The organism is Rhodococcus sp. Q, from assembly GCF_005503035.1.
Lineage (GTDB): Bacteria > Actinomycetota > Actinomycetes > Mycobacteriales > Mycobacteriaceae > Rhodococcus_G.
This window is the reverse complement of sequence record NZ_SCOY01000011.1, coordinates 57,384-115,054: the sequence shown is the minus strand read 5'-3', so window position 1 is coordinate 115,054 and position 57,671 is coordinate 57,384. Positions and strand designations below refer to the sequence as shown.

At 69.3% G+C, this 57,671-nt stretch carries 54 protein-coding genes (2 of these 54 cut by a window edge); 23 read left to right on the top strand and 31 right to left on the bottom strand.

Annotated features, from left to right (window positions below; all coding sequences use genetic code 11):
* Positions 1-1,348, bottom strand: the 5' portion of a protein-coding gene (locus FFS72_RS13650; protein WP_137874456.1) for an ATP-dependent DNA helicase UvrD2. Its footprint begins 818 nt before the window's first position; the window shows 1,348 of its 2,166 coding nt (coding positions 1-1,348); its start codon is at positions 1,346-1,348; its stop codon lies off the left edge, out of view.
* A gap of 112 nt (positions 1,349-1,460) precedes the next feature.
* On the opposite strand from FFS72_RS13650, the gene FFS72_RS13645 reads away from it, so the two are divergent.
* A complete protein-coding gene (locus FFS72_RS13645) occupies positions 1,461-1,718 on the top strand; it encodes a mycoredoxin (RefSeq protein WP_137874433.1) in 258 nt (85 codons plus the stop codon).
* A 93-nt stretch (positions 1,719-1,811) separates the two neighbouring features.
* On the opposite strand, the gene nudC is transcribed toward FFS72_RS13645, so the two are convergent.
* On the bottom strand, positions 1,812-2,696 hold the full coding sequence (nudC, locus tag FFS72_RS13640; protein ID WP_502704116.1) for an NAD(+) diphosphatase: 885 nt from the start codon (positions 2,694-2,696) through the stop codon (positions 1,812-1,814).
* Positions 2,697-2,772: 76 nt separating this feature from the next.
* Entirely contained in the window at positions 2,773-3,834 is a 1,062-nt protein-coding gene (locus FFS72_RS13635; RefSeq protein ID WP_137874431.1) for a potassium channel family protein, read from the bottom strand.
* Positions 3,835-3,992: 158 nt separating this feature from the next.
* Here FFS72_RS13635 and FFS72_RS13630 point away from each other — a divergent pair, with 158 nt between their 5' ends.
* Positions 3,993-4,367: a DoxX family protein gene (locus FFS72_RS13630; protein ID WP_137874455.1), complete on the top strand. Its 375-nt coding sequence runs from the start codon at positions 3,993-3,995 to the stop codon at positions 4,365-4,367.
* An 8-nt stretch (positions 4,368-4,375) separates the two neighbouring features.
* Here FFS72_RS13630 and FFS72_RS13625 read toward each other — a convergent pair whose 3' ends face one another.
* Positions 4,376-7,789: an ATP-dependent helicase gene (locus tag FFS72_RS13625; RefSeq protein WP_171018665.1), complete on the bottom strand. Its 3,414-nt coding sequence runs from the start codon at positions 7,787-7,789 to the stop codon at positions 4,376-4,378.
* Positions 7,786-11,073: an ATP-dependent helicase gene (locus FFS72_RS13620; protein ID WP_137874429.1), complete on the bottom strand. Its 3,288-nt coding sequence runs from the start codon at positions 11,071-11,073 to the stop codon at positions 7,786-7,788. Before FFS72_RS13620 ends, FFS72_RS13625 begins: the two co-directional genes overlap by 4 nt.
* A gap of 161 nt (positions 11,074-11,234) precedes the next feature.
* On the opposite strand from FFS72_RS13620, the gene FFS72_RS13615 reads away from it, so the two are divergent.
* From FFS72_RS13615 to FFS72_RS13605, 3 genes are all read left to right on the top strand, one after another.
* A complete protein-coding gene (locus tag FFS72_RS13615) occupies positions 11,235-12,011 on the top strand; it encodes an alpha/beta fold hydrolase (RefSeq protein ID WP_249353287.1) in 777 nt (258 codons plus the stop codon).
* The gene (locus FFS72_RS13610; RefSeq protein ID WP_137874428.1) at positions 12,012-12,317 is read left to right on the top strand and encodes an MGMT family protein; all 306 of its coding nucleotides are present in this window, start codon (positions 12,012-12,014) and stop codon (positions 12,315-12,317) included. It begins immediately after the preceding gene.
* A gap of 107 nt (positions 12,318-12,424) precedes the next feature.
* A complete protein-coding gene (locus FFS72_RS13605; protein ID WP_137874427.1) occupies positions 12,425-14,746 on the top strand; it encodes an ATP-binding protein in 2,322 nt (773 codons plus the stop codon).
* Between the two features lie 43 nt (positions 14,747-14,789).
* On the opposite strand, the gene FFS72_RS13600 is transcribed toward FFS72_RS13605, so the two are convergent.
* Both FFS72_RS13600 and FFS72_RS13595 read right to left on the bottom strand, forming a co-directional pair.
* Positions 14,790-16,181, bottom strand: a complete 1,392-nt coding sequence (locus FFS72_RS13600; protein WP_137874426.1) for an outer membrane protein assembly factor BamB family protein — start codon at positions 16,179-16,181, stop codon at positions 14,790-14,792.
* The gene (locus FFS72_RS13595; protein WP_137874425.1) at positions 16,178-17,539 is read right to left on the bottom strand and encodes a hypothetical protein; all 1,362 of its coding nucleotides are present in this window, start codon (positions 17,537-17,539) and stop codon (positions 16,178-16,180) included. Before FFS72_RS13595 ends, FFS72_RS13600 begins: the two co-directional genes overlap by 4 nt.
* A gap of 122 nt (positions 17,540-17,661) precedes the next feature.
* Here FFS72_RS13595 and FFS72_RS13590 point away from each other — a divergent pair, with 122 nt between their 5' ends.
* The gene (locus FFS72_RS13590; RefSeq protein ID WP_137874424.1) at positions 17,662-19,413 is read left to right on the top strand and encodes an NTP transferase domain-containing protein; all 1,752 of its coding nucleotides are present in this window, start codon (positions 17,662-17,664) and stop codon (positions 19,411-19,413) included.
* Here the strand turns inward: FFS72_RS13590 and FFS72_RS13585 are convergent.
* The 6 genes from FFS72_RS13585 to FFS72_RS13560 form a co-directional block, all read right to left on the bottom strand.
* Positions 19,355-20,113: a sirohydrochlorin chelatase gene (locus tag FFS72_RS13585; RefSeq protein ID WP_137874423.1), complete on the bottom strand. Its 759-nt coding sequence runs from the start codon at positions 20,111-20,113 to the stop codon at positions 19,355-19,357. The genes FFS72_RS13590 and FFS72_RS13585 overlap by 59 nt on opposite strands.
* Positions 20,110-21,276, bottom strand: a complete 1,167-nt coding sequence (locus FFS72_RS13580; RefSeq protein WP_137874422.1) for a uroporphyrinogen-III synthase — start codon at positions 21,274-21,276, stop codon at positions 20,110-20,112. Before FFS72_RS13580 ends, FFS72_RS13585 begins: the two co-directional genes overlap by 4 nt.
* Before the next feature lie 2 nt (positions 21,277-21,278).
* Positions 21,279-21,776, bottom strand: coding sequence for a nitrite reductase small subunit NirD (gene nirD, locus FFS72_RS13575; protein WP_249353286.1), 498 nt, complete (start codon positions 21,774-21,776; stop codon positions 21,279-21,281).
* Between the two features lie 95 nt (positions 21,777-21,871).
* Positions 21,872-24,388 carry a nitrite reductase large subunit NirB gene (gene nirB / locus FFS72_RS13570; RefSeq protein ID WP_137874421.1) on the bottom strand — a complete coding sequence of 839 codons (2,517 nt, stop codon included), beginning with the start codon at positions 24,386-24,388 and terminating at the stop codon, positions 21,872-21,874.
* Positions 24,389-24,489: 101 nt separating this feature from the next.
* Entirely contained in the window at positions 24,490-25,917 is a 1,428-nt protein-coding gene (locus tag FFS72_RS13565; protein ID WP_171018670.1) for an MFS transporter, read from the bottom strand.
* Between the two features lie 179 nt (positions 25,918-26,096).
* Entirely contained in the window at positions 26,097-27,380 is a 1,284-nt protein-coding gene (locus FFS72_RS13560) for a CynX/NimT family MFS transporter (RefSeq protein ID WP_502704114.1), read from the bottom strand.
* A 124-nt stretch (positions 27,381-27,504) separates the two neighbouring features.
* Between FFS72_RS13560 and FFS72_RS13555 the strand changes: the two genes are divergently transcribed.
* Genes FFS72_RS13555 through FFS72_RS13545 form a run of 3 tightly spaced genes read left to right on the top strand, consistent with a single transcriptional unit; the run spans position 27,505 to position 29,758 of the window.
* Positions 27,505-28,194: a FadR/GntR family transcriptional regulator gene (locus FFS72_RS13555; RefSeq protein WP_137874419.1), complete on the top strand. Its 690-nt coding sequence runs from the start codon at positions 27,505-27,507 to the stop codon at positions 28,192-28,194.
* Positions 28,195-28,251: 57 nt separating this feature from the next.
* Positions 28,252-28,728, top strand: coding sequence for a GNAT family N-acetyltransferase (locus FFS72_RS13550; RefSeq protein ID WP_137874418.1), 477 nt, complete (start codon positions 28,252-28,254; stop codon positions 28,726-28,728).
* A 7-nt stretch (positions 28,729-28,735) separates the two neighbouring features.
* Entirely contained in the window at positions 28,736-29,758 is a 1,023-nt protein-coding gene (locus tag FFS72_RS13545; RefSeq protein ID WP_137874417.1) for a pirin family protein, read from the top strand.
* Between the two features lie 17 nt (positions 29,759-29,775).
* On the opposite strand, the gene FFS72_RS13540 is transcribed toward FFS72_RS13545, so the two are convergent.
* Positions 29,776-30,624, bottom strand: coding sequence for a TIGR02569 family protein (locus FFS72_RS13540; RefSeq protein ID WP_137874416.1), 849 nt, complete (start codon positions 30,622-30,624; stop codon positions 29,776-29,778).
* 92 nt (positions 30,625-30,716) lie between these two features.
* Positions 30,717-31,919, bottom strand: coding sequence for an adenylyltransferase/sulfurtransferase MoeZ (moeZ, locus tag FFS72_RS13535; RefSeq protein WP_137874415.1), 1,203 nt, complete (start codon positions 31,917-31,919; stop codon positions 30,717-30,719).
* A 108-nt stretch (positions 31,920-32,027) separates the two neighbouring features.
* Between moeZ and FFS72_RS13530 the strand changes: the two genes are divergently transcribed.
* The gene (locus FFS72_RS13530) at positions 32,028-32,468 is read left to right on the top strand and encodes an acyl-CoA thioesterase (RefSeq protein WP_137874414.1); all 441 of its coding nucleotides are present in this window, start codon (positions 32,028-32,030) and stop codon (positions 32,466-32,468) included.
* A 25-nt stretch (positions 32,469-32,493) separates the two neighbouring features.
* Here the strand turns inward: FFS72_RS13530 and FFS72_RS13525 are convergent, their stop codons facing one another.
* Positions 32,494-33,540 carry a DUF3152 domain-containing protein gene (locus FFS72_RS13525; protein WP_502704113.1) on the bottom strand — a complete coding sequence of 349 codons (1,047 nt, stop codon included), beginning with the start codon at positions 33,538-33,540 and terminating at the stop codon, positions 32,494-32,496.
* Positions 33,541-33,828: 288 nt separating this feature from the next.
* Here FFS72_RS13525 and fasR point away from each other — a divergent pair, with 288 nt between their 5' ends.
* On the top strand, positions 33,829-34,476 hold the full coding sequence (gene fasR / locus FFS72_RS13520) for an HTH-type transcriptional activator FasR (RefSeq protein ID WP_050064718.1): 648 nt from the start codon (positions 33,829-33,831) through the stop codon (positions 34,474-34,476).
* A 76-nt stretch (positions 34,477-34,552) separates the two neighbouring features.
* Here fasR and FFS72_RS13515 read toward each other — a convergent pair whose 3' ends face one another.
* Positions 34,553-34,780 (bottom strand): DUF3107 domain-containing protein, encoded by a 228-nt coding sequence (locus FFS72_RS13515; protein ID WP_050064717.1) that lies wholly within the window; start codon positions 34,778-34,780, stop codon positions 34,553-34,555.
* Positions 34,781-34,903: 123 nt separating this feature from the next.
* The gene (locus tag FFS72_RS13510) at positions 34,904-35,584 is read right to left on the bottom strand and encodes a ferritin-like fold-containing protein (protein ID WP_050064716.1); all 681 of its coding nucleotides are present in this window, start codon (positions 35,582-35,584) and stop codon (positions 34,904-34,906) included.
* A gap of 296 nt (positions 35,585-35,880) precedes the next feature.
* Here FFS72_RS13510 and FFS72_RS13505 point away from each other — a divergent pair, with 296 nt between their 5' ends.
* Together FFS72_RS13505 and FFS72_RS13500 are read left to right on the top strand one after the other, a co-directional pair.
* Complete coding sequence (locus tag FFS72_RS13505) at positions 35,881-37,548, top strand: DEAD/DEAH box helicase (RefSeq protein ID WP_137874413.1); 1,668 nt, start codon at positions 35,881-35,883, stop codon at positions 37,546-37,548.
* Between the two features lie 9 nt (positions 37,549-37,557).
* Positions 37,558-38,793 (top strand): Rv3212 family protein, encoded by a 1,236-nt coding sequence (locus tag FFS72_RS13500; RefSeq protein ID WP_137874412.1) that lies wholly within the window; start codon positions 37,558-37,560, stop codon positions 38,791-38,793.
* Between the two features lie 17 nt (positions 38,794-38,810).
* On the opposite strand, the gene FFS72_RS13495 is transcribed toward FFS72_RS13500, so the two are convergent.
* Positions 38,811-39,602, bottom strand: coding sequence for a ParA family protein (locus FFS72_RS13495; protein WP_137874411.1), 792 nt, complete (start codon positions 39,600-39,602; stop codon positions 38,811-38,813).
* Positions 39,603-39,686: 84 nt separating this feature from the next.
* Between FFS72_RS13495 and FFS72_RS13490 the strand changes: the two genes are divergently transcribed.
* Together FFS72_RS13490 and FFS72_RS13485 are read left to right on the top strand one after the other, a co-directional pair.
* Positions 39,687-40,283 carry an acid phosphatase gene (locus FFS72_RS13490; RefSeq protein ID WP_137874410.1) on the top strand — a complete coding sequence of 199 codons (597 nt, stop codon included), beginning with the start codon at positions 39,687-39,689 and terminating at the stop codon, positions 40,281-40,283.
* An 18-nt stretch (positions 40,284-40,301) separates the two neighbouring features.
* Positions 40,302-40,775, top strand: coding sequence for a GNAT family N-acetyltransferase (locus FFS72_RS13485; protein WP_137874409.1), 474 nt, complete (start codon positions 40,302-40,304; stop codon positions 40,773-40,775).
* Between the two features lie 33 nt (positions 40,776-40,808).
* Here FFS72_RS13485 and FFS72_RS13480 read toward each other — a convergent pair whose 3' ends face one another.
* Positions 40,809-41,225 carry a hypothetical protein gene (locus FFS72_RS13480; RefSeq protein WP_137874408.1) on the bottom strand — a complete coding sequence of 139 codons (417 nt, stop codon included), beginning with the start codon at positions 41,223-41,225 and terminating at the stop codon, positions 40,809-40,811.
* Positions 41,226-41,303: 78 nt separating this feature from the next.
* Here FFS72_RS13480 and FFS72_RS13475 point away from each other — a divergent pair, with 78 nt between their 5' ends.
* Positions 41,304-42,260 (top strand): diacylglycerol/lipid kinase family protein, encoded by a 957-nt coding sequence (locus FFS72_RS13475; RefSeq protein WP_137874407.1) that lies wholly within the window; start codon positions 41,304-41,306, stop codon positions 42,258-42,260.
* Between the two features lie 374 nt (positions 42,261-42,634).
* Positions 42,635-42,889 carry a WhiB family transcriptional regulator gene (locus FFS72_RS13470; RefSeq protein ID WP_007537924.1) on the top strand — a complete coding sequence of 85 codons (255 nt, stop codon included), beginning with the start codon at positions 42,635-42,637 and terminating at the stop codon, positions 42,887-42,889.
* A 113-nt stretch (positions 42,890-43,002) separates the two neighbouring features.
* Here the strand turns inward: FFS72_RS13470 and FFS72_RS13465 are convergent, their stop codons facing one another.
* Positions 43,003-44,514: a sensor histidine kinase gene (locus FFS72_RS13465; protein ID WP_137874406.1), complete on the bottom strand. Its 1,512-nt coding sequence runs from the start codon at positions 44,512-44,514 to the stop codon at positions 43,003-43,005.
* Between the two features lie 19 nt (positions 44,515-44,533).
* A complete protein-coding gene (locus tag FFS72_RS13460) occupies positions 44,534-44,749 on the bottom strand; it encodes a biotin/lipoyl-binding carrier protein (RefSeq protein WP_050065209.1) in 216 nt (71 codons plus the stop codon).
* A 94-nt stretch (positions 44,750-44,843) separates the two neighbouring features.
* Between FFS72_RS13460 and FFS72_RS27120 the strand changes: the two genes are divergently transcribed.
* Entirely contained in the window at positions 44,844-44,918 is a 75-nt protein-coding gene (locus tag FFS72_RS27120) for a 50S ribosomal protein bL37 (protein ID WP_095887907.1), read from the top strand.
* Between the two features lie 147 nt (positions 44,919-45,065).
* On the opposite strand, the gene FFS72_RS13450 is transcribed toward FFS72_RS27120, so the two are convergent.
* The 4 genes from FFS72_RS13450 to FFS72_RS13435 all read right to left on the bottom strand — a co-directional run bounded on the left by FFS72_RS13450 (position 45,066) and on the right by FFS72_RS13435 (position 47,743).
* Complete coding sequence (locus FFS72_RS13450; RefSeq protein ID WP_137874450.1) at positions 45,066-46,211, bottom strand: RNA polymerase sigma factor; 1,146 nt, start codon at positions 46,209-46,211, stop codon at positions 45,066-45,068.
* Between the two features lie 8 nt (positions 46,212-46,219).
* A complete protein-coding gene (locus tag FFS72_RS13445) occupies positions 46,220-46,627 on the bottom strand; it encodes a YciI family protein (RefSeq protein ID WP_137874405.1) in 408 nt (135 codons plus the stop codon).
* Positions 46,628-46,784: 157 nt separating this feature from the next.
* Positions 46,785-47,066: a mycothiol system anti-sigma-R factor gene (gene rsrA, locus FFS72_RS13440; protein ID WP_050064706.1), complete on the bottom strand. Its 282-nt coding sequence runs from the start codon at positions 47,064-47,066 to the stop codon at positions 46,785-46,787.
* The gene (locus FFS72_RS13435; protein WP_050065208.1) at positions 47,063-47,743 is read right to left on the bottom strand and encodes a sigma-70 family RNA polymerase sigma factor; all 681 of its coding nucleotides are present in this window, start codon (positions 47,741-47,743) and stop codon (positions 47,063-47,065) included. The genes rsrA and FFS72_RS13435 overlap by 4 nt, the downstream gene beginning before the upstream one ends.
* Positions 47,744-47,933: 190 nt before the next feature.
* Here FFS72_RS13435 and ybaK point away from each other — a divergent pair, with 190 nt between their 5' ends.
* Together ybaK and FFS72_RS13425 are read left to right on the top strand one after the other, a co-directional pair.
* Positions 47,934-48,428, top strand: coding sequence for a Cys-tRNA(Pro) deacylase (gene ybaK / locus FFS72_RS13430; RefSeq protein ID WP_137874403.1), 495 nt, complete (start codon positions 47,934-47,936; stop codon positions 48,426-48,428).
* Positions 48,429-48,502: 74 nt separating this feature from the next.
* Positions 48,503-49,498 (top strand): LLM class flavin-dependent oxidoreductase, encoded by a 996-nt coding sequence (locus tag FFS72_RS13425; protein WP_137874402.1) that lies wholly within the window; start codon positions 48,503-48,505, stop codon positions 49,496-49,498.
* A gap of 134 nt (positions 49,499-49,632) precedes the next feature.
* Here FFS72_RS13425 and FFS72_RS13420 read toward each other — a convergent pair whose 3' ends face one another.
* Positions 49,633-50,424 carry an SOS response-associated peptidase gene (locus FFS72_RS13420; protein ID WP_137874401.1) on the bottom strand — a complete coding sequence of 264 codons (792 nt, stop codon included), beginning with the start codon at positions 50,422-50,424 and terminating at the stop codon, positions 49,633-49,635.
* A gap of 71 nt (positions 50,425-50,495) precedes the next feature.
* Here FFS72_RS13420 and aroA point away from each other — a divergent pair, with 71 nt between their 5' ends.
* The 3 genes from aroA (at position 50,496) to FFS72_RS26465 (ending at position 53,583) form a co-directional block, all read left to right on the top strand.
* On the top strand, positions 50,496-51,815 hold the full coding sequence (gene aroA / locus FFS72_RS13415; RefSeq protein ID WP_137874400.1) for a 3-phosphoshikimate 1-carboxyvinyltransferase: 1,320 nt from the start codon (positions 50,496-50,498) through the stop codon (positions 51,813-51,815).
* Positions 51,812-52,828 carry a ribosome small subunit-dependent GTPase A gene (gene rsgA / locus FFS72_RS13410; RefSeq protein WP_137874449.1) on the top strand — a complete coding sequence of 339 codons (1,017 nt, stop codon included), beginning with the start codon at positions 51,812-51,814 and terminating at the stop codon, positions 52,826-52,828. Before aroA ends, rsgA begins: the two co-directional genes overlap by 4 nt.
* Before the next feature lie 608 nt (positions 52,829-53,436).
* Positions 53,437-53,583: a hypothetical protein gene (locus FFS72_RS26465; protein WP_171018664.1), complete on the top strand. Its 147-nt coding sequence runs from the start codon at positions 53,437-53,439 to the stop codon at positions 53,581-53,583.
* 138 nt (positions 53,584-53,721) lie between these two features.
* On the opposite strand, the gene FFS72_RS13405 is transcribed toward FFS72_RS26465, so the two are convergent.
* The 4 genes from FFS72_RS13405 to FFS72_RS13390 all read right to left on the bottom strand — a co-directional run.
* Complete coding sequence (locus FFS72_RS13405; RefSeq protein WP_137874399.1) at positions 53,722-54,978, bottom strand: fatty acid desaturase family protein; 1,257 nt, start codon at positions 54,976-54,978, stop codon at positions 53,722-53,724.
* Between the two features lie 106 nt (positions 54,979-55,084).
* On the bottom strand, positions 55,085-56,320 hold the full coding sequence (locus FFS72_RS13400; RefSeq protein ID WP_137874398.1) for a fatty acid desaturase family protein: 1,236 nt from the start codon (positions 56,318-56,320) through the stop codon (positions 55,085-55,087).
* 121 nt (positions 56,321-56,441) lie between these two features.
* A complete protein-coding gene (locus FFS72_RS13395) occupies positions 56,442-57,557 on the bottom strand; it encodes a ferredoxin reductase (protein WP_137874397.1) in 1,116 nt (371 codons plus the stop codon).
* An 82-nt stretch (positions 57,558-57,639) separates the two neighbouring features.
* On the bottom strand, positions 57,640-57,671 hold the end of the coding sequence (locus tag FFS72_RS13390; RefSeq protein WP_137874396.1) for a DUF6912 family protein. The gene runs 487 nt beyond the window's last position; 32 of the gene's 519 nt are visible here — the last part of the coding sequence; its start codon lies beyond the right edge, outside the window; it ends in the stop codon at positions 57,640-57,642.

Here is a 57,671-nt window from a genome sequence, read left to right as displayed (position 1 = left end):
CCGCAGGCTCGGTGTCCGTCAGGCCCATCGGCACGAGCACGGCCCGCACCAGCGTCACCAGTGCCGCGCCCCGATCGGCGCCGTCGGGCAGGTCGTCGCGGGCGGCAGCCTGACGGAGCGCGGACACCGCCTGCCGCACCTCCGGTCGGGTGAAGAAGCCCTCGCCACCGCGCACCTGGAATGGGATCCCGAGCTCGGTCAACGCCTGCTCGTGAGCCTCCGACTGCGCGTTGATGCGGTACAGGACCGCGATCTCCGCGGCGGGCGTTCCGGAGTCGATGAGCTGCTTGATCCGCGCGGCGATCGCCGCGGCCTCGGCCGGTTCGTCGTCGAACTCCGCGAACGTCGGCTCGGGGCCTGCCGGACGCTGACCGATCAGCTGCAGCCGGGTACCGGCGATCCGGCCGCGGGCCGCCCCGATGACGCGGTTCGCCAACGACACCACCTCCGGCGTCGAGCGGTAGTCACGTTCGAGCCGGACCACCGTCGCGTCGGGGAACCGCCGGGAGAAGTCCAGCAGATAGCGCGGGGTGGCCCCGGTGAAGGAGTAGATGGTCTGGTTCGCGTCGCCGACGACGGTGAGGTCGTCGCGGTCGCCGAGCCACGCGTCGAGCACGCGTTGCTGCAGCGGCGTGACGTCCTGGTACTCGTCGACGACGAAGCAGCGGTACCGCTCACGGAACTCCTGCGCGACTCCGGGATGGTCCTCCAGCGCGATCGCCGTGTGCAGCAGCAGGTCGTCGAAGTCGAGCATCATCGTCTCGCCGCGCATCTTGAGCGACTCGTAGGCGGCGTACGCCTCCGCAACCTTCGCGGGATCGGCAGGCGCGTCACGCCGAACTCGGGCCACCGCCGCCGGGTAGTCCTCGGGTGCGATCAGCGACGCCTTCGACCACTCGATCTCGCCTGCGAGATCGCGCACACTGTCGGTGCTGGTGGACAGCCCGACCCGGTTCGCGGCCTGCGCGACGACCACGAACTTGCGGTCGATCAGCTCCCACGAGGTGTCCCCGACGACCTGCGGCCAGAAGTACCGCAGCTGTCGCAGCGCGGCGGCGTGGAAGGTGCGGGCCTGCACCTGGTTGGCGCCCTCTCCGATACCGAGCCCGCGTAGGCGCGACCGCATCTCGCCCGCCGCCCGCGCGGTGAACGTGACGGCGAGAACCTGCCCGGCGGCGACGTGCCCGTCCGCGACGAGACGCGCGATGCGATGGGTGATGGTGCGGGTCTTGCCGGTACCCGCGCCTGCCAGCACACACACCGGACCGCGGGGTGCCAGGACGGCTGCCGACTGCTGCGGATCGAGTCCTGATGAGTCCGCTGCGTCTGCTGCCATGCCGTCCATCATGGCAGGGCCGTCCGACACGTCGGCAGCGCCCGTGCGCGATTATCGGCCTCGATGGGGTGAAGATCACCCGCGGTCACGGAACATCGGGCATGGCCGTGGTGTTGTATCCCCCGTGACTGCTACCGAGACTGCCACCGCCCTGACCATCTACTCGACCACCTGGTGCGGGTACTGCCGACGCCTCAAGAAGCAACTCGACGAGAGCGGCATCGGCTACGTCGAGATCGACATCGAGGACGATCCCGCGTCGGCCGAGTTCGTCGGCAGCGTCAACGGCGGCAACCACGTCGTCCCGACCGTGAAGTTCGCCGACGGCAGCACTGCCACCAACCCGTCGCTGGCAGAGGTCAAGAAGGCCCTCGGTCTCTGACCCCGGCGGGGCCGGCCACCTCGCCGCCGCCGGCGTGCCGGCTATTTCGCCGCCGCCGGCGTGCCGGCTATTTCGCCGCCGCCGGCGTGCCGGCTATTTCGCCCACGCCTCGAGCATGCCTCGGGCGATCGACACCGAGCCCGGAACGAGGAGGCGCGCGTCGGAGGGGGACGTCCAGTCCCCCAGACGCAGTGCGGCGCGCACCTCCTCGCGTTCGAACCAGTGCGCCTCGGCGATCTCGCCGTCCTTGAACAGCAGTGGCGCGTCCGGATCGGCGATCGCGGAGAACCCGATCATCACCGACCGCGGGAACGGCCACGGCTGGCTCCCGAGGTAGCGAATGTCCCGGACGACCAGTCCGACTTCCTCTTCCATCTCCCGCGCGACGCAGGACTCCAGCGACTCGCCCGCTTCGACGAATCCGGCGAGGACCGAGAAGCGGCGCTCGGGCCACGTTCCGTTGCGCGCCAGCAGCACCCGGTCGGCGCCGTCGTGGACGAGGCAGATCACGGCCGGGTCGGTGCGGGGGAACTCTTCGTGGCCGGTGCTCGTGCTGTGGCGTGACCATCCCGCCATGGTCGGCGTCGTCGGTGATCCGTCGAGCGCGCTGAATCCGGCGGCATCGTGCCAGCCGAGTACCGCGACAGCGGTGGTCAGCAGGCCCGCACTCGAGTCGTCGAGTCGGTGACCGATCATCCTGAGGTCGGCGAGTTCACCGCTCATCGCGGGAACACGCACTGCCCACAGGTGGGTGCCGTCGTCGTGGCGACCGAGGAACACCGCACCGGACACCGGTTCCGTTCCGAGGGACGACGCCGGTTCGAGTACGAGCTCGACGCCGTCGACGCGCACCTGACCGCGATGGTTGACCCGCAGCACCTGAGCGTCGGCCCACCCGGCCCGCAACGCGTCGGTGTCGGACCGCAATTCCTCCGCACGGTCCAATGCCGAACGGGAGAGCAACGGGACCTCGGACATCACGAATTCAGCCACGCGCACCACAGTAGGGCGTGCGACGGAGAACTCGTCCGGCGCGCCCCGACGACGGTCGGTTTCAGACGCGTCGGATGTACAGGAGGCGGTCGTCCGCCTCGACCGAGTCGACTTCCGGCGACCCGACACGGACGAGTCGGCCGTCCCGCACGACAGCGAGCACTATGTCGGACAGGTGCCGCGGCGACCCACCGATCTCGTCGTGCTCCACTTCCCGTTCCGCTATGGCGAATCCGGCCTCGGGGGTGAGCAGGTCCTCGATCATCTCCACCACCGTGGGGGTGGTGCGGGCGATGCCGAGCAGGCGTCCCGCCGTCTCCGAGGACACGACCACCGAATCGGCACCGGACTGCCGGAGCAGATGCGCATTGTCGGTTTCGCGGATCGCGGCGACGATCTTCGCCTTCGGGCCGACCTCGCGAGCCGTCAGCGTCACAAGGACCGCGGTGTCGTCACGGTTCGTCGCGACGATCACCGATGCGGCGTGCTGGACGCCGGCAAGGCGAAGCACCTCCGACTTGGTCGCGGACCCCAGGACGGTGACGAGACCGAGAGAGGCCGCGGAATCCAGGACGGTCTGATCGGTGTCGACGACGACGATGTCGGCCGGCTTGATGCCGTCGCCGAGCATCGCTTCGATCGCGGTCCGGCCCTTGGTGCCGTACCCGACGACGACGGTGTGTTTGCGCACTGCATTCCTCCAACGCTGAATCTTGAACGCCTGGCGGGATCGCTCGGTGAGCACCGACAGGGTGGTACCGACCAGGATGATGAGGAACAGGACCCGAAGCGGCGTGATCACGAGGACGTTGATCAGGCGCGCACTCGGTGTGATGGGAGTGATGTCGCCGTACCCGGTGGTCGAGAGCGACACCGTCGCGTAGTAGAGGCAGTCCAGGAACGACAGCGGGTTTTCCTGGGCGTCGCGGTAGCCGTCCCGGTCCAGATAGATCACGAACACGGCGAGGAACAGGACCCCCACGGCCATCATGACGCGCCGGAAGATCAGAGTGAACGGGCTGCGCATCGCCTCGGGGATCCGCAGGACACCGACCAGAGCGAAATCGGGTCGCTCGGTCAGGTTCTCCTGATCTTGGAACCGCTGGCGGAATTTACCGGCCATGGATGGGACTCCCGTTCGCAGACATCGGCTCGGAGCCTAGCCAACGACGGGCCCGGTGCGTGCCGGACCACGCGGGCAGGATCGGACCGACAGTAACGGACGTGACTTCCGTGCGCGATTCACTGGCGTTGCCGCGCCCGGTCCAGCAGGGTGGTGCCATGAAGATCTCACCCGCTCCCGCGCTCGCCGCACTGTTTCTCGGTGCGGGCACACTCCATTTCGTCACGCCGAAGCCGTTCGACTCCATCGTGCCGCGCCGCCTCCCCGGCGACGCCCGCGCCTACACGTACGCCTCCGGTGTCGCCGAGATCGCGGTCGGCACGGCACTCGCGGTCCCGCGCACCCGCGGGATCGGCGGCACTCTCGCCGCGGCGCTGCTGGTGGCCGTCTTCCCGGCCAACGTGCAGATGGCTGTCGACTGGGTGCGCAGCGACAAGATCAGCACCCCGCTCAAGGTGGTGGCCCTTGCACGCCTTCCCCTACAGCTTCCGATGATCGCCGCCGCCGTGAAGGTCCGACGCACCGCGGCGTGATCGGGCGACTACCCGACGACGTCCGTCGCTCTCCCCGCCGTCTCGATCAGCAGGGTGAGTTCGGCGGCGTCGGGCAGGTCCTCCGGTGCGATGGTTCGGCCGGTGCGCACGTAGTGGAATGCCGCACGCACCGACGTCGGGTCGACCGGATCGCCGCCGCGGGCCACGGCACGAGCCGTCATCAGCTCCGCCCACGCCACACGGTAGGCCGCCAACTGCATCGCGACGGCGTGCTCGTTCGCGGCTCTCGGCTCGGCACCGGTCTTCCAGTCGATGACGGTCCAGCCGCCGTCCGGGTCGGCGAACACCGCGTCGATCCGTCCGCGAACGACGGTGCCCGCAATGGACGTCTCGAACGGCACTTCCACCTCGACGGGATTTCGGTGCGCCCATCGTGAGCGCAGGAATGCCGTCTGCAGCGATTCGAGATCCTCGTCCGCGGCGCCGTCGGTGTCGGCGGCACCGGGCAGCTCGTCCATGTCGAGGAGACGAGTTGCCCCGAACCGGCGTTCGATCCACGCGTGGAAGGCCGTTCCCCTGCGCGCCAGAGGATTCGGCGGGAACGGCAGCGGACGTCGGAGCCGCGCGGCGAGCTCGTCGGGCGCGGCAGCCAGATCGACGAGTTGGCTGACGGACATCTGGCCGGGCAACGTCACCTCGGCGCGGGCGGCGGCACGAGCGGCTCGTTCGGCGAGGAGCGCCTCGACGTCGGCGGCCCATCCCTCCGGGTCGCCGGAAGGCGAGTCCTCGTCGTGTTCGCCGTCGGGGGGTTCCCCGGACCGGTCCGGTGCATCCGCGGCCGAAGGGTCCCGGCCGAGCGCGGCGAGCACCAGGTCCGCGCCATGTGAGACACCTGCTCGTCTGTCGCCCAGGGGATCGCGCGGCCACTGCGCGGCAACCACCTCCGCGGTCAGCGGGTTGGACGCATCCGGCTCCGGCTCCGCTTCCCACTGCTCGACGACGCCGAGCGCCCTGCCCTCCCGCGCCGCCGACTCGACGACGGAGCGCATCTCCTCGAGGAAATCGGACGGACCCTTCGGGGTCGAACCCGTCTCACCCCAGTGATGCCCGGACACGTACAGCGCGCGCTCGGTTCGAGTGAGTGCGACATAGAACAGTCGCCGGTCCTCGTCGAGCTTGCGGCGAGCGAGCGCGTCCTTGTGCGCAGCCAGCGCGTCTTCGAGATCCTTACGGTCGTAGACGTTCTCGAGGTCGGGAACGGGGACACCGTCCGATCCGTCGGCGGCGTCGGCGCGGTCGCCGCGTAGGTGCGGCGGCAGTTCCGCGATCGCACCCAGCCACGTACCGGTCGCGGTGCCCGACGGGAACACGCCCTCGACGATGTGTGGGACGGCCACCACCTGCCACTCGAGACCCTTCGCCGAGTGCACGGTCAGCACCTGCACCCGGTCCCGCGCAACCTCCACTTCGCCGGGAGCCAAGCCGTTTTCGACGGTCTCGGCCGCGGCAAGGAAGGCCAGCAGTCCGGTCAGCGTCGCCGAGGAGTTACGGGCATAGCCCGCGACGACGTCGGCGAACGCGTCGAGGTGCTCACGGCCCGCTCCCCCGGCACGCAACCACGGCAGCCGTGCCTGCGCCTCGATTCCGATGCCGAGGACCCGTTCCACTTCGGCGACGAGTTCGGTGAGGGGCTGCCCGATTCGTTCACGCAGGGACGTCAGTTCCGCCGCGAGTGAGGTGATCCGCCGGTAGCCGAGCGCCGAGTAACGTTCCTTCGCACCGGGGTCGGCGATCGCATCGGCGAGTCCCGCCTGCTCGGCGTGTTCGCCGGGCAGCGCGGAATCGAGTGCCTGGTCGAGACTGTCGGAGTCGGTGACCGCGCCCCCGGCACTGCGAGCCGCACCGACCGCGAGTGCGCGCGCACGACGCCACAGCGCCGCCAGATCCGCAACCCCGATCTGCCAGCGTGCCCCGGTGAGCACCCGCACGGCGGCGCTGCCCGCGAGCGGGTCCGCGACGAGCCGCAGCATCGCGATCACGTCCGCGACCTCGGGAACGTGGAGGAGCCCACCGAGCCCGACCACCTCGACCGGGAGGCCACGGCGACGCAGTGCCGCGGCGACGGGTGCGGCGTCGGCGTTGCGCCGGATCAGCACCGCGGCGGTCGGCGGACTTTCACCACGCTCCCGTGCGGCGGCGTATTCCGCTGCGAACCTGTCTGCGACCCACTCCCGCTCGCGTTCCACGTCGAGGTGCAGCGCGATGCGGATGTCGCCCGGTTCGACGTCGGGCTTCGGCCGCAACTCGGGAACGGGCACGCCTCGTTCGCGCAGCGGCGCCGATGCGGCGTTGGCGAGTTCCAGCGCCTCCGCGGGATTTCGCCAGCTGGTGAGCAACTCCAACCTCGGCGCCGGTCGGCCGTCCGGGAGCGGGAAGTCGGTCGCGAAACGCGGTAGGTTCGCCGCGGACGCACCCCGCCACCCGTAGATCGACTGCATGGGATCACCGACCGCGGTGAGCGCGAGGCGTCCGTCCTCGCCACCACCGAACAGGGAGGACAGCAGGACCCGCTGGGCGTGACCGGTGTCCTGGTACTCGTCGAGCAGCACCACCCGGAATCGTTGACGTTCCGAGCGGCCGACCTCGGGGTGTTCGGCCGCGACGCGTGCGGCCAGCGACATCTGACTGCCGAAGTCGAGCGCGCCTTCCCGTCGCAGGGTGTCGGAGAGCCGTTGCACCAGCGGGAGCAGCTCCACCCGCTCGTGCTGCGCGGCCAGGATGTCCAGTAGCTCCTTCTTCGGTCCGCCGCGTTGCCGCGGTCCCGCGGGAAGTGCGTGGATCAGCTTGTCGAGCTCGGTGTGTGCCTCCCGGAGATCGCCGGGTTCGACGAGGTGCTCGGCGAGCTGGCCGGACAGTGCGAGCACCGCTTCGGTGAGCGACGTGGGATTGCGGTCGGTGTCGAGGTCTCCGTCCCAGGAGCTGACCACGCGGTGGGCGAGCTGCCACAGCGCCGTCTCGGACAGAAGATCCGAGGACGGTTCGATCGGCAGCAGGAGGCCGTGCTCGGTGAGGAGGCGTCCCGCGTACGAGTGATACGTGCTGACCTCCGGTTCACCGGACAGGATCCGGTTCCGCAGTTCCTCACTCAGCCCCAGGCTGCGGGTCACCCTCGGATCGGCGAGCCGAGCGAGCCGCTGCCGGATCCGGGAGGTCAACTGCTGCGCCGCTTTTCGCGTGAAGGTCAGGCCGAGCACCTGGTCCGGGTGCGCGAGCTCGTTCGCCACCAGCCACACGACCCTGGCTGCCATCGTCTCGGTCTTCCCGGCCCCGGCACCCGCGACGACGAGGGTCGGACCGGGTGGCGCGGCGATGACAGCGGCCTGTTCCGGTGTCGGCGGGAACTGACCGAGTGCCGTGGCCAGCTCGGCCGGGGTGATCCTGGTTCTCGCGGTGTCGGTCACGACTGGGTCACCTGCCGTCCCTCTTCCCTCGCCGGGCAACTCGACCGGACCGGGCAGTGACGACACCCGTCGTTCGGACGCGCGAGGTAGCGGGGACCCTGGGTGGCGGCGGCCGCGGCGTGCACCGTGTCGAGCCACTGCTCCTCGGTCTCTTCCGTCAGCGGTGCCTGCGCTCGCTGCGTGGCACCGTCCGTCCGGTGGGCCTTGGCGACGAACACGAGTCGCGCTCCGCCTGCCGGCCCGGCAGGCTCACCGTCGATCGCGCCGCGCGTCGCCGCGAGCTGGTAGGTGGCGAGCTGGGCGTGCGACTGCGCGGCCTCCTTGCTGACCGGGTTGCGTCCGGTCTTCACGTCCACGACGACGGGCCGACCGTCCGCGTCGTGCTCGAGGCGGTCGATGCGACCCCGCAGAAGTACCGCCGGTTCCCCCTCCGTGCGCGCCTCGAGCACACCGTCGACGGCGACCTCGACTCCCGCCTCGGTCAGTTCGCCGCGACTGCGCCGCAACCACTCCGAGAAGGTGTCGATCATCTGTGCGGTGCGGTTCATCTCGCGCCGCGAGTACCACTGCGAACCGAGATCGACGGCGTCCCATGCACTTGCGAGGGCTCGGCGCACCTGGTCGGGTGGCATCTTCCCGGCCACGGCCTGCACGAGGGTGTGCACGAGGGTGCCCGCGACGGCGTGGGTGTTCTCCCCGTCGCTGCCGCCGTGCCGTTCGAGTGCCCACCGAAGCGGGCAGGTGTCGAGTTGTTCGATCGTGGAGGGAGACAGGGGTACGGGACCGTCGTCGGGGCGCCACAGTGGGTCCGCCGTGCTGGGGTCGTCGACGCCGTACCACTGCTCGGGGTGAGCACCGCGCACACCGGCGTCGGCCAGCCGCGCCAACTGGACGGCGGCGCGCTGCTGCTTGGCCGGATCGGTTGCGGCGAGGTCGGGATCGCAGACGACGCGACGGAGCTCGGCGATCAGGGCGGGCAGCGCCAGCACCCGATTCGGCAGTTCCGGCGCCAGGTCGGCGGCGGGTTCGTCGAGTTCGGTGTCCGCACCGAGCAGTTCGTCGACGAAGCGGGACGGCTCGAGGTCGCTGTCGCCGCCCGCCGAACGCACCGCCGTCACGAGCAGCGTGCGACGTGCCCGACTGCATGCGAGCAGGAACAGGCGCCGCTCCTCCGCGAGCAGCGGCGCCGTTCGGGACAGGGTGGTGTCACCGGGATCGGCGATCCCCGCGGTGAGGTCGACGAGCAGTTCGGTACCGAGCAGGGTTCCGCGGGGACGAAGCCCTGGCCACAGCCCCTCCTGAACCCCCGCAACCACGACGACGTCCCACTCGCGTCCCGCCGCGGCGTGCGCACTGAGCACGGACACCGATTCCTGCGCGGCCGCAGCCGATCGGGCATCGCTCGGGATCTCCTGATCGACAAGGTATTCCACGAATCCGAGCAGGCTCGCCCGGGGAAGCCGGTCGACGTGGTTCGCGGCGGCATCGAACAAGGCGACCACGGCGTCGAGGTCCCGATCCGCCTGGGCCCCGATCGGACCACCGCGCAGGGACGCCGCCGCCCACCTCCGCTCGAGGCCGGTCGCCTGCCAGCACGCCCACAGCACGGCTTCGACGCCTCGCCCCTGGGTGTGTGCGGTGCGGGCGCGCGCGAGCACGGTCAGCAGGCGTCGCAGCGCGCCGAACTCCCCCTCGGTGAGCCCGTCCACCAACTCCTGGTGTGCCTGCTCGCCGTCGACGACGAGCGCCCGGACGAGTTCGGCCGAATCCCGATCGCCGCCTGCGGCGAGTTCGACGCGGCGAAGCCCGCGGCGCAGGCGACGCAGGGTGACCGGGTCGGCGCCGCCGACCGGGCCCGACACCAGGGCCAGGGCGTCCTCACCGGTGAACGATCCCCCCGCCGTCGCGCGAAGCGCGAGCAGCAGCGCACCGACCGCGTGCTGACGGGCCAGTGGCAGCTCCGATCCCGCGGTGGACAGGGGCACACCCGCCGCCAGGAGTGCACGGCGCAGTGGCGGCAGCACCCGCGGAACGGACCGCACGATCACCGCCATCCGCGACCACGGCACACCGTCGTGGAGGTGCGCCCGGCGCAGCGTGTCCGCGATGAGTGCCGATTCCCGTCCTGCCGCCGGCAACACCGCGACCGATGCGCGGCCGTCGTCGGTGGCGGCGGGGGCCGCGCCACGATGCGACGACGAGCCGGACAATCGACCGGTCACCCGCGCCGCGACCGTCGCAATCCGTTGAGCGTTGCGGTGATTCGTCGCCAGCACGATGCGGTGGTCGTCGCCGGGCTCGGCGAGCTCGGTGAGATAGCGCGCGTCCGCCCCGCGGAATCCGAACACCGCCTGGTCCGGATCGCCCGCGACCACCGACAGGTCGGCGCCGCCGCCCAGCAACCCGACCAACTCCGCGGCCTGAGGATCGAGATGTTGCGCGTCGTCGACCAGGAGACACCGGATCCTGGCTCGTTCGCGGGCCAGGAGGTCGGGGTCGGTCGCGAAGGCGTCCAGCGCGGCACCGACGAGCTCGGCGGCGTCGAGCGCGGGCGCGGTCGCCTCCGGTGCCTCGACTCCGACCGAACCACGAAGCAGCATCACCTGCTCGTATCGCGTCACGAACCGGCCGGCCGCAACCCACTCCGGCCGGTCGTGTTCGTGCCCGAGTCGTTCGAGGTCCTCGGGGCCGAGTCCCCGCTCGCCCGCACGCAGCATCAGGTCCCGCAACTGCGCGGCGAACCCGACCATCGGGAGCGCCGGACGCAGCCGCTCCGGCCAGTACCCGGCTCCGTCCTCGATGTCACCGCGGAGCAACTCCCGCAGGACTGCGTCCTGCTCGGCCCCCGTGATCAGCCGCGGCGGCGGATTGGAGTGCGCGGCGGCCTGCAACCGCAGCACCGCGAAGGCGTAGGAATGCACGGTCCGCACCAGCGGCTCCCGGGTGGCTCGCGACGACCCGACGCCGAGCAACGCCGTGGTGATCTCCTCCCGCACCGACAGTGCCGCCTTACGCGAATGGGTCAGCACCAGAACGGATTCCGGATCACCGTCCGGGCCGCCGATGCGCGACGCGGCCAGATCGACGATGAGCGCCGTCTTGCCCGTTCCCGGCCCGCCGAGCACCTGCCACGGACGGCGGGTGGCCACACCGATACCGGCTGACGCGGCCAGCAGGGGCGCCACCTCGGGACCCCAGGTGCGGGTGTGTGGGAGTCGCGGAGCGCGGCGCACCAGGGTGGTGGCCGGCCGCTCCGCCCGCTCGCGCGTCCGCTCCCGATCCATGCCCGGAATTCCATCACGGACCACCGACAGTCCGGCACACCACCACGGCCCGTGGGCAGGCCGTGGACGAGCAGCGTGACCTGGGACACCGGGGAGGCCGCCGGCCGTCTCCGTCAGGGGCGAAAGCGCGCGATGACGGTCCCATCGGCCACAATGACTGCGTGTCCGACCTGAAGATCCATCGTTTCGGTCCCGAGGACGGGACTCCCGTGCTGGCCCTGCACGGCCTCACCGGGCACGGCAGGCGGTGGCGGCACCTCGCCGACGGGCATCTGCCGCGAGTTCGGATGATCGCCCCCGATCTCCGTGGCCACGGCCGTTCCACCTGGAGCCCGCCATGGGGCATCGCCGACCAGGTCGACTCGCTGATCGACCTCCTGGACGCCGAGGTCGACGAGCGCGTGATCGTCGTCGCGCACTCGTACGGCGGCGCGATCGCGCTGCACCTGGCGGCACGGGCACCGGAGAAGGTGCGGGCCCTGGTCCTCCTCGACCCGGCCATGGGTCTGAACCCGGCGCGGATGCTGGAGATCGCGGACCTGACGATGCGCTATCCCGACTACACGGATGCCGCCGAGGCCCGGTCGGAGAAGGTGCACGGTGCATGGGCGGACGTCGCCGACGACGTGCTGGACGAGGAGATGATCGAGCATCTCGTCGAACTGGAGAACGGACGCGTCGGCTGGCGGTACGCCGTACCCGCCGTGATCGCGTCATGGGGCGAGCTGGCCCGGCCGATCGTGCTGCCCCCGGCTGATCTCCCCACGGTTCTCGTGCAGGCGATGCGGGTACAGCCGCCGTATGTGACGTCGTCCTTCCGCGCGGCACTGAGCGAGCACCTCGGCGACAACCTGACGGTCGTGGAGATGGACGTCGATCACATGGTCGCGAACGCGCGGCCCGCCGAGGTCGCCGCACTGATCGAAAAGCTCCTGTAGGTGGCCGCGACCACGGAGGACCAGGTCGAACGCGTCCGGGAACTGGTCGCGGCGATTCCGGCCGGCCGGGTGAGCACGTACGGCGACCTCGCGGCGGCTGCCGGACTGAGCTCCCCCCGCACCGTCGGCTGGATCATGCGCACCGACAGCTCGGACCTGCCCTGGCATCGCGTGGTCCCGGCGTCGGGGAGGCCGGCGCCGCACCTTGCGCGGCGGCAGTTGGAACGTCTTGCCGCCGAGGGTGTTCCGATCCACGACGGCCGAGTCGATCTCACGAAGGTACGAGGAACACCTCCGGAAGGGTGATCCTCCCGCGGGGGCGGCTCGCCACGACCGTCCGTACGCAGCCGGTCGGCCGTCTCTCCGGGCGTACGGTGGAGGGGTCGGGGCAGAGCGACGGAAGTGACGGTTCGATGACGCTTGCCGCGGGAGGCAGGGGCGGAAACCTGCCCATCGCGTTGACCAGTTTCGTCGGCCGCCGCCGTCAGGTGACCGAGGCACGGCGACTGCTGTCCACCGCACGCCTGGTGACCTTGACCGGTATCGGCGGGGTTGGGAAGACCCGGCTCGCACTGAAGGTGGCCGAGGATTCACGCAGGGCTTTCCCTGATGGCGTCCGGGTGGTCGAACTCGCCGAAGTCCACGACCCGGAGTCCCTCAAGGACGCAGTGGCGATCGCCGTCGGGTTGCGCGTCCGCGCCGCGCGCCCACCCCTGGACGTGCTGGTCGAGTATCTCGCCACCCGCCGACTGTTGCTGGTCATGGACAATTGCGAGCACCTGGTCGAGTCCGTGGCCGTGCTGTGTGATGCATTGCTGCGCCGGTGCCCGGACCTTCGGATACTCGCAACGAGCCGGGAGCCCCTCGGCATCGGCGGGGAGGCGATCCTGTTGGTTCCGCCGCTGACGGTGCCGGATTCTCTGCGGGCGACATCACTGGAGGGACTTCCTCAGTACGAGGCGGTCACCTTGTTCGTCGAACGGGCCACGTCGGCCGTTCCCGAATTTCGACTCACCGAGGAGAACCAGGGCGATGTCATCGGGATCTGCCGCCAGCTGGACGGCCTTCCCCTGCCGATCGAACTTGCGGCGGCACGGTTGCGGGCGATGTCCGCGGCGCAGATCCTGCACCGGCTGACCGACCGTTATCGGTTGTTGAACAGGGGCAGCCGTACCGCACCGACACGGCAGCAGTCGCTGCGTGCCTGCATCGACTGGAGCCACGAACTGTGCTCGGAACAGGAACAGAAACTGTGGCGCCGACTGTCGGTGTTCGCGGGCAGCTTCGAGTTGGACGCCGCCGAAGACATCTGCGCGGATGACTTCACCGGGGGCGAACTGCTGGACGGCGTGACCTCCCTGGTCGACAAGTCGATCCTGATCCGGGACGAGCCGGGCACAGTCGTGAGGTACCGGCTACTGGAGACCATCCGCGAGTACGGCCAGGAGAAGCTGCGGGAGTCCGGCGAGCATCCGGCCCTTCTCCAGCGGCACCGAGACTGGTACGAGCGGCTGGCCATGCGGGCAGCGGACGAGTGGATCAGCTCGGATCAGGTGGCGTGGATCGCGCGGCTCGAACGGGAACAGTCGAACCTGCGCGATGCGCTGACGTTCAGCATCACCGGGAACGCACCAGGAGTCACCGGACTGCGGATGGCCACCGCGTTGTATCCCTTCTGGCTCTCCCGCGGGCGACTCAGCGAGGGACGCCGCTGGCTGGAACGTGCGTTGGCGGGCCCGTGCGAGGCCGAGGCCGAGGAACGCACCAAGGCGCTGTACGCGTACAGCGCATTGGCTGCGATGCAGGGCGATGTCCAGGGCGGGATGGCCCGGGTGAAGGAGGGGCGCGGGCTCGACCTGGACACTCGCGATGCCGTGTCGGATGCCTTCCTCACCCACGTCGAGGGCCTGCTGGCAACCGCGGCCGGCGACTTCGGCCGGGCGGTCGACTGCCTGGAGGCGAGTCTCGAGGTCTTCCGCTCGGAGGGCATGCGCCTGCAGATCGTGGAGGATCTGGTGGGTCTCGGGTTGGCCACGGCGTTACTCGGTGACGTGACCCGCGCGGCCGCCTGGCACGCCGAGGTACTGGCCATCACCGAACCCTGTGGTGAAGCCGTCTTCCGGACCTACTCGTTGTGGGCCACGGGCATGGCGGAGTTGCAGCGGGGCGACCCTGCGCACGCTGTGTCGTTGTTCGAGGAAGGTCTGCGATTGACTCGATCGGTGGACGATCCGCTGAGCGCCGCGTGGTTCCTGGACGTGCTCGCGTGGGTCGGGGCCGCGGCGCAGGAGTTCGACCGGGCCGCGACGCTCAGGGGGGCGGCCATGTCGATGTGGCAGATCGTGGACGGCCCCACGGTCCGGTTTCCCAGCCTGCTCGTGCACCGCGACGAGTGTCGGCTTCAGATCGTCGGTGCGATCGGCGAGCGGGGGTACGAAGCTGCGCTTCGTCGAGGCCGGGCGCTGACCTTCGCGGGCGCGGTCTCGTTCGCGCTGCGCGAGAAGAACGGCGAGACGGAACCAGAACCGGTCGTTACCGCGACGAACCTGACCCGACGCGAGCAGCAGGTCGCCGAACTGGTGGCGCAAGGACTCACCAACAAGGCGATCGCCGAGCAGTTGGTCATCTCTCCACGCACCGCGCAGGGGCATGTCGAACACGTACTGGCAAAGCTCGGCTTCACCTCGCGGGCGCAGATCGCGGCATGGTCGGTCGAGCGCAGCCGAGATTCGTAGGAGATGACAACGCCGCTGCGGACGCCTCCGGAGAAGTAGCCGGTCAGGACAACCCGACCATCGCGCGGCCGCCGGTGAGGATCAGTCGACCGTCGGCCAGACCAACGGACGCCCCGGACGACGAGTCACCGGTGCCGACGGCGGCCATCGGCAACGTCCACCGTATCCGCCCGGTTTCCGGATCGATCCCGGTCAGCACGCGGGAACCGACGACGACCAGGCCGTCGCCGTCCCGGATCAAGGACTCCGCATTCTCGTCGAGTTCGGTGCGCCACAGAATTCGTCCCGCGCCCCGGTCGACGCCGATCGCTTCACGGCCACGCACGACGACGACTCGGCCCGTCACAGCAACTCCAGAAGCGCCGTCCAGTTCGTCACTGCGCCACAGCATCTCGCCCGACTCCCGGTCGTGGGCGGCACCACCGACGACGAGCGGCATCCCACCGACCGGTTCGTCGACCAGGACCCGCCCCGGAGAACCCGAGTCCGTCGTGACCAACGACCTCCCGAAACGATCGACCACATCGAATCCGCGCGACTCCCCGTCGTCGCAACCACTGCGAGTGATGATCACGAGCCCCGGCGGCGCGATCCGGGGGTCACCCACACATTCAGGTAGACCGCGCGACCACGTCTGTCGTCCGGTCACGGGGTCGAATCCGACGATGTCGGCTCCGATGTCGATCAGACCGACGCCCTGTCGAACGTTGATCACGGACCCCTCCGCGATTCCCTCCCACGCATCGCCGAGGTCGAAGCGTGTCGTCCATTCCGAACCGGGTGCCGCGGCGGGTCCGGCGTGCACCTCGACGTCGTTGTCCTCGGGATTTCCCTCGACGACCATCACCCGGTCCCCATCGGTGGCGATCCCGAAGATCGACCAGTCCTCCGGGACCGACACCTCCGACAGTGCACCCGTGTCGACGTTCACCACGACCAGGGTCTGCTCGCCGAGACCGCGATAGCACACCAACTCTCGCTCGACCAGGGCCTCCGCGCAGCCGCCCAGCACCCCGACCGGGGTGCGCCACCGAACGGTTCCGTCCGCGGTATCGACACCGATGAACATGGTCTCGTCGAGCGAGTACCCCCGCGGGTCGGGCAGTCCGATCGCGGTCACCACCGTGTCCCCTGCCTCGACGAACCCGGGTGAATCCCAGTCGAACTCGGTGCCGTACCGGGGGTCGCGGAACTGGGCGAACGCGCGGCCGTACACCTCGGCGGCGTCGAGAGACCAGGCACGTATCGGCGCATCGGCGCTCGCCGTGGGTTCCGGCGGGGCGGTGGGCGTCGGGAATTCGGTACCGACCCAGGCGGGGTCGACGGGGTCACGCTCCGAATCGCCGCCGCTGCGGGCCACGACGACGACGGCTCCCGTCACCGTCACCGCTGCGACGAGGGCCGCGACGAGGAGGCGCCGCCCTTCCGGGGTCACCACCGCAACCCCGGTGTCGACGCGAGGGACTGCAACTGGTCGAGCGTCAGCACCGGGTCGAGAGACCGAGGCGTATCGGATGCCAAGTCGCCGTCACTCGACAACCGGACCTGGATACGGAATCCGTCCGGCCGCGTCACGACGGCGGCCGCGGAGGTCTGCCAACCCGTCGCCCCGTCCGGCCGCATGGTGGCGACGGTGTCGGGCGCAGTTCGCTGGACCACCGATCCGTCGGCCAACGTGGTGTATTCGCTGCGGTCGTCGGCAGTCGCAGGGTCGTAGGGGTCGCGCGGCGCCGGAAGAGCCTGACCGTCACTGATGACGACGCTCAGCCGACCGGTTCCGGCCGGCCCGCGGACGTCCACCGTGGTGCACAGACCGGTCGGCGAGGTTCCGGCCGGTTGCAGTGACCCCAGGGGGCGATCCAGGGTCACCCCGTCCGGTGCCAGCGCCTGCCAGGCACCGTCGAGGACCGTGTCGACCTCCGCGACGGTCGCCCGGGTCAGCGGGAACCCGCCTGCGCCGCCGCCCGAGTCGCACGACCGCGGCGGGGGTGGCGTGCCTTCCGGGACGGGTGCGGTGGTCGCGAGGCCGGGCGTGCGCGCCAGGTCCGACAGTTCGCCGACGGTCAGCGGCACGCCCCCGCTGTTCCGATTTCCCTGCTCCGCCGGATACTCGTCACTCGCCCAGGCCTGCACCTGCGTGTGGTCGGGCAGGTACGCGGTGGCCTGTCGAGACAGGGTTCGGACGCCGTCGTACTCGGCCCAGGTGTCGAGGGTGTCGACGACAGTGCCGTCGGGGAAGGTGCTGCGGCGGTCGAGTGCGCCGGCCACACATTCGGGCACGGGCTTCGTCCGTTGCCGGACGGTCACACTCACACGTCCCCGCTCATCGCCGCGCACCAGCAGCCCACTGGCGGTGGTGTCACCTCCGATGTCGTCGACAGTCATGTCGTCGGGAAACTCGGCGTTTCCGCTGTAGTCGTGCATAGGCTGGAAGGTCAGGGAGTTGTCGGGATCGGCGAATTCGAGCTGCACCTGCGCGGGCAGAGACGCACGGAGCGCGTCGCTCATCGCGGTGGCCTTCGGTGCCGTGAACCACGGATACCGCGGATTGTCGTAGGTCGCGTCGCCGGAGAGCCACGCCGCGAAGCCCTCGTCGGATGACGGCGCCGCGACGGTGTCGCACCCCGGGATCGTGGTCGGGAACTCGACCTCGGGGGTGAGGTACGCCGGCCCGGCCGCCTCGTCGGGTGACGGCGTGTGCAGCAGTCCGGCGACCATCACCCCGCTCGCGACAATGGACACGACGACCAGCGTGTCCGCCAGTCCCCATCGGAGCTCTGGCCCCTGCGCCATCTATCCCCCTCAACGTCACGATCCGGTCGGACCGTCGCTACCGTTTCGTCGGATTCACGATGTGCGTTACTCGGTGCGGGCTGGGGAAAGTAGCCCACGCATCGCCGTGCGACGATGAGCGCATGACCGCGGAACCCTGTGACGCCATCGTTCTCGCCGGCGGGTCCGGCAGCAGGATGGGCGGCGTCGACAAGCCCGCCATCGAGGTCGGTGGGCGCAGCATGCTGGCCACCGCGCTCGCCGCCGTCGAGGACGCGGCCGTGACGGTCGTCGTCGGTCCGCACCGCGACGACCTGGCGCCGTCGGTGCGCCAGGTCCAGGAGTCCCCGCGCGGCGCCGGACCGGTCGCCGCCCTCGCTGCGGGACTCGAACTCTGTGGTGACGCGCCGATCGTGGCCGTCCTCGCCGCCGACCTGCCCACACTCACCGCCGAAGCGGTCGACCGGTTGCGTGAAGCAGTCGACACCTCCGGCGCCGACGCCGCGTTCGCGGTCGACGAGTCCGGGCGCGTGCAGTTCCTCCTCGGCGTCTGGCGGACCGCAACACTTGCCACCCGCCTCGCCGAACTGGGCGGTCTCACCAACCAGCCGATGAAGTCGCTGGTCCCCGACAACGTCACGACCGTCACGATGTCGGACATCTCCGACTGCGACACCGCAGCCGATCTGATCGCCGCCCGTGCCCGCGCCGCACGGTCGTCACTGTCGATCGCCGACGCCCGCGACATCATCCGCCGCGGCATCGAATCGCTTCCTGCCCTTGAGCTGTCGCCCCTGGAGGCGATCGGCGGCGCGCTCGCCCAACCGCTGATCGCGGCCGACGCCCTGCCCCGCGTCGACGTGTCCGCGATGGACGGCTACGCCGTGTCCGGTCCCGGCCCGTGGCAACTCGACACCACCGTCAGGTACGCCGGGTCCACGGACGAGGTGGTGCTGGACGACGGTCACGCGGTGCGGATCGCGACGGGCGCCCACCTCCCCACTGGCGCGACCGGCGTGATTCGCGACGAACACACCGACCTGGACGGAAAGATCCTGACCCACAAGGCGGATACCCCGGATCGGGACGACACCCGCCGCCGCGGCGAGGACTGGCATCCAGGCGCCTCACTCGCCGAGGCCGGCACCCGCGTGACGCCTGCCCTCGCCTCCCTCGCCCGCAGCGCCGAGGTCACCGAACTGCTCGTGCGCGGACCGGTCCGCGCGCACGTGGTGGTGACCGGCGACGAGATCCGGCGCGACGGTCCGCTGCGCGACGGTCAGACTCGAGACTCCCTCGGACCTGTTCTCCCGCATTATCTTTCCTGGTGCGGAATGCAGTCCGCCGCGAGCACCCACCTGCGCGACACGGCAGGCGGCTTCGACGAGCTCCTCGCACCCGGGTCGACGGACACGGACGTCATCGTGATCGTCGGCGCCACCGGTGGTGGTGCCGCCGATCACCTGCGTCTGGCACTCGAACGAGCCGGAGCGCGCATCGTGGTGGGCCGGGTGCGCTGCCGACCGGGTGGATCACAGGTCGTTGCCGCGCTCCCCGACGACCGCATCGTGATCGGCCTGCCCGGCAACCCGTACGCCGCGGTGGCGACGATCCTGCTCACTGCACCGGCGGTCACTGCGGCGCTGATCGGAGCGCCACGCCCGGCGGTCGTCACCGGCGTCGTCGCGAACTGCTCGGAGGTGTCCCCGGCCGGAAGTCGTGGGGAGACACCGCGCATTCTGCCGGTTCGACGTCAGACCGATGGCACGCTGCGGGCGGTCAATCAGGTCCGCACGGCCCACCTGGGTGCACTGGTCGGGGCCGAGGCCCTCGCGGTCATCGGACCGGCAGCACCCGACGGCGGCGCGGTCGAACTGCTTCCGCTGCCCCGGTGACGCGGGCGGCCTCGACGCCCGCGCGGTAGCGGCCGACCAAGAGCTGCACGAGCGCCGGATGCACACCGAGCGGCTCGGCCACTCCGTCCGCGCCTGCATCCGCGAGTCGCGAGTGAAACAGACCGTGCGCCAACAGGTACGACGCGACGAACACGCGCCGACCTGTCTCGTCCCGGACGCGGGCGACCACCTCCGGAACGCGAGGCTCGCCCGTCGCGACATATCCGATGTCGACGCGCTCACCCGTCAGGTCGGCAAGCATCGCCGCGGCGCGTCGCACGTCCGTCAACGCCCGTGGATCGGACGAGCCCGCGGCCGCGAGGACGACGGCGTCGCCGCGCGTCCACCCCGCCTCGCGGAGACGTTGCAGTAGAACGCCGGCCAGTACCGGGTCGGGGCCGAGCGCGGGCGTCACGTGGACGTCGGGGTTTCCCGAGTCGGCCACCTCCCGGGGCACGTCCGTGTGGACGTGGTAGCCCGACGCCAGGAACGCCGGAACCACGACGGCCGGTGCGGCGAGCTCTCGCAGTACCTCCGACGGGGACGGGCCGAGGACGTCGACGAACGCGACCCGGGTCGTCCCAACGGATGCGGCGACCTCCTCCGCCAGCGCGGCCACCAGGTCGACCCCACGCGCACTCCTGGTGCCGTGCGCGACGAGAACCAGCGCGGGAGGCTCACCCCACGCGCGCCGCGTCACGGCCGCTTCCCGTCGTCGTCGCAGTCCGCGGGGTCGATCGCCAACCGGTATCCGCGTTTGACGACCGTCTGCACGATCTTGGGTGCACCGAGGCACGAACGCAGTCGCGCGATCGCCGTCTCCACCGCGTGCGTGTCACCGCCGCCTCCCGGAAGCACGGAGAGCAGTTCCTCACGCGAGACGACCTGACCGGGCCGCCGGGCCAGGGTTCGCATCAGTGACATCGCGGCGGGGGCGAGTTGGCGCACCTCCCCGTCGACGACGACGCAGCCGCCGCGCACGCTCAGGTCGTGCCCCGCCGCGCGGACCTTCATCGCACGACGCGGGAGCTCCTCCGCGATGTGCCGGGCCAGGGATCCGAGACGAGCACGCGTCGGCATCGTCGGGTGGACGCCGAGCGCTTCGAGCGGCGCAGACGTGACGGGCCCGACGCACACCGCGAGAACACGTCCGCCGAACGCGGCCAGGAGCGGCTCGACCAGCCCGATCTCCTTGGCACGCATGAGCATCGAGGCGACCGCCGGTGCGCTGGTGAAGCTGACGGCGTCCAGCCCGCCCGACACCGTCAGTTCGATCAGCCGGTCCATCGCGGTCTGGTCCTGCGGCGGCGTCCAGCGGTAGACCGGGACGGGCACGACTTCGGCACCTGCGAGCCGAAGCACCTCACAGAAGTCGGGCAGCGGCTCCCATTCCGTTGTGGCGCCGTGCAACTGGACGGCGATCCGCTTGCCTTCCACCCCCTCGGCGAGCAGGTGGTCGAGAACCTCGGCGGAGGACTCAGACGCGGGCGACCATTCCTCCCTCAGGTCGGCGGCGCGGATGGCGCCCTTCGCCTTCGGTCCGCGGGCGAGAATCCGGGACCGGCCCAACGCCGCTCCCAGTTCGTCCGCCAGACCCCACCCGTCGACGGCCTCCATCCAGCCGCGAAATCCGATCCCCGTGGTCGCGACCGTGATCTCTGCGGGCTGCTCGATCAGTTCCCGGCTCACGCGCTCCAACTCGGCATCGTCGACGAGCGGGATGATGCGGATCGCGGGAGCGCTGACGACCGCCGCGCCCCGCCGCGTCAGCAGGGTGGTGAACTCTTCCGAACGTCGGGCCGCGGTCACCCCGACGGTGAACCCCTTGAGGGGCTCACCGATCCGCGTCTCGTCCGTCGTCATGGTCACTCGCCGGCAGGTACTGCGGCAGGGTCCGCGACGTCGGCCGTGGTGCCGCGCAGGGGGCTGTGGACCTGGACGACGCCCGCCCACACCCGCACGCCGTACACGGGCAGCGACACCGACTCGTCGTCGAGGCAGCGCCCGTCCACGAGCGAGAACGGCTGCTTGAGCAGCGGCGAGGTGACGATCGGCTCGCCCGCCCGGTCACCGACCAGGCCACGCGACATCACGGCGGCACGCCCGAACGGGTCGATGTTGCCGACTGCCCGCAGCGTCCCGTCGTCGAGAAGGAACAAAGCCACCTGCTCACCTCCGCTGAGCAACACTGCGACACCGCGCCCCGGAATGAGGCGGCTGAGCGGGCACGCCGACGTCCACTCGAGTCGGCCGTCCCTGACGCTCTCACGTCCGGAGTTCGGAACGCCCCCGGCACCGATGGTGGAGGCGCTGGTGCGCCCCGAATCGGTGTCGGATGGCATCTTGGAATCGATCACGGTCATCGCCGGTCCTCCCTGTAACAATCTGCCCCTATTTCTACGGAGCTGGTGTTACCCCGCTGTTAAGGCGCGATTCCCTCGCGGTAAGCAGCCGAACATCACGCCGGCATCGGGGGCATTCCCATCAGAACCGGGATCTTGCGGACCCCGGATTCGTCGAATGCGACCGTCGGATCGGCCTCGTCGGGTGCGTTGACGAAGGACACGAACCGGGCGAGCTTCTCCGGATCCTCCAGCACACCGGCCCACTCGTCGTGGTAGCCGTCCACGTGCTTCGCCATGGCCGCCTCCAGTTCGTCACCGATGCCGAGGCTGTCGTTGCACACGACGTCCTTGAGGTGATCGAGGCCGCCGTCCATCGCTTCGAGCCACGGCGCCGTGCGCTGCAGCCGGTCGGCGGTGCGGATGTAGAACATGAGGAATCGGTCGATGTACTTGACGAGGGTCTGGTCGTCCAGGCCCCCTGCGAGCAGGACCGCATGCTTCGGCGACTGACCACCGTTGCCGCAGACGTACAGATTCCAGCCGCTCTCGGTGGCGATGACACCGACGTCCTTGCCTCGCGCCTCGGCGCATTCGCGTGCACAGCCCGACACACCGAACTTGATCTTGTGCGGCGACCGCAGGCCGCGGTAGCGCATCTCGAGATCGACGGCCATCCCGACCGAATCCTGGACGCCGTAGCGGCACCACGTCGAGCCGACGCAGCTCTTCACCGTGCGCAGCGACTTCCCGTATGCCTGACCGGATTCCATGCCCGCGTCGACGAGACGCTTCCAGATCATCGGCAACTGCTCCACGCGCGCGCCGAACATGTCGATGCGCTGACCACCGGTCATCTTCACGTACAGCCCGAAGTCGCGGGCCACCTCGCCGATCACGATCAGCTGCTCGGGCGTGCACTCGCCGCCGGGCATCCGCGGGACCACGGAGTAGGTGCCGTTCTTCTGGATGTTGGCGAGGAAGTGGTCGTTGGTGTCCTGCAGCCCCGCCTGCTGACGGTGCAGGATGTGGTCGGAGTCGGTCGAGGCGAGGATCGACGCCACCACCGGCTTGCAGATGTCGCAGCCGGTGCCCTTGCCGTACTTGGAGATCAGCGACGAGAAGGTGCGGGTTCCGGTGGCCTGGACGATCTGGAACAGCTCGGCGCGGGACTGCTCGAAGTGCTCGCACAGGGCCTTGCTGAGCACCACACCCGACGACGCGAGCAGCTGCTTGATCGTGGGAAGGCAACCACCACAGGTGGTTCCGGCGTTGGTGCACGCCTTGACCTGGGCGATGTCGCACGCACCCTCGGCGATCGCGCCGCAGATCGCACCCTTGGTGACGGCGTTGCAGGAACACACCTCGGCGTCGTCCGGCAACGACCCCGCACCGGGCTTCTCACCGGCGGGCGAGATGAGCACGGCCGGATCGCCGGGCAATTCGCGTCCCACGAGCGGACGCAGCGACGCGTAGGCGGTCGCGTCCCCGACCAGGATGCCGCCGAGCAGCGTCCTCGCGTCGTCGGAGACGACCAGCTTCGCGTAGGTGCCCTTGGCGGCGTCGTTGAGCACCACCTCGAGGGCACCCTCGGACTGTGCGTGCGCGTCACCGAAGCTGGCGACGTCGACACCCATCAGCTTGAGCTTCGTCGACAGGTCGGCCCCGGGGAACTCGGCCGCGCCGCCGAGCAGACGGTCCGCGACGACCTCCGCGGTGCTGTAGCCGGGCGCGACGAGTCCGTAACAGGTGCCCTCGACGGCCGCGCACTCGCCGACCGCGTAGATCGCGTCGTCCGAGGTACGACAACCGATGTCGGTGAGGATCCCGCCGCGCTGACCGACGTCGAGCCCGGCGTCGCGGGCGAGTTGGTCCTGCGGCCGGACACCTGCGGAGAACACGAGCAGCGACGCGTCGATGACCGATCCGTCGGACAGTTCGACCGCGATCCCGGACGGCCCCTCGGTGATCGCCGCGGTTCCGACGCCGGTGTGCACGGAGACGCCCAAACTCTCGACGAGGCGGGCCAGGAGCGCACCACCGCCCTCGTCGACCTGCAGCGGCATCAGTCGCGGCGCGAACTCGACGACGTGCGGGGTCATACCGAGCAGGCGCAGCGCGTTCGCCGCCTCGAGACCGAGGAGGCCGCCACCGACGACGACACCGACGGCGCCTGGTCCGGCGGCCTCCGCGCGGGCACGGATGCCGTCGAGGTCGTCGAGGGTGCGGTAGACGTAGCACTCGTCGCGGTCGTGTCCGGGGACCGGCGGCACGAACGCGTACGAGCCGGTCGCCATCACGACCGCGTCGTAGGAGAGGACGTCGCCCGCCGACGTCGTCACCGTGCGCGCCGCGCGGTCGATGTCGGTGGCCCGAACCCCGAGCCGCAGGTCGACGAGATCGTCACTCTCGTATTCGTTCCCGGCAAGCGCGAGTTCCTTCGCGTCCCATGAGCCGACGTAGGACGAGAGGCCGACCCGGTCGTAGGCGGGCAGGTTCTCCTCGCAGAGCACGGTGATCCGCCACTGCCCGGCCTCGTCCCGCGCGCGGAGCGCTTCGACGAACCGGTGTCCGACCATTCCGTGACCAATGACCACGACAGACTTGGCACTCGCAACAGACTGGGGGCTCATGCCGCACCTTCTTCCTCGATCGATCTTGCACTGCTGTCCTACGGACGAACTGTCTTCTGGGGCTTGGGTACCCGGGCCAGGAAACCTTGTGAGCCGCGTCGTCAGTCGGTGGCGAGCGCCGGGGACTTGGCGTCCTCGGACGCCGTGCGCTCGGTGGGCCGCCGCAGGAACACGAACCAGGTGACGAACACGCAGGCGACGTAGAAGGCGAGGAACACCCAGAACGCCATGGTGGCCGACTTCGCGTCGCTGAGGTAGGACGCGCGGAGGACCAGGTTGATGCCGACACCGCCGAGTCCGCCGATGGCACCTGCGAAGCCGATGAGCGCACCGGACATGTTGCGCGACCAGGTGGCCTTCTCCTCGGCGTTGAGGTGGTCGAGACCCTGCGCCTTCGCCTCGAAGATCGACGGGATGATCTTGTAGACGGAACCGTTGCCGAGGCCCGACAGGAGGAACAGGGCGATGAAGCCGACGACCAGCAGCGTCAGGACTCCGGTGCTCGCGGCACCTGCGGTGGCGTCGTCGATCATGCTGGCCGTGACCAGGAGTCCCGCGGCGAGGGTCATCGCGGCGAAGGTGTAGAGGGTGATCTTGCCGCCGCCGATGCGGTCGGCCAGCTTGCCACCGTACGGGCGGGCGATCGAGCCGAGCAGCGGGCCGATGAACGCGATCTGCGCGGTGTGCAGCGCCGCCTGCGCCGGGGTGTCGCCACCCGCGAGGAAGTTGATCTGCATGACCTGACCGAAGGCGAAGCTGTAGCCGATGAACGAACCGAACGTGCCGATGTAGAGGAAGGCGATGACCCACGAGTGGCTGAACTTGAGGGTGTTGCCCATGGCCCTGAGGTCGGCCTTCTGGTTGCCGAGGTTGTCCATGAACAGGGCTGCGCCGACGGCCGCCGCGCCGCAGAGGACGAGGTAGACGGAGCAGACGATCCAGGCCTCGGTGTTGCCGACGGTTGCGATCACGAGCAGGCCGATGAGCTGGACGACCGGGACGCCGATGTTGCCGCCACCCGCGTTGAGTCCGAGCGCCCAGCCCTTGAGTCGCTGGGGGTAGAAGGCGTTGATGTTCGTCATCGAGGACGCGAAGTTGCCGCCGCCGACGCCGGCGATCGCCGCGACCAGCAGGAAGGTGGTGTACGAGTGCCCGGGGTTGAGCATCAGGTAGAGGGTTCCGATGAGCGGCACCCACAGCACGAAGGCACTGAAGACAGTCCAGTTACGGCCACCGAACTTCGCTGTCGCGACGGTGTAGGGAATGCGGAGGAGGGAGCCGACCAGGGTCGGGACCGCGACGAGGAAGAACTTGCCCGCGGCGTCGATACCGTAGATGTCGGTCGGCATGAACAGGACCATCACGGACCAGATGGACCAGACGGAGAACCCGACGTGTTCGGCGAAGACCGACCAGACGAGGTTGCGCTTGGCGATGTCCTTGCCGCCGGCCTCCCATGCGTCGACGTCCTCCGCGTCCCACTTCGCGATGTAGCGCTTGCGGGTCGAAACGGGGGCGTCGAGACCCACGGCTGTTGCCGTGGTGTCATCGGAGCGTGTGGTCACCGGGCCTCCTCGTAGTAGTGGATTGCCCAGAAAACTACGAGTGGGATGTTGCCTCGGTGCTGCCGTCAATGACCCCGCAATAAACTTGCTCTCACCTTGCCGACCGGTGGGATGTGAGAACCTTTCCGCAGGTGAACGGCATGTTACGGAGTGTGACGCGGACCGGCGTCGGCGCGATCGGCGGTCCACGAGTCCTCGAGGAACCGCGGCTTGCACGCCACCCGGCCCGCCACGAGGATCACGCACACGGCGACGAGAAGCAGTGCGAACGGCCACGTCCACCCGCCCGTTGCGTCGTGCAACACCCCGAACATCAGGGGGCCGATGCAGGCGACCGCGTAGCCGAGCCCCTGGGTGAAGCCGGACAGTGCCGCCGATCCGGCACCGGTGCGGGTCCGCAGGTTGATGAGCGTCAACGCCATCGGGAACGTACTGGGCCCGAGCCCGACCACCACGATCCACACGATCGGTGCCGACATCGGAGCCCACAGCAGTCCCGCGAATCCGACGAGGTAGCTGACTCCGCACGCGAGGACCACCGGGTACGGGTTGGCGATCCGAATGCAGAGCGACGGCGCGCTGAGTGCGGCGAGGAATCCGACGGCACTGAACAGCGCGACCATCGACCCGGCGAACCCGGTGCTCGCCCCCGCCTCGGTGAGGATCTTCGGTATCCAGGTGAACATCGAATAGGTGATCAGAGAGGTCATGCCGAACATTCCGGCCATGCCCCAGGCGACCGGCGAACGCCAGACCTGACCCACCGGCGCCTCATCGGGGTCGGTGGAGGGCGCATCGCCCGACGCGACCGGGAACGTGTCCGCGTCCCGCCTGCGCCTGCCCGCGACGGCGGTCAGCCAGGGCAGCATCGCGGCTATCGGGAGCAGCGCCCAGACACCGAGCGAGACACGCCATCCGTGTGAGTCCGACAGCGGCACCGCGACGAGCGCAGGCACCATGGTGCCGATCTGCACGCAGAGGATGTAGATGGTGCTGACCGCGCCGATCCGATCCGGAAAATAGCGTTTGACCAGCGGCGGGACGACGACGTTTCCGATTCCCATCCCGCCGAGTGCGAGCGCCGAGAACACCAGCAGTGCCGCCGTCCCCGACATGAGTGGGCGCACCGCGAGGCCGGCCGCCGTCATCGCCATGGAGACGAGGACGACGACTTCGAGGCCGGATCGGCGAATGAACCGCGGCGTGAGGATGCCCGCAACCGCGAACATCGCGGTGGGAAGCATCCCGAACAGGCCGACGACGGCCGAGTCGAAGCCGACGTCGCGCCCGATCTCGTCGAGCAGTGGGGTCAGTGACGTGACCGCGGTGCGCAGGGTGAGCGCGGAGAGGACGATGGCGACGAGTACGACGAGGCGTCCGGCGATCAGTGACCGCGGTCGCTCACTTGTCCGGGCTGCCTCGCTCACCGTCACCGTTCACCTCGTGTCTCTGGAAGAAGGTCCGCGATCCCGGACCCGGAAATCATAGGATGAATGGATGAATCGAGGCAATTGATTAAGCTCTCGGTCGTCTCCCACGAGAAAGGTCACCGTGCAACCCGTACGACGCACCAGCCTCATCGCGCAGGTCACCGAGCAGCTGCGCGCCGAGATCACCGCCGGCCACTGGCCGGTGGGCGGGCGGATCCCCACCGAACCCGCGCTCTCGGAACTCACCGGCACCGGCCGCAACACCGTCCGCGAAGCGGTCCAGGCACTGGTGCACGCAGGCATGCTCGAACGACGCCAGGGCTCGGGCACCTACGTGATCGCCACCAGCGACCTCGGCGGCACGCTGTCCAAGTACTTCGCATCCGCGCACGAGCGGGACGTCCTCGAGCTACGTCAGGCCCTCGACGTCACCGCAGCCGCCCTCGCCGCCCGGAGGCGAGACGACACCGACGTCGAGATACTGCACGACCTGCTCGCCCGGCGGAATCGACTGTGGCGCAACCCCGAATCCGCCACTCCCCAGGAGAAGCAGGCCGCGGTCGCGGCCGATCTGGCGCTGCACCGCGCGATCGTCGCCGCGAGCCACAACGAGGTCTACCTGGAGTTCTACGACTCGCTGCTGCCCGCGATCGAGGTGACCGTCGCCCAGCATCCCGTCGACGCCGCCAACTCGTTCGAGCCGCAGCACGAGGAACTGGTGCGCGCGGTTGTCGACGGCGACCCGGAACGCGCCGCGATGGCGGCCCGGCACTTCCTGACCGAACTCATCGCGCTGCGTCGTCCGGACTGACCACGCAGCCGGTGCGACCATCCACCGGCCGAGGATTCCTCGCCCTACGATCGGGTGGTGCCGACGATTCACCACGCGCCACTGGACCGCACCGATCCCGTCACCCTGTACCGGATCATGATGCTGCGCACCGAGGTGTTCGTCCACGAGCAGGGCGTCGTGAGCGAACCCGAACTCGACGGCCGCGACCTGGAACCGACGACGACGCTCTTCTGGGCGGAGCAGGGCGGCGATGTGGTGGCGACACTGCGAGTGCTCGCGGACGGCGACGGCGGAATGGTCCACATCGGCCGGGTTGCCACCGCGGCGCGGGCGCGGGGACAGGGCGTGGCCGGCTCCCTCCTGAGTGCAGCGTTGGCGACCTGCCCGGGGGACGTCGCGATCTCCGCCCAGGCGTATCTCGAATCGTGGTACGGCCGGTTCGGGTTCGTCCGCACCGGACCGAATTTCCTGGAGGCGGGCATCGACCACGTGCCGATGCTGCGAGTCGGTACGGCATCGCCCAGGGAATCATCCAACCGGACAGTTAGTTGAAATTTTCATGACCAAGAGTGATCCCGTCCTTCAGAAGTTCCGGCTCGGCTCGCCATGGCAGGCCGTCGACCCGTTCCTCTTCGTCGCCTACCACCTCGACGCCTATCCGGTGGGCACCGCCGAACTGGGCCCCGACGCCACGCTCGCCGGGCGTCCACTCGGCCAGGACTTCGGCAATCCGGCGGGGTGGAACATGTACCACGGGCAGACGGTGCCCGGGTTTCCCCAGCACCCCCACCGCGGCTTCGAGACCGTGACCTACGTCCGGCAGGGTGTGGTCGACCACGCCGACTCGCTCGGTGCGACCGCCCGCTACGGCGACGGCGACACCCAGTGGCTGACCACCGGACGCGGCGTCTCGCACTCCGAGATGTTCCCGCTCCTCGAGCGTGATCGACCCAACCCACTCGAACTGTTCCAGATCTGGGTGAACCTCCCCGCTGCGTCCAAGACCGCAGACCCGCACTTCTCGATGTTCTGGAACGAGCAGATGCCCCGCGTCGTCCGAACCGACGCGCAGGGCCGCAGCACCGACGTCACGGTGATCGCGGGCACGCTCGGCGACACCGAGCCCCTCGCTCCCCCGCCCGAGTCGTGGGCGTCGAGCCCGGACTCGGATCTCGCCATCTGGCACCTGGAACTGGACGCGGATGCCGAGTTCGAGCTGCCGGTCGCGGCAGGCCCCGACACGCACCGGGTGCTGTACGTCTACGAGGGATCGTCCGTTCGCATCGGAGAAACCGACACGGACGCAGGCAACGGCATCCTCGTCGACGCGACCGTGCCGGTGACGCTGACCGCGGGTGCGGGAGGCATCAAGATCCTGCTGATGCAGGGCCGGCCGATCGGTGAGCCCGTCGCCCAGCACGGACCGTTCGTGATGAACGATGCCGCGGGCCTGCAGGAGGCGTTCGACGACTACCGCCGCACCGGGTTCGGCGGATGGCCGTGGCCCGCGGACGATCCCGTCCACGCCCCGGACACCGGACGCTTCGCCCGCCGCCCGGACGGAACCGTCGACCGGCCCTGACCCTCGGGCCGCGCGGGTCAGAGCATCAGGCGGATCAGGTCCGCGGTGCGAACCAGTCCGGGCAGCGCTGCATCCGTCGACCGCGGATGCAGCGCATGGACGGCGAGGCGGAACATCAAGGCCCGCAACAACATCTGCGGCCACTCCGGAAGGTCGTCCCAGCGACCGACGAGTTCCTCGTCCGCGCCGCCCCAGGAGATCGCGTCGACGACGACAACGCCTGCCGCCCACGCCGCCGGACGCCAGTACGGCGTGATGTCGGTCAGTCCCGGTGCTTCCGAACCCGAGAACAACACCGTGCCGAACAGGTCGCCGTGCACCAACTGGTCCGGGCTGTGCACCGGCTTGCGCAGTGTGGCCAGCTGCCCGATCAGTTCGATGCTGGTGCGACCGTCCGCGGTCGAGGACTCGAACTGCCCCTTCACCCCCCGCAACGGCACCTGCTCCCACGCGGCCCGGTCCGCGGCGACGAACACGTCCACGTCCTGCCACGGCGGTATCGGTGGCTGCACCAGGAAACGAGGGCGCTCCAATGCCGATGTCGCCGCATGGAGCCGCAACGACATCGACACCACCTCGTCGTGCCGCGGCTCCGGCGTTCCGTCGATGAACGTGTCCGCACGCCAACCGGATACGACGTAGCGCCCGTCCGTGGCCCGCACCGGACGGGCCAGACGCACCCCGTCCGGGTTCAATCCCTCACGCACCTTCGCCGACCAGGCCGCGCGGGCGTGATCGGCAACCGGCGACAGCACGACGTCGTCGCATCGCCAACCGCCCTCCCAGTCGGGGCCGAGTGCCACAGGGGTCGTCTCCCGCAGCCCAAAGGTGGACCGCACATGGGTGGGTGGTTCGACGGAGCTCACGCAGCCAACGCTACCGCCGAGGCAGCCACCACTCGGCCCTGACGCGCCATAAACACCGGGGCTCACGCCACGAACTTCGCCACACCGACGGCTCAGTACGTGGGCAGGCTCGGATCGATCTGCGCGGCCCACGCGGCGACGCCGCCCTGCAGATGGGTGGCGTCGGCGAATCCCGCGCGCCGGAGTGCGGCCAGCACCTCCGCCGAACGGATTCCCGTCTTGCAGTAGAGGACGATCGGCCGGTCCTGTGGCAGGTCGGCGAGTGCGTCGCCGGACAGGATGCGGCCCTTGGGAACGAGGGTCGCACCCGGGATGCGCACGATGTCCCACTCGACAGGCTCGCGGACATCGATCAGCGCGACGTCGCCGCCGCCGTCGAGAAGCGCCGCCAGTTCGGTCGCGGTGACGGTCCCGCCTGCGACGGCGTCGCGGTCCTCGTCGGCGACCACGCCGCAGAAGGCGTCGTAGTCGATCAGTTCGGTCACCGGCACCCGGCCCGGGTCGCGTCGCAGCCGGATCGTGCGGTAGTTCATCGCGAGTGCGTCGTAGATCATCAGCCGACCCAACAGAGGTTCGCCGATCCCGGTGATCAGCTTGATCGCCTCGGTCGCCATCACCGAGCCGATCGACGCGCACAGCACGCCGAGCACGCCACCCTCCGCGCACGACGGCACCGTGCCCGGAGCAGGCGCCTCGGGGTACAGGTCGCGGTAGTTGAGGCCGCGGTCGTCCGGGGCGGCCTCCCAGAACACCGACACCTGCCCCTCGAAGCGGTAGATCGACCCCCAGACGTACGGCTTCCCCGCGAGTATCGCCGCGTCGTTGACGAGGTAGCGGGTGGCGAAGTTGTCGGTGCCGTCGAGGATCAGGTCGTACTGCGAGAACAATTCGACGGCGTTGCCGCTGTCGAGCCGGAACTCGTGCAGCCGCACGTCGACCCGGTCGTTGATCTCGAGGATCGAGTCACGCGCACTGTGCGCCTTGTGCCTGCCGACGTCGGACCGGCCGTGAATGACCTGCCGCTGCAGGTTCGACTCCTCGACCTCGTCGAACTCGACGATGCCGATCGTCCCGACCCCGGCGGCCGCGAGGTAGAGCAGCGTGGGCGAACCGAGTCCCCCGGCACCGATGACCAGAACCTTCGCGTTCTTGATCCGCTTCTGCCCGGTGACGCCGACGTTCGGGATGATCAGATGCCTGCTGTACCGGGCGACCTCGTCGCGGTCGAGGTCGGCGGCCGGCTCCACCAGTGGAGGCAGAGGACGGCTGACGGAAGTCGATGCGGGAGACGCCATGCGTCCATTGTCCTCGCCGCCGACGACGAGGCAGCTGCTGGGCCTCGGGCCGATCGGCTACCGTCCACAACCACCACCGCAGGCAACACGTGAAACCCGAGGAGCCCGATGACCGAGTCCGCGACCGATCCCGCCGTCCACCGGACGGAGATCACGGTGCGCTGGTCCGACATGGACGCGTTCAAACACGTGAACCACGCGCGGATGGTCACCCTGCTCGAGGAGGCGCGAATCGACTGGCTCGGATCGGTCGACCCGGAGGTCTCGGCGATGCTGCGCAATTCGGTCGTCGCGCACCTCGAGATCCGGTACCGGACTCCACTCGCGCACGCCGACAGCCCGCTGCAGGTGTCGATGTGGCTGGCACGGGTGCGCAGCGCCGACCTGACCGTCCACTACGAGGTCCGGGCGGCGGGTGCGGGGGCCGACTCGCGTCCCGCGGTGGAGGCGTCGACGCAGCTGGCGCTCGGTGATCCCTACGCGCGCACACTCCGGCGGCTCACCGCGGACCAGCGGCAGATGCTCGCACCGTGGGTGCGGCCCGCCTGAACGACGGCCACGGACGGGGTGTGCGTCATCCCCGAGGGTAGGGCCACGGATTGAACCGGCAGGTCTTGCCGTCCATCGGAACGACACCCTCCGGGTCGAGCTTGGCGATGTCGTTGTTCGAGGTGCCGAACGTCTGCTGCATCATCACGGGCGCGAGACCGCCGTCGGCCTCGCACGGCTGGTGAGCCTGGTAGCCGACCGCGTGCCCCACCTCGTGGTTGATCAGGTACTGGCGGTAGGACCCGATGTCGCCCTGGAAGCCGACGGCGCCGCGAACCCAGCGCGGCTCGTTGAGCACCACCCGATCGATGCCGGGGTTGTAGCAGGAGACCTCGAGCTGGATGTCGTACCCGCACGCCTCACGAATCGTCATCTGTGAGGTCAGCGAGATCCGGAATGTGGGATCTCCGGTGTCGACACGCTGGAAGGCGAACCGCGGGTCGTTGGTCCAACTCTTCGGATTCGCGAGGGTCTGGTCGACCATCCGGGCGAAGGAGTCGTCACCGCCGAAGCCCGCGGTGTCGATGCCGTCCTCGACCTCGACGGTGTAGGTGAAGACCTGCTCGGTCCCCTGCCCCACCTTGGCGGACGTCCCCGGAATCACCCGCCAGTTACCGCCTCCCTCGGCGGTGAAGGGACCGCCGTCCGGGAGGGCCCCCGAGGGGATCGACTCGGCGAAGTTGCCGTCCGCCTGAGGCGGCACACCGATGACGCCCGTTCCGTCGACGCTGGTGCTTCGCGCACCGAAACCGGGGAGGCCGTCGTCGGCCGAATCGGTCGACCCACCGCCGTTCAGGGCGTCGACGAGAACGAGCACCGTCACCACCGCGAGAACCGGAATCGCGTAGGCGCGCCAACCGTACGTGGAGACGAATCGGCCCAATCGGCTCTGCTTGCGGACCTGCCGATCCCCACGGGCGCTACGCGCACGCCCGCTGTCACCGCTGACGGGATCCCACTTCGCACGCAACGGCTGATGCGAGCCGACCCGGTCGCCGGGCCGGTCGTCGATCCGATCGTCCCCGCCCGGATGTCCACCACCGCGCAGCCGCGGTCCACCTCCATCCGTCACGGAACCAGAGTCTCACAGTCGACGGACCGCTCCACTCGGGCGCGCCGGTCGACACCCCCCGGTCGACCGCCGGAACAGGCCACGACCTGCATCGCGGGGCCCCAGGATGCTCTGGAGACCGGGTCGTGACAGTGACCTGGAATACTCGGGGGCGGATGTATCCGCCAATTCACGGATGCCCGAACCCAGGTTCGGTATTGTTCGATGACTTTGTGCACCCGGCGCCGTGAGCACCCTCACCCACGCAGCACGAGGCACGGAATCGTGAATACGCAGATTGGGAGCACGATGACTGAACTCGCGGATCGTTCCGCAACGCCCGCCGGGCGACAGGGTCCGAAGCGCAGCACCCGACTCCCCCGCGACGCGCGCCGACTCCAACTGCTCCAGGCCGCGAGCGAGGTGTTCGTCAGTCGCGGATACCACTCGGCAGGCATGGACGAGATCGCCGAATGCGCGGGCGTCAGCAAGCCGGTGCTGTACCAGCACTTCCCCGGCAAGCTCGACCTCTACCTCGCAGTGCTCCAGAGCTACGTGGACAGCCTCATCTCGGGTGTCCGTCAGGCACTCCGGTCGACGACCGACAACCGTCAGCGTGTGCGCGCCGCCGTCCAGGCGTTCTTCGATTTCGTCGACAACGAGAGCCAGGGGTACCGCCTGGTGTTCGAATCGGACTTCATGGGCGACGCCCAGGTTCAGGCGCAGGTGGACCGCGCCACCGAGGCGTGTGTCGACGCCGTGTTCGACCTGGTCGCCCACGATTCGGGACTCGACCCCTACCGGGCCCGGATCCTCGCGGTCGGCCTCGTCGGGACCAGCCAGTTCACCGCGCGCTACTGGCTGCAGGCGAACCGGCCCATCCCGAAGGAGCAGGCGGTGGACACGACCGTCGCCCTCGCCTGGGGTGGCCTCTCGCACGTGCCGATGCATCCCTGACCGACCCGGACACACGAACGGGACGCGGAGAGATCTCCGCGTCCCGTTCGCCGTTCTCGGACCGTGGGGTCGTCGGTCAGCTGCTGAAGCCGACCTTGCGGATGTCCGCCTGACCGATCTCCACATACGCGACCTTGGCCGCCTGGATCAGGAACTTGCGTCCCTTGTCGTCGACGAGGGCGAGCACGCCCGACGCGTCGCCGCCGATCGCCGCGGAGACGAGTTCGGTCACCTCGTCGGGGGTCTGCTCGCTGTTGACGATCAGCTCACGCGGGCTGTCAGAAATGCCGATCTTGACCTCCACGGCCAACCTCCGAAGTCTCGTGCCATCACTACCGGTGCCCAGGCTAGTGCGTCACCGGGCGCGACACCCGCACGCGGCGTGTGCTGATAGCGAACAGCGCCCAGCCCTCGCGAGAAGCGGCCGTCACACGAGACCGAGAACCTCCATGCGTTCGGCGTGCCGCTGCTGCATCCGGTCGAAGAGCGCGGCGACGCCGTTCAGGTCGCCGCTGGCGGTGAGCACGAGGCCCGTGAGTTCCTCCCGCTGCGCCATGACGAACTGCGCCTGGGTGATCGCCTCGCCGAGCAGTCGCCTGCCCCACAGCATCAGGCGATCCTTCTCCTTCGTGCTCGACCGGACCGCCTCGCTGACCTCGTGGACCACGAACTCCGAATGGCCGGTCTCGGCGAGGACCTCGCGCACCACGGCCCCGACCGACGGGTCGAGCGCGTCGGCGATCTCGAGGTAGAAGTCGGCGGCGATCCCGTCACCGACGTGTGCCTTGACCAGGGACTCGAGCCAGGTCGACGGGTGCGTGGACCGGTGGTAGTCGTCGAGTGCCTTCACGAACGGCGTCATCGCCTCGTAGACGTCGAGTCCGCGTGACGTCAGCGCCGCCTCGAGCGTCTCGAAGTGCCGCATCTCGGCGCCGGCCATCCGCGCGAGCGCGACCCGCCCCGCGAGGGTCGGGGACATGCGCGCATCCTCGGCGAGACGGTAGAAGGCGGAGATCTCGCCGTACGCCAGCACGGCGAACAGTTCACTCACACCGGGGTGATCGGCGGCGACGGCAGGCGACAACGGATCGGCGGAATTGGCTCCCATGGCGGACAGCGTAGTCGGATGTGAGCACGCGCCCACCTGCGAAGTCGGCGCGGCCAGCTACCATGGTCGTGGGGCGCCGCCCGATCACCCGGCCAATCGGAGGGATCACGAGGACGCGGCGACCCACTGACAATGTGCGCGCACCTGATCCACAGGTCTTCCTCCCGCGCCGCGCCGAGACCCGATTCTCCGCGCAGGGCAGCAGGACCAGCGACCAGTGGACGAGGTCAACGGCGAGAGTCGGACCTGGGCATCACCCAGCGGCCGACAACCGGCCTGGCCCAGCTCGTGCGCGCGTGCCGACGAGGAAGGCCAGAGCACTGAGCAAGATCACGATCGACCACGAGGACGACGCCAGCGAGACGACGCTGTCCGCCCAGCTCGACAACACCCACACCCCACCCACCTTCGCCGAACTCGGTGTCCGAGACGAGATCGTCCGGGCCCTCTCCGAGATCGGCATCGAACGCACCTTCGCGATCCAGGAGCTCACCCTCCCGCTGGCACTGGCAGGTGACGACCTCATCGGTCAGGCCCGCACCGGTATGGGCAAGACCTTCGGATTCGGCGTCCCCCTTCTGCACCGCATCTCGAGCGCCGTCGCAACCGCCGACGACGCCGACGAGGACGCGCGACCCGGAACCGCCCCGCTCGACGGCACCCCGCGTGCGTTGGTCATCGTCCCGACCCGCGAACTGTGCATCCAGGTCACGGGCGATCTCGTGAACGCGGGCAAGCACCTGCCGGGCAGCAACGGCCGCAAGCTCGAGGTGCTGTCCATCTACGGCGGCAGGCCGTACGAGACCCAGATCGAGGCGCTTCAGCGTGGCGTCGACGTCATCGTCGGCACTCCCGGCCGCCTGCTCGACCTCGCCAAGCAGGGTCACCTGATCCTCGGCAAGATCGGCGTCCTGGTCCTCGACGAGGCCGACGAGATGCTCGACCTCGGCTTCCTGCCGGACATCGAACGCATCCTCCAGATGGTGCCCGACGCGCGCCAGACGATGCTGTTCTCGGCCACGATGCCCGGCCCGATCATCACCCTGGCCCGCACGTTCCTGACTCGGCCGACGCACATCCGCGCCGAGGAGCCGGAGTCGTCCGCGGTGCACGACCGCACCAGCCAGCACATCTACCGCGCTCACGCGCTGGACAAGGCCGAGATGGTCGCGCGGATCCTGCAGGCCGAGGGCCGCGGCGCCACGATGATCTTCACCCGCACCAAGCGGACGGCGCAGAAGGTCGCCGACGAGCTGAACGAGCGTGGTTTCTCGGTCGGCGCCGTGCACGGCGACCTCGGCCAGATCGCCCGCGAGAAGGCACTCAAGGCGTTCCGCACCGGCAAGGTGGACGTGCTGGTGGCGACCGACGTCGCCGCGCGTGGCATCGACATCGACGACGTCACGCACGTCATCAACTACCAGTGCCCCGAGGACGAGAAGACGTACGTCCACCGGATCGGCCGCACGGGTCGCGCAGGACGCACCGGTACCGCCGTGACCTTGGTGGACTGGGACGACATTCCGCGTTGGCAGATGATCGACAAGGCGCTCGACCTCGGGGTCCCGGACCCCGTCGAGACCTACTCGAGCTCGGAGCACCTCTACGCCGAGTTGAGCATCCCCACCGACGCCAAGGGCACCGTTCGGAAGCCGAGAACGGAACGCGCACAGAACGTTTCGTCCGAGTCTGCCCCGGCATCCGAGGACGGAACCGCCGCCGCACCCGAGGGCGGTACCGCCGCCGAGCGGCCGCGGCGCACCCGCTCCCGCAAGCGCACTCGCGGTGGCCGCACCGGCGACACCGCCAGCACCGCGCCCGCCGACACGTCGTCGGAGACCGTCGCACCGGAGCCCACCTCCCCCAGCGGCGACGCGGCACCGGCACGGCGCCGTCGCCGTCGGCGTCGCAGCACCGGTGCCGACTCGGCCTCCAGCACGGCCGCTGCGCCGGCTTCGGAGTAACCGACCACCGTGCTCGCACCCGAGCGGCGCACCCGCGCCGACGTCCTGGCCGCATGCGGTATCGCGGTGCTGGTGGTGGTGTCGGCCGCAGTGATCTGGCTGACCGGTGACGCTCACGGCACCGAGTCGGCCGTCGCCGACACTCCAGTTCCGCCCGCGGAGCCCGCGCTCGCGGTACCCGACACGCTCGTCGAGGCGTGGCGCGCCAACAGTGACACCACCCCGACCCCCGTGGTCGCGGGTGGTGTCGCCGTCACCGGCAACGGTGACACCGTCACCGGACGAGACGCTGTCACCGGCCAGGAACTCTGGCACTACCGCCGGGACCGGGCACTCTGCGGAGTCGTCGGCGCATGGAACACCGCGGTCGCGGTCTATCCCGACGGGCGCGGCTGCGGACAGGTGACCCAACTCGACGGGTCGACGGGTATCCGCCAGGCACAACGGTCGAGCGATGCCGACGACCCGGTCACGCTCTCGCAGGACGGCACCTATCTGACGTCCTTCGGCGACGCCCGGTTGGAGGTGTGGCGGTCAGACCTCGTTCGCACCCTCGAGTACGGGCGGGTGGACGCACCGGTGAACCCCGGGGCACAGCCACGCTCCGGATGCACGCTGCTGTCCGCCGCGTCGAGCAGCAGCCGACTGTCGGTGCTCGAGTCGTGCCCCGGCGATCCGGCGATCCGGCTCAGCATCCTGAACCCGGCGCCCAAGGAGAACACGGCACCGCAGGAGTACGGCTCGGTCGTGCTGGGCACCGAGGGCGACACCGCCGACGCCCGCGTCCTCGCGGTCTCCGGCGAACGAACGGCCGTCTATCTTCCCGCGACCGCCGACGCCGCGGCCGCTGTCGTGGTCTACGACGGCACCGGTGTGGAGTCGGCCAGATTCCCCGCCCCCGCCGACGTCTCCCCCACCACGGCCGTCGAACGCACCGGATCGTTCTTCAGCTGGTGGACCGGGTCGCAGGTGATCGCTCTTCGCACAACGGATTTCACCCCCGCGTGGACGGTGCAGGACGCGCTCGGTCCCGGCACCCAGATGGCGGGGCGATTCCTGGTCCCCGTGACCGGGGCGGTCGCGGTGATCGACACGACGACGGGCACCGAGGTCGAGCGGATTCCCGTGTCCCGCAACGAAGAACCGATCCGGATGGGCGGCCGGCCGATCACCTCGGCAGCGCTCGGCGACACGCTGCTCGAACAGCGCGGCGACGAACTCGTCGCCCTACGCGCCGACGGCTGAGTTCACGCGGCGCGCTGTCACTCGGCGGTGAAGGTGCGCAACTCGACTCCCTCGTCCCAGTGTTCGACGAGGTTCCGCGCCAGCTCACGGTAGGCCTGCGCGCCCTTGTTGCCGCGCCCGGCGAGGACGGTCGCGCCCGATGCACTCGCCTCGGCGAACCGGACGGTCCGCGGAATCGGCGGTGCGAGCACCGGCAGGTCGTAGCGGTCGGCGACATCGGAGAGGACGTCGCGGCTGTGCGTGGTTCGCGCGTCGTACAGGGTCGGCAGCGCACCGAGGAGCGCCAGATCCGGGTTGGTGATCTGCTGCACCTCGGTCACCGTCCGCAACAGTTGCCCGACACCGCGGTGCGCCAGCGTCTCGCACTGCAGGGGCACCAGCACCGCATCCGCAGCCGTGAGACCGTTGAGCGTCAGGACGCCGAGCGACGGCGGGCAGTCCACGAGGACCACGTCGTAGTCGTCGCCGAGCGTCGCGAGGGCCCGTTTCAGCGTGAACTCGCGGCCGGGACGCATGAGCAGGACGGCTTCGGCCCCGGCGAGGTCGATCGTGGCGGGCACGAGCGCGAACCCCTCCTCGGTGTCGACGACGACGTCCCGCAGCGCGTGGCTCCCCGTCAGCACGTCGTGGACCGATCTCTCGAGCCGGTCCGGATTGTGCCCCAGCGAGAAGGTCAGGCATCCCTGCGGATCGAGGTCCACGACCAGGACCTTCCGGCCCAGGCCTGCCAGCGCGGCGCCGAGCGACGCCACCGTCGTCGTCTTCGCGACCCCACCCTTTTGATTCGCCACCGCGAGCACTGTCGTCACGGCAGTGATCTTTGCGCACTCGTGACGCGCCCGCGACCGGCGCGCCCGAGATCGCCCGCGATCACGACCTGAGATGATGCGCGGGTGGATGTCATCGTGCCGGACCGGCAACGTGCGCGGATCGTCGTTCTCCGACACGGACTGACCGAGTGGGCGGCGGCCGGCCGACACACGGGACGCACGGATGTGCCACTCACCGCGGACGGGGAACGGCAGGCCCGCGCGGCGCGGGCCCGAATGGACGCGCTCGAACTGCACGATCCGACGACGCTGTGCAGCCCCCGTGACCGTGCCGTACGCACGGCCGCGCTCGCAGGCCTGAACGCCCGCGTGTGGGACGAACTCGCCGAGTGGGATTACGGGCAGTACGAAGGCCTCACAACCTCGGAGATTCGCGCCCGGGTGCCGCACTGGACGGTCTGGACGCACCCGTGCCCCGACGGGGAGGACGCGGAGGCGGTGGAGTCCCGGGCGGACATGGTGCTCGACGTCGCCGAAGCACATCTGCCCGACCGTGACGTCATCCTGGTCGGGCACGGCCACTTCTCCCGCGCTCTGATCACCCGATGGGCGGGGCTGCCGATCGTCGAGGGTCGCCGATTCGCCATGTCGCCCTGCGGCATCACCGTGCTCGGGTACGAACGCGGGGTGCGGCAGGTCGCCTCCCACAACATGTCCTGAGAAGGAAAGAGGTACAGCATGATTCGCCGCATCGAGCCCGGGGACGTGCCCGCGGTCACCGGCCTGGTGTACGAGCTCGCCGAGTACGAGAAGGCGCGGCACGAGTGCACACTCACCGAGGACCAACTCACGAGGGCACTGTTCGGCGCCTCCCCTGCCCTGTTCGGGCACGTCGCAGTCCAGGACGGCGCCGTCGTCGGGACGGCGCTGTGGTTCCTGAACTTCTCCACGTGGGACGGGGTCCACGGCATCTACCTCGAGGACCTCTACGTCCAGCCGGACCATCGCGGCAACGGCCACGGCCGCGCGCTGCTGGCGGCGCTGGCCCGCGAATGCGTCGACCGCGGGTACAGCCGCCTGGCGTGGTCGGTGCTGACCTGGAACACGCCGTCCATCGAGTTCTACGAGTCGCTCGGTGCGAACGCCCAGGACGAGTGGCTCGGCTACCGGCTCACCGGTGACGCGCTCGCGTCGCTGGCGTCGCCTGCCTGACAGGTCGACGTCAACTGACCCCCTGGGCAGCAGTCAGCGCTCGGAGTCGCCGTACTCCTCCGCCATCCATCGGGACGTCGGCGACGAGAACAGGCACACCAGCGCGGGCACGACGACGATGCCGAGGAGCACGCCCAGGACCGGCCGGTGGGAGTCCGTCAGGAGTGACCACACCACGGGAAGCAGCAGGAGCTGCGCGACGACGGCGATGGCGCGTCCCCATCGGCGGCCACGGAGCAGCGCGATGCCCCCGGCGAGGACCGCGCCGCCGAGAATGACGAACCAGGCCGCCGTCCCGTACGGGTTCGCCGCGTCCTGGTCGTGACCGAGGAGCCCACGGATCACCAGGACGACCGCGATGACGACCGCGACGGCGCCTTCCAACGTCACCAGCCCTCCGGCCCATCGAACGGTGGCGGGACTGGTCTGCTGCGCGGGTGACTCGGACACGGCGCCAGCCTATAGAACGACCACTGCGGGTCGGTGCGGCCCCGGACTCGGCCCCCGCATGCCCTAGGCTCGGAACCCGTGCGTGCGCTGCTGATAGTCAACCCGAACGCGACCTCGACCACACCCGCGGCGCGTGACCTGCTCGCTCACGCACTCTCCAGCCGGGTACAGGTTCGCGTGGTCCAGACCACCCACCGCGGCCATGCCGCGGAACTGGCTCGCCGCGCCCACCTCGACGGCACCGGACTGATCATCGTGCACGGCGGCGACGGGACGGTCAACGAGGTCGTGAACGGCCTGCTCGGCGCCCCCGAACCCGGGGCGATGAGCGCGATGACGATCGGACCCGTCCCACCGCTCGCGGTGGTTCCGGGCGGGTCGGCGAACGTCTTCGCCCGATCCCTCGGCATCGACCCCGACCCCGTGATCGCGACGAACCAGCTGATCGAGCTGCTCGAGCTCCGCGAGCGGCGGCAGATCGGCCTGGCGCACTGCGACGGCCGCTGGTTCACCTTCAACGCAGGCCTCGGGCTCGACGCGCAGGTGTGCGAGGCGATCGACGTCGCGCGGGCGAAGGGCCACGCCGCGACCCCGTCTCGCTATGTACGTACGTCGGTCCGCGCCTTCTTCCGCACCAGGGGTCTCGCACCGACGTTGACGGTGGAGGTCCCGGGATACGATCCCGTCGACGGCGTGCACTACGCGTTCGTCTCGAACTCGAGTCCGTGGACGTACCTGAACAGGCGTCCGGTGGCGGTCAACCCGGAGACGAGCTTCGACACGGGACTCGGCGTGTTCGCCATGCGGTCGATGGGCGTGGCGGCGAGCCTGCCGGTGGTGCGTCAACTCCTGACGCCGGGGTCGAATCCCAAATCTCGCAAGCTGTTTCGCATCGACGACACCCCCCGGGTGCGGATCACGTCCACCACGCCCATCGGACTGCAGATGGATGGCGACTACATCGGCAAGCGCACGGACGTCGAGTTCGTGGCCGTCCGGAACGCGCTGACGGTGATCGCCCCGAGTCGGGGCTGAGCCAACCCGCCGCGAACCGCCGCAGCCGGGGCTGGAGGATACCTGCGCAGCGACGCCGCCGGACCCACTCTCAGAGAAAGTTCAGAAAAAAGCATACTCCATACTGCAAAGTGGCCGGCGGCGGGGTACAAAGTAATGCAGACCACATCGGGTAACCGGCAAGAGTGAGTTACCCCACGGACGGGCCATTTTCTATTGACTTCCAGCGTGTTCGTGAAAGCATTCACAAGCAACAGCGCGGAAACATTTCACCTTCTGCGCATGAATGACGCGAGACGGTTCGGTGTCATGAACACCAGGACCGCAGGTGCTTCGAAGCACCACAAGTAGACAAAACGACACGGTGCACACGCACCCGGTAAAGGAGTAGAAGGATGGACTGGCGCCACAAGGCAATCTGTCGGGACGAAGACCCGGAGTTGTTCTTCCCCGTGGGCAACAGTGGACCGGCCATCGCTCAGATCGCGGACGCCAAGCTGGTGTGCAACCGCTGCCCCGTGACCGCCGACTGCCTCTCGTGGGCACTCGAGTCCGGCCAGGACGCGGGCGTCTGGGGCGGCATGAGCGAAGACGAGCGTCGCGCTCTCAAGCGTCGCAACGCACGCACCCGGGCACGCAGCGCAGTCTGACACCCGATCCACAAGTGGGGCCCGGCACCGAAAGGTGCCGGGCCCCACTTGTATTCACGACCCACCAAGCGAGCCTCCTCCGAACGCTGCAGCGAGCATGCGCGCCCCGCGCGTCAGATTCGCTGGGAAGCGCGGCGGCCCAACGGAACCCGGAGCTCGGCGTCCGTTCCCCCACCTGCCGCGGGCCGAATCGTGAGTGACCCAGCCAGTTCCGCCGACACCAGCGTGCGGACGATCTGCAGTCCGAGACTGTCCGACTTCTCGAGGCTGAACTCCTCGGGCAGACCCGCGCCGTCGTCGTGGATCACGACGTCGAGCCAGCGGGCGGATCGGGCCGCCCGCAGCGTCACTGTCCCCGCCTGGCCCGGCTCGAAACCGTGCTCGAACGCGTTCTGCACCAGTTCGGTCAGAACCATCACCAGCGGTGTCGCCCGCTCCGCGGGGAACACACCGAAGCTGCCGATTCGGCGCATCTGCACCTCACTGTTGACCACGGCCACGTCCGCCATGATCGGCACCAGCCTGTCGACGACCTCGTCGAGATTGACCTCCTCGTCGACGGACATCGACAGGATGTCGTGCACCAGCGCGATCGACGTCACCCGGCGCACCGACTCGCTCAGCGCCTGCCTCACCTCGTCGTGCTGGGTGCGCCGAGCCTGCAGGCGCAGCAGCGCGGCGACCGTCTGCAGGTTGTTCTTCACCCGGTGGTGGATCTCGCGGATCGTCGCGTCCTTGCTGAGCAGCGCCCGGTCACGGCGCTTGACCTCGGTGACATCGCGGATCAGCACCACCGCACCCGCCGGCTGGCCGCCGGGCCGCAGCACCAGGGTGCGTAGGAGCACGATCGCACCTCGCGCCTCCACCTCCATCCGCTTGCCCGCCTTGCCCGCGAGGGCCTCCCGGATGTCGGTGGCGACATCCTGCGCGTCGAACGGATCGGTGACGAGGGTGCGGGTCACCGACGCGAGATCCCGACCCTTGAGCGTCGTCGTCGTGAGGCCCATCCGGTGGTAGGCCGACAGCGCGTTGGGACTGGCGTAGACGACGGTGCCGTCCGGGTCGAGGCGTATGAAGCCGTCGCCCGCCCGAGGACTCGAGAGGATCTCTCCGTGCTCCTCAGGGGTCGGGAACGTGCCTTCGCTGATCATCTGGCACAGCTCGGCTGCGCAGTCCAGGTAGGCGACCTCCAGCGGACTCGACTGCCGCTGCTGAGCCGGATTCGTGTCGCGGCTGAGGACCGCGATGACGTCGCCGTTGCACCGAACCGGGATCGCCTCCCGCCGCACCGGAGTCTCGGTGTCCTGCGGGTTGTCGGGCAATCGGACGATCCGCCACTCCGTCAACGCCTGGCGTACGTGCGAATGCCGGTCCGCGGACACCTGCCAGCCGACGGCGTCCTCGGCGAACGCGGTCGGCGCTGTCGTCGGCCTGCACTGGGCGACGCACACCAGTTCCGGCCCCGACGCCACCGCCTCGTCCTGGTCCGTCGGCACCCAGAGCAGGACGTCCGCGAACGACAGGTCGGCCAGCAGTTGCCACTCCCCGACAACCCGCTGCAGGTGGTCGACGGCGTCGCCGGGAAGGTCGGTGTACTCGGCGAGGAGATCGCTCAGCGTCGACACAGTGACCGCGCCCCGGCGGTCAGGCGATCACGGCGATGAGGTCACCCTGCTGGATGACGTCACCGACGGCGACATCGACCGAGGCGACGGTGCCGTCGACCTCGGCGATCACCGGAATCTCCATCTTCATCGACTCCAGGATCACGAGGGTGTCGCCCTCCTTGACCTCGTCGCCCGCGGTGACGACCACCTGGAAAACGGTGGAAACCATCTCGGCACGCACGTCCTCGGCCATCGAGTACCTCACTTGTCTAGACCTGCCAGTGGAAGAACAGCCAACCACACATGGAAGAATGGGCCCGAGCGAGTCGCAAAGAAGGGAGACAACCATGGGAAAGCGTGGCCGCAAGAAGCGTAGCCGCAAGGGCAGCGCCGCAAACCACGGCAAGCGTCCCAACGCCTGAGCGTTGTAGACAACAGCCTCACGCAGGGCCGGACACCTTCGGGTGTCCGGCCCTGCGTCGTCTCCCCGTCGCCCGAGCCGAGACCAGTCGGCCAGCCCCCTTCGGGCCACCGACGTGCCCGGCCGGCTGACCCGCCCCGATTGGCGGCTACTGCCGCAGGCGAGCGTGCAGCCGGGCCGCCTGCCGAGTCAGGTGGTCACGCTCGGCGAGGCTGGTCGCCTTCGCGGCCGCCTCGGCGTAGAGCACTGCTGCAGCTGCGAGATCCCCGTCCTGTTCGCGCAGGTATGCCGCCACCGCCGCATGACGGGGCAGCGACTCGTCCAGTTCCGCGAGGGCCGCGAGTCCCGCTCGCGGCCCCTCCGCCTCCCCGACCGCGACGGCGCGGTTGAGCCGGACCACGGGACTGTCGGTGAGCCGCACGAGTTCGTCGTACCACTCGACGATCTGTACCCAGTCGGTCTCGTCGACAGTGGGGGCGTCGGCGTGCAGTGCCGCAATGGCGGCCTGCGCCTGGAACTCACCGAGCCGATCGCGGACGAGCACCGACTGCAGGACCGCGACCCCCTCGGCGATCGACGCGGTGTCCCACCTGCTGCGGTCCTGCTCTGCGAGGGGGATCAGGCTGCCGTCCATGGCAATTCGCGCGGAGCGCCTCGCGTGGTGCAGCAGCATGAGGGCGAGCAGCCCCGCCACCTCCGGATGGTCGATCACGGATGCGAGCTGACGGGTCAAGCGGATCGCCTCGGCAGCGAGATCGACCTCGCCGGAGTAGCCCTCGTTGAAGACCAGGTAGAGCACACGCAGCACCGTGGCGACGTCGCCGGGCCGGTCGAATCGCACGCCGGAGATCGTCCGCTTGGCGCGACTGATCCGCTGCGCCATCGTCGCCTCGGGCACCAGATATGCCCGCGCGATCTGGTGGGTCGTCAGGCCACCGACCGCGCGCAGCGTCAACGCGACGGCGGACGACGGCGTCAGCGACGGGTGCGCGCACAGGAAATAGAGCGCGAGGGTGTCGTCGACCCGAGACGCCGGGCCGGGCGCAGGCTCAACCTCGACGACGTCCTCGCGCCTGCGTCGTGCCGTGTCCGCGCGGGTGGCGTCGAGAAATCGGCGCCAGGCCACACTGACCAACCAGCCCTTCGGGTCGCGCGGCGGGTCCGTGGGCCACACGCGGATCGCATCGACCAGCGCATCCTGCACGGCATCCTCGGCCGCCGCGAAGTCCGCTCCGCGGCGGACGAGGATCCCGAGAACCTGGGGCGTGAGGTTCCGGAGCAGGACCTCGTCCACCGGAAACGTCACTCCGTGACGATCGGCGGCGCGGTCAGGAAGGGTCGCACTTCCAGCCACTCGTGAATCGGCTTCCCGCCTGCGCCCGGGGCAGCGGACAGTTCCCCGGCGAGTTCGACGGCGCGGTCACGACTGTCGACGTCGATCACCATCCACCCGGCGATCAGATCCTTCGTCTCGGCGAACGGGCCGTCGGTCACCGGAGGCCGGCCCTCCCCGTCGTACCGGACCCACATCCCCTCGGCGGCAAGGGCCTGACCGTCGACGAACTCGCCGGACTCCTCGAGCCGAGCCGCGAAATCGTTCATGTACTGCATGTGGTCCGAGATCTCGTCCGGTGTCCACCGGTCCATCGGAACGTCGTTGACCGCTTCGGGTGCGCCGCGGTAGTGCTTGAGCAACAGGTACTTCGCCATGACGATTCTCCTCGATGCCGGTGCGACCCATTCTGGTCGCCTTCACACCGGGGACGGAGCCGCGGACCGATTCTCGACACCTCCGTGTCGACCACGTGCCCGGGAAGCGCGGCAGGGCCGGGACACTGTTCGTGTCCCGGCCCTGTCGCGAACGCCTCTACTGCCCCGGATCGACCCGCGTGACGATCGTGGTCTGCGTCAACTGGATTCGCAGCCGCTGCCGCAGACTGTCGGGCGCGTGTTCGCCGCCGCACTTGCGGGCCAGCAGCGACTTGACCTTCGCCTCGATGCCGTACGCCTCGAAGCAGGAGCCGCAGTCCTCCATGTGCTGCTTCAGACGCGCCCTGGTGCGCTCGTCACACTCGTTGTCGAGCATCAGCCACACATCGGCGATGACGGCGGAGCAGTCGAGCTGCTCGAATTCGTTCTGCTCGCTCACCGGGACGCCTCCTGGTCCGGTCCGGCGGTGGCAGCGGCCTTCTCCGCGGCACCACGGTTGAATCCACGTTCGCGCGCCACGTCGGCGAGCAGGCCCCGCAGCTGCTTGCGGCCGCGGTGCAGACGCGACATCACGGTGCCGATCGGCGTGCCCATGATGTCGGCGATCTCCTTGTACGGGAAGCCCTCGACGTCCGCGTAGTAGACGGCCATCCGGAACTCCTCCGGCAACTGCTGGAGCGCATTCTTGATGTCGTCGTCGGGCAGTGCGTCCAGCGCCTCCACCTCGGCGGACCGCAAGCCCTGTGAGGTGTGCTCGGCGGTCGCCGCCAACTGCCAGTCGGTGATCTCGTCCGTCGGGTACTGCGCAGGCTGGCGCTGCTTCTTGCGGTACGAGTTGATGTAGGTGTTCGTCAGGATGCGGTACAGCCAGGCCTTGAGATTGGTGCCCGCCTTGAACGAGCGGAACGCCGAATACGCCTTGATGTACGTCTCCTGCACCAGATCCTCGGCGTCGGCCGGGTTCCGCGTCATGCGCAGCGCCGCGCCGTACAGCTGGTCGAGCAGCGGCAACGCGTCGCGTTCGAAACGCTCCGTCAGCTGGGCCTCGGACTCCTCGGCCGCGGGCGCGGCATCAGCCGGTCCGCTGTCGTGGGGTTCGCTCGGGTCGTGGGGCACGGTGATCCCTTCGCTCTGGTCGGAAATCCAGGCTACCGCCACCCCGCCTCCGACACCGCGACCTGCACCCCCACTCGCGGGACGCTCCAGGCACTGCACCGACACCGGCGACTCCTCTCGACACGAACCAATGCACGGTGCAACGCTCCCCCTGCGACGACTGTTCCCGCCCGACCTAGTGTGTTGGGTCATGGCAGGCTCCGCGACACCCGCAACCCAGGCTTTGACCAAGGCGAAGGTTCCGCACCGGGTCCACAGCTACGACCACGATCCGAGCAGCGCCTCGTACGGCACCGAGGCGGTCGACGCGCTCGCTGCGACGCTCGGACTCGACGCCGCGCAGATCTTCAAGACGCTGGTGATCAAGACCGCGGACGGCAAGCTCGCGGTCGCGGTGCTGCCGGTTCCGGAGAAGCTCTCGCTCAAGGCCGCCGCGGCGGCGCTCGGGTCCGGCAAAGCGGTGATGGCGGACCAGGTCGAGGCGCAGCGGTCCACGGGCTACGTGCTCGGAGGCATCTCCCCGCTCGGACAGCGCAAGAAGTTGCCGACGGTGATCGACGCGTCGGCGACCAACTGGGATCGGGTGCTGTGCAGCGCAGGGCGTCGCGGCCTGGAGATCGACCTGGACCCGACCGACCTGGTCCGACTGACCGGGGCCGTTCTCGCTCCGATCACCGCAGGCTGACTCGTCGGAATACCCACCGCACCCAGATCGTTGCCCCTGACAACAATCTGCCTGCGTACGAAAGCGAGCTTGTCGTGACCGTTCCCCTGTCCATCCTCGACCTGGCACAGATCGGCGCGGGCGAAAGCTCCCGGGACAGCCTCCTCGCCAGCACGCAGATGGCCCAGGCCGCGGAACGTCAGGGCTACAGCCGGATCTGGTACGCCGAGCACCACAACATGCCCGCGATCGCGTCGTCCGCGACCACCGTCCTCATCGCACACATCGCCGCGAACACCGAGACCATCCGCCTCGGCTCCGGCGGCGTGATGCTGCCCAACCACTCCCCGCTGACCATCGCCGAGCAGTTCGGCACCCTCGCCGAGCTGCACCCCGGCCGCATCGACCTGGGGCTGGGCCGCGCGCCCGGAAGCGACCAGCAGACGATGCGCGCGCTGCGTCGCGACCCGTCGTCCGCCGACTCGTTCCCGCAGGACGTCCTCGAACTGCAGGGCTACCTGACCGGCCCGTCCCGCATCCCCGGCGTCGAAGCCACGCCGGGCAAGGGCACCGACGTGCCGCTGTACATCCTCGGGTCGTCACTGTTCGGCGCGAAGCTCGCGGCGATGCTCGGCCTGCCCTACGCATTCGCCTCACATTTCGCGCCCAACGCCCTCGACGACGCCATCGCGATCTACCGGCGCGAGTTCCGGCCGTCCGCGCAACTGGCCGAGCCGTACGTGATGGCGGCCGTCAACGTCATCGCCGCCGACACCGAGGACGAGGCGCAGCGCCTCTTCACCGCGACGAAACGGCACCGAGTCGCGCTGTTCGTCGGCCGCGGCCGCACCTTCACTCCCGAAGAGACCGACATGGTCCTCGAATCGCCTGCCGGCCAGCAGGTACTGCAGATGCTCAAGTACACCGCCGTCGGCACGCCCCGGCAGGTCCGCGACTACCTCGACGCGTTCACCGAGCAGACCGGCGCCAACGAGCTGATCGTGGCGTCGTCCGCCGTCGAGCGGCCCGCGTGGCTGCGCTCCCTCGAGCTGGTCGCCGAGGTCAGCAACCTGACCGCCCTCGCCCGCTGACCCAACCTCCCCGTCCCACACCGCCCGCACTTACTCCTGAATGGCCCACCCATTCAGGCTGACCGAATGAATGGGCCATTCAGGAAGTAAGGCGGCGGAAGAACAGCGGCGGGTCGGTCGGGGCGGGTCGCCGGTCAGAGCAGGCTGATCTGCTCCCCGACCGCCGAACCGGGCGGCGTCGCGGGCGCGACGAGGTCGGGGCCGTCGTTCCGGACGCTGTTCACACGGTCGGAGACGGTGCGGATCTCGATGCCCGCGGCGACGGACTCGGACACGCCTGCGGCAAGCAGGCTCGCGGGGACGTCGGCGTCCGGGTCGAGCCAGCGGTCCCAGTTGTCGGGGGTCAGGATCAGCGGCATCCGGTCGTGCACCGACTGCAGGTCGCCGACGGAGTCGGTGGTCAGGATCGTGCAGCTGAGCAGTGGTGGCGCGTCGCCGGGCCGACTGCCGGGCGGATGCCACACCGACCACAGTCCCGCCATGAACAGGGTGGACCCGTCCGTCGCCGTCATGAAGTGGGGCACCTTCACGGCCTTACCCGAGGCCGCCGGTTCGGTGGTCCACTCGTACCAGCCGTCCATGGGCACCAGTGCGCGCTTGGTCTTGACGGCAGCCCGGAAGGCGGGCTTGTCGGCGGCGGTGTCGGCACGCGCGTTGAACAGTGGAGCAGACCGGACCGGGGCTCCGTCGTCGCCGGCCTTCGCCCAGGCCGGGACAAGTCCCCACCGCATCCGCCTGATCCGCCGGGTCGGTGAGGCGTCCGGGTGCTCCCGGTCGTGGCGCGCGACGACGGCGAGCACGGGGTCGGTCGGCGCGACGTTGTACCGCTCCGTCGGCTGCGGCGGCGCGGAGCCGGTCTCGTCGAGTGCGTCGATGTCCACGGCGAGGAGCGCCGGGTCGACGGTGGTCGCATATCTCCCGCACATGCACCCATTCTGGCCTGCCCGTCCGACATGCGTCGCGGCCGCCGCACGGGTACCCCACCCGATACGGGAAGATGGTGGTCGTGAGTCTGTGGAGAGCACCTCTGGCCGAATCGCCCGTGCATGCGACGGTGACCCTGCCCGGGTCGAAGTCGATCACCAACCGGGCCCTGATCCTTGCCGCGCTCGCGTCGGGTCCATCGACGATCACGGGGGCGCTGCGCAGCCGCGACACCGACCTGATGATCGACGGATTGCGGGCCCTCGGGGTGACGATCAGTGAGGCCGGATCCCCCACGACGCTGCGCGTCACCCCCGGGTCGCTGCACTCGGCGACCGTCGACTGCGGACTCGCGGGCACCGTGATGCGGTTCCTGCCGTCCGTCGCGGCCCTCGCGGACGGTCCGGTCGCGTTCGACGGTGACGAGCAGGCACGTACCAGGCCGCTCGCGACGATCCTCGACGCACTTCGGGGCCTCGGCGCGGACATCGACGGCGAGGGGCTTCCGTTCACCGTGGCCGGCCGCGGCGGAATGCGCGGCGGGACCGCGACGATCGACGCGTCCGGGTCCTCCCAGTTCGTCTCGGGCCTGCTGCTCTCGGCCGCACGCTTCGACGACGGTGTCACGGTCCGCCACGACGGCGGTTCGCTGCCGTCGATGCCCCACATCGACATGACGGTCGCAATGCTGCGCGACGCGGGTGTCACGGTCCTGACGCCCGGCGACAGCGGCGATGCCGACACGTGGAAGGTGCTGCCGGGGAACGTTACTCCGGTCGATTGGGTGATCGAGCCGGACCTGTCGAACGCGACGCCGTTCCTGGCGGCGGCCGCGGTCACCGGCGGCACCGTCTCCGTGCCGCTGTGGCCCGCGTCGACGACGCAGCCCGGCGACGCATTCCGCGGCATCCTCACGGACATGGGAGCGACTGTCTCCCTGGAGGATTCACTGCTCACGGTGAGCGGGCCCGACCGCCTGCGCGGAATCGACGTCGACCTCCACGACATCGGTGAACTCACCCCGACGGTCGCGGCGTTGGCGGCGCTCGCGGACGGGCCGTCGGTTCTCCGCGGCATCGCCCATCTGCGGGGCCACGAGACCGACCGTCTCGCGGCGCTTGCCACCGAGATCAACGGGCTCGGCGGATCGGTGACGGAAACGGCGGACGGGCTGCGGATCGAGCCCCGTCCACTGCACGGTGGCCGCTGGCTCTCGTACGCAGACCACCGCATGGCAACGGCGGGCGCGATCGTGGGGCTCGTCGTCGACGACGTCGACGTGGACGACGTCGGCACGACCGCGAAGACGTTGCCGGGCTTCGAGAACATGTGGACGACGATGCTGGCGTCGAGGGTGACGTCCGAGCCCGCCGAGCCGGGGGCGCGGCCCTGACCCCCCGGCGGTACGACGAGTCGGACGTCAGGATCCGTCCGGGCAAGGGGTCGCGCCCGCGGACGAAGAACCGGCCGGACCACGCCCACGCCGAGGAGGCGATGGTGGTGTCGGTCGACCGGGGGCGCTGGGGCTGCGTACTCGGCGGCGACCCCGACCGGCCGGTCGTCACCATGCGGGCCCGCGAGCTCGGTCGCACGCCCATCGTCGTCGGCGACCGCGTCGGCGTCGTGGGGGACGTGTCGGGACGGGTCGACACACTCGCCCGGATCGTGCGCGTGGAGGACCGGACGACGGTCCTGCGGCGCACCGCGGACGACACCGACCCGTTCGAACGGATCGTGGTCGCGAACGCGTCACAACTGCTGATCGTGGTCGCGCTCGCGGATCCGCCGCCGCGGACCGGGTTCGTCGAGCGGGCGCTGGTCGCCGCGTACGTCGGCGGACTGGAGCCGATCCTGTGCCTGACGAAGGGCGATCTCGCGGACCATCAGGAGTTCGCCGCCGCCTTCGCCGACCTCGATGTCCCGGTCGTCCTGGCGGGCACCTCCGAACCGATCGACACTCTGCGGCGCATCCTGGCCGGAAAGGTGACGGCACTCATCGGCCACTCCGGCGTCGGCAAGTCGACACTCGTCAATCGCCTTGTCCCCGAAGCAGATCGAGCAACCGGCGTGGTGTCCGGAGTCGGGAAGGGCAGGCACACCTCGACGCAGTCCGTCGCCCTTCCCCTGCCCGCGCCCGACGATGCATCGCCGGACGACCCGCGTGGCTGGGTCGTCGACACCCCGGGCATCCGGTCGTTCGGCCTGGCACACATCTCCCCCGACGACGTGATGGGCGCGTTCACCGATCTCGCGGCCGCCATCGAGGACTGCCCGCGGGGATGCACCCACCTCGGCCCCCCGGCTGATCCCGAGTGCGCGCTCGACCACCTCGAGGGGCAGGCCGCCCGCCGGTCGGGCGCGGTACGACAACTCCTGGTTGCGTTGTCGTCGAACGACGCCTGGTGACTCCCCCAAGTCACGGTTGAGACTCGATACTGTGACCGTCGACACGTTTTCGCGATCATGTCGTTTACGCTGTACGAGCTCAATCTGATTCGAATCAGCTCACGAAAGTCACGACAGAAAAGCGGCCTCTCGGTCGCCCGGTCACGACGCAAGGAGTTCAGATGAGTGTGGAGCAGATCCTCGGTGCGGGCTCGTCCATCTTCGGTGATGTCAAGTCCATCCTGGCAACCCTGTTGGACCTCGGTTCGACCATCGCAGGTTCCTGACAGCTGATCGCAGCCCGAACACGCCTCCGACCGCTTCCGACATCCATCGGGAGTGGCCGGGGGCGTGTGCGCTTCGGGACGCAGTGGAGCCGCCATACCATCCTCACCGACACCGTCTACGGTTTCGTCTCGACCGCCCTGGGCTCGAACAACGTCGGCTCCGAGGGCGACCACTGACCGACCCGACGAGAGCCGCAGCCGATACCCGGCAGCCCGAATCACGTTGCCCGGGATCGAATTCAGAGACATCATTCGACCGAATCGCATCTGAATCGCGATGTGTCTGCATAGGATCGATCGCGCTCACACGAGCACAGCGACCACGATGGAAGGAAGTCACAGATGGGCAGAGGATTGGGCCATGGAGTGTTCGGACTGCTGGATCAGATCGGAGGGGTGGTCGGCGGCACCCTCAACCTGGCTGGCAACGTCGTCGAACTTTCCCTCGACACGGTCCGACTGGGATTCGACGCCCTGAACGGCTCGTAGGTCGGCGGCGCCTGCCACCAACACGCGCTCCCCGGGACCGATTCGATCGGACCCGGGGAGTTCGCGGTCGGTGAGGGTCGGCGCGGGCCGCGCCGGTGGCGCACAGGCTCGACGCGACCGGCGTGACGTCACGCCAGATCAGGCGCGGGTTGCCTTACGAGACATCACCTTCCGCAGTCCGCGAGGCTTCCGAGCCTCGCGAATCGCAGTCTTGAGGCCACGGATACGCCCCGTCGCCGGGTCGATGGTCCGCGCCGTCTCGTAGCCGTCCCACTTACGCTCGGACGCCGTCTCCGGCGCATCGTCGACCGTGTCGCGCAGATACTTGTTCGGCAACGACAGCTTGGCGATGGTGCGCCACGACTTTCCGTACTGCACGAGGAACGGACCGGTGGTGTACGGCAGGTCGTACTTGTCGCACAGCTCCCGCACCCGCACCGCGATCTCGGCGTACCGGTTCGACGGCAGGTCCGGGAAGATGTGGTGCTCGATCTGGTAGCTGAGGTTGCCGGTCATGAAGTCCATGACCTTGCCGCCGGAGATGTTCGCGCTGCCGAGCATCTGCCGCAGGTACCACTGGGCCTGCGTCTCGGTGTCGACGTCGGCCTTCGTGAACTTCTCGGCACCGTCCGGGAAGTGTCCGCAGAAGATGACCGCGTTGGTCCACACGTTCCGGATGACGTTGGCGGTGAAGTTCGCCGACATCGTGGACTTCCACGCCTTACCGGTGAGCGCCGGGAACACGACATAGTCCTTGACGAGCTGCTTGCCCACCTTGTCGCCGACCTCACGCAGCTTGCGCTTGGTCTCCTCGCGGTCGTCGCGCCCCTTCGCCACCTTACCGAGCTCGACGTGCTGCGCGGCGATGCCGAACTCGAAGAACAGTGCGAGCAGGGTGTTGTAGACGAGGTTGCCCGCGTTGAACGGCTTCCACCGCTGGTCGCGGGTGACGCGCAGCAGGCCGTATCCCACGTCGTCGTCCATGCCGAGGATGTTGGTGTACTTGTGGTGCAGGTAGTTGTGGGTCTGCTTCCAGTGCGCGGAGGGCCCGACCACGTCCCACTCCCAGCTCGCGGAGTGCACCTCGGGATCGTTCATCCAGTCCCACTGCCCGTGCATCACGTTGTGCCCGAGCTCCATGTTCTCGATGATCTTCGCGACCCCGAGCATGCCCGCACCGAGCAGCCAGAGCGGGCGCTTGCGGCTACCGAAGAGGACCGCGCGGCCGCCGACCTCGAGGGACCGCTGGAGCCGGATCGTGTTGCGTAGGTACTTGGCGTCGCGTTCGCCCCGAGACGCTTCGATGTCCCGGCGAATCGCATCCAACTCTCGACCGAGGGCCTCGACATCGGCCTCGGTGAGGTGCGCGTACTCCTTGACGTCCGAAATAGCCATCGTTCTCCCGGTGCAGAACTTCCATTGACCGGGCTACCCTACCGTAAGTTACGGCCCCGTAGGTTACGGAAATTGTGCTGTGATTCGAATCACAGCACTCCCGGCGTCAGCGGTTCCGCAAGGACCGCAGGGCCGACCGGAGCCCGACCCGACCGCCCGACACCGGATCGACCGCGCCCGCAGCCGCGACGCCCTGCCCGAGCCGTGAGAGCACCCGGAACTTGCGTTCCGAGGAGGTCTCGGGCGCATCGTCCGACGTCGCCTTCAGGAAGCGATCGGGCAGCGACAGCTTCATCACGGTCCGCATCGACAGCAGGTACTGCCGGCTGAGCGGGCCCGTCGTGTACGGCAGGTCGTACTTGTCGCACAGTGCCCGCACGCGCAGCGACACCTCCCGCAACCGGTTGCTGGGCAGGTCCGGGAACAGGTGGTGCTCGATCTGGTAGCTGAGATTGCCGCTCATGAAGTCCATGACGCGGCCACCGGAGATGTTCGCGCTGCCGAGCATCTGTCGCAGGTACCACTGCGCCTTCGTCTCCTGCTCGTGCTCCTCGACGGTGAACTTCTCCGCGCCGTCGGGGAAGTGCCCGCAGAAGATCACCGCGTGCGCCCACACGTTCCGGATCACGTTCGCCGCCGCGTTCGCGGTCAACGTCGAGCGCCACGCCGGACCGGTGAGCGCGGGGAAGAGCACGAAATCCTTGACGACCTGCCGTGTCGCCTTGCGCACGAACTCACGACGGAGGTAGTCGACATCCGTTGCACCGCGGGCACGTTCGGCCTTCTGGGTGACCTTCCAGTCGTGCAGCGCGATGCCCCACTCGAACGTGGTGGCGAGCAGGATGTTGGCGAACGGTTGGGCAAGGTTGATCGGACGCCACGGAATGTCCCGTGTGATCCGGATGATGCCGAACTGGACGTCCTCGTCCATCCCGACGACGTTCGTGTACGTGTGGTGCGAATAGTTGTGCGCACGCTTCCACTGCGACGACGGACCCGTCTGATCCCACTCCCAGGTGGTCGAGTGGATCTCCGGGTCGTTCATCCAGTCCCACTGCCCGTGCACGATGTTGTGCCCGAGCTCCATGTTCTCGACGATCTTCGCGACGGCGAGCATCCCGGTTCCCGCCAACCACGCGGGACGGTAGCGGCTACCGAACAGCAGAGCCCGCCCACCGATCTCGAGTGCGCGTTGCAGGCGGATCACGTTGTGGATGTACCGGGCGTCGGACTGACCCCGGGACTCCTCTACGTCCCGGCGGATCCTGTCCAGTTCCCGCCCGAGTTCGTCGATGTCGGAGTCGGTGAGGTGTGCGAATTCAGTGATGTCCGTGATGGCCATCGGGGCCTTCCGTCGAGATGTGATCGTCAGTCACCGTCGGAGGCACCGCGGCTCGTGAATCAAGGGTAGAGGACGTTTCGGCCGGGCGTGGCGGGGCGGGACCCCGAAAGCCTGCACCCGGCTACAGGTCGATCGTGCAGTCCCCCGCCGCCACCGAGATGCACGTCTGCACACGCTCACCCTCACCGTGCTCGTGGCCCGACCGCAGGTCCCGCACGTGTCCCGACACGAGCGGCGCCACGCACGTCTGGCAGATACCCATGCGGCACCCGAACGGCATCTGCACCCCGAGGTTCTCGCCGGCTTCGAGCACCGTCGTCGCGCCGTCCAGTTCGACGGACCGCCCCGACTTCGCAAAGGTGACGGTGCCGCCTTGCCCGGACATGTCGGCACGGGAGATCGTGAATCGTTCGGTGTGCAAGCGATCGACGAGGCCCTCTTCGGACCACTTCCTCTCGACCTCGTCGAGCATCTCGATCGGGCCGCAGGCCCAGGTCTGCCGCTCACGCCAGTCCGGGAAGAGTTCGTCGAGGTCGGCGAGCTTGAACCGGCCACCACTGCGGGTGTGCTGGACGTGCGACACGAAATCCGGGTGGGCGTCGTGCAGCGCGAGCAGTTCGTCGCCGAACATGACGTCCTGCTCGGTGGGAGCGGAATGCACGTGCACGACGTCGGGAAGGGTGCCGCGTCGCACCATCGAGCGGAGCATCGCCATGACGGGAGTGATGCCACTGCCTGCGGTCAGGAACAGGATCTTCGCCGGCGGCGGCTCCGGCAGCGAGAAGTTGCCCTGCGGCGCCGCCAGCCGGACCACGGTTCCGGCGGGAACACCGTTGATGAGGTGGCTCGACAGCCTGCCCTCCGGCATCGCCTTGACCGCGATGGTGATCAGCTTGCGGTCACGACTCGGTGGCGACGTGAGCGAGTACGACCGCCAGTGGAACCGCCCGTCGACGAGGATGCCGATGCCTATGTACTGACCGGGCTGGTAGTCGAAGTTGAAGCCCCATCCGGGCTTGATGACGAGCGTCGCCGAGTCCGAGGTCTCCGTGCGGACCTCGACGACCTTGCCGCGCAGCTCTCGCGCGGACCACAGGGGATTCGCCAGGTGCAGGAAGTCGTCCGGCAACAGTGGAGTGGTCACCCGGGTCACCGCCCCGCGCAGCATGTTGACACTCGGCCGTCGCGGTGCCGACACGTCCGCTGCCGGCGCCTCGAGCCACTTCCTCACACCCATCGAAATCCCGTCCAATCGCAGAAGCTACGGGCCCGTAGGTTACCCGCAGACCGCGCGTACTGTCACGCAGTCCCGGCGAGGGTCAGAGCAGGTCGAGCAGAAACGGCAGTTCCT

Bases quoted from the DNA above. Each gene is read 5' to 3' on its own strand.
- FFS72_RS13630 (WP_137874455.1), top strand. From the start codon at position 3,993: ATGAAGATCTCACCCGCTCCCGCGCTCGCCGCACTGTTTCTCGGTGCG.
- nirD (WP_249353286.1), bottom strand. From the start codon at position 21,776: ATGACCGTGATCGATTCCAAGATGCCATCCGACACCGATTCGGGGCGC.
- FFS72_RS13590 (WP_137874424.1), top strand. From the start codon at position 17,662: ATGACCGCGGAACCCTGTGACGCCATCGTTCTCGCCGGCGGGTCCGGC.
- FFS72_RS13530 (WP_137874414.1), top strand. From the start codon at position 32,028: ATGACCGAGTCCGCGACCGATCCCGCCGTCCACCGGACGGAGATCACG.
- nudC (WP_502704116.1), bottom strand. From the start codon at position 2,696: ATGTCCGAGGTCCCGTTGCTCTCCCGTTCGGCATTGGACCGTGCGGAG.
- FFS72_RS13595 (WP_137874425.1), bottom strand. From the start codon at position 17,539: ATGGCGCAGGGGCCAGAGCTCCGATGGGGACTGGCGGACACGCTGGTC.
- FFS72_RS13405 (WP_137874399.1), bottom strand. From the start codon at position 54,978: ATGGCTATTTCGGACGTCAAGGAGTACGCGCACCTCACCGAGGCCGAT.
- moeZ (WP_137874415.1), bottom strand. From the start codon at position 31,919: ATGGCGTCTCCCGCATCGACTTCCGTCAGCCGTCCTCTGCCTCCACTG.
- FFS72_RS13470 (WP_007537924.1), top strand. From the start codon at position 42,635: ATGGACTGGCGCCACAAGGCAATCTGTCGGGACGAAGACCCGGAGTTG.
- FFS72_RS13510 (WP_050064716.1), bottom strand. From the start codon at position 35,584: ATGGGAGCCAATTCCGCCGATCCGTTGTCGCCTGCCGTCGCCGCCGAT.
- FFS72_RS13580 (WP_137874422.1), bottom strand. From the start codon at position 21,276: ATGACGACGGACGAGACGCGGATCGGTGAGCCCCTCAAGGGGTTCACC.
- fasR (WP_050064718.1), top strand. From the start codon at position 33,829: ATGACTGAACTCGCGGATCGTTCCGCAACGCCCGCCGGGCGACAGGGT.
- FFS72_RS13635 (WP_137874431.1), bottom strand. From the start codon at position 3,834: ATGGCCGGTAAATTCCGCCAGCGGTTCCAAGATCAGGAGAACCTGACC.
- ybaK (WP_137874403.1), top strand. From the start codon at position 47,934: ATGGCAGGCTCCGCGACACCCGCAACCCAGGCTTTGACCAAGGCGAAG.
- FFS72_RS13420 (WP_137874401.1), bottom strand. From the start codon at position 50,424: ATGTGCGGGAGATATGCGACCACCGTCGACCCGGCGCTCCTCGCCGTG.
- FFS72_RS26465 (WP_171018664.1), top strand. From the start codon at position 53,437: ATGGGCAGAGGATTGGGCCATGGAGTGTTCGGACTGCTGGATCAGATC.
- aroA (WP_137874400.1), top strand. From the start codon at position 50,496: ATGGTGGTCGTGAGTCTGTGGAGAGCACCTCTGGCCGAATCGCCCGTG.
- FFS72_RS13620 (WP_137874429.1), bottom strand. From the start codon at position 11,073: ATGGATCGGGAGCGGACGCGCGAGCGGGCGGAGCGGCCGGCCACCACC.
- FFS72_RS13605 (WP_137874427.1), top strand. From the start codon at position 12,425: ATGACGCTTGCCGCGGGAGGCAGGGGCGGAAACCTGCCCATCGCGTTG.
- FFS72_RS13445 (WP_137874405.1), bottom strand. From the start codon at position 46,627: ATGGCGAAGTACCTGTTGCTCAAGCACTACCGCGGCGCACCCGAAGCG.
- nirB (WP_137874421.1), bottom strand. From the start codon at position 24,388: ATGAGCCCCCAGTCTGTTGCGAGTGCCAAGTCTGTCGTGGTCATTGGT.
- FFS72_RS13545 (WP_137874417.1), top strand. From the start codon at position 28,736: ATGACCAAGAGTGATCCCGTCCTTCAGAAGTTCCGGCTCGGCTCGCCA.
- FFS72_RS13395 (WP_137874397.1), bottom strand. From the start codon at position 57,557: ATGGGTGTGAGGAAGTGGCTCGAGGCGCCGGCAGCGGACGTGTCGGCA.
- FFS72_RS13485 (WP_137874409.1), top strand. From the start codon at position 40,302: ATGATTCGCCGCATCGAGCCCGGGGACGTGCCCGCGGTCACCGGCCTG.
- FFS72_RS13460 (WP_050065209.1), bottom strand. From the start codon at position 44,749: ATGGCCGAGGACGTGCGTGCCGAGATGGTTTCCACCGTTTTCCAGGTG.
- FFS72_RS13400 (WP_137874398.1), bottom strand. From the start codon at position 56,320: ATGGCCATCACGGACATCACTGAATTCGCACACCTCACCGACTCCGAC.